Origin of the sequence: Sphingosinicella sp. (genome assembly GCF_013911755.1) — a bacterium.
In the GTDB taxonomy this organism is placed as follows: domain Bacteria; phylum Pseudomonadota; class Alphaproteobacteria; order Sphingomonadales; family Sphingomonadaceae; genus Sphingosinicella.
On sequence record NZ_JACESP010000027.1, the window covers coordinates 1 to 47,897 of the forward strand.

General features: G+C 66.2%; 53 protein-coding genes and 1 pseudogene. 20 read left to right on the forward strand and 34 right to left on the reverse strand.

Features of this window, described 5'->3' with window-relative positions:
• On the forward strand, window positions 1-460 hold a 460-nt coding region (locus H2052_RS15575; RefSeq protein WP_293783665.1), incomplete at its 5' end, for a DUF2244 domain-containing protein.
• Here H2052_RS15575 and dapB read toward each other — a convergent pair.
• Window positions 461-1,261, reverse strand: coding sequence for a 4-hydroxy-tetrahydrodipicolinate reductase (gene dapB / locus H2052_RS15580; protein WP_293783668.1), 801 nt, complete (start codon window positions 1,259-1,261; stop codon window positions 461-463).
• Between the two features lie 70 nt (window positions 1,262-1,331).
• On the opposite strand from dapB, the gene H2052_RS15585 reads away from it, so the two are divergent.
• On the forward strand, window positions 1,332-2,042 hold the full coding sequence (locus H2052_RS15585) for an NAD-dependent deacylase (protein WP_293783802.1): 711 nt from the start codon (window positions 1,332-1,334) through the stop codon (window positions 2,040-2,042).
• Here H2052_RS15585 and H2052_RS15590 read toward each other — a convergent pair.
• A complete protein-coding gene (locus tag H2052_RS15590) occupies window positions 2,031-2,429 on the reverse strand; it encodes a metallopeptidase family protein (protein ID WP_293783671.1) in 399 nt (132 codons plus the stop codon). The genes H2052_RS15585 and H2052_RS15590 overlap by 12 nt on opposite strands.
• Before the next feature lie 50 nt (window positions 2,430-2,479).
• Between H2052_RS15590 and H2052_RS15595 the strand changes: the two genes are divergently transcribed.
• On the forward strand, window positions 2,480-2,764 hold the full coding sequence (locus tag H2052_RS15595) for a 4a-hydroxytetrahydrobiopterin dehydratase (RefSeq protein ID WP_293783674.1): 285 nt from the start codon (window positions 2,480-2,482) through the stop codon (window positions 2,762-2,764).
• A 4-nt stretch (window positions 2,765-2,768) separates the two neighbouring features.
• Here H2052_RS15595 and H2052_RS15600 read toward each other — a convergent pair whose 3' ends face one another.
• The 23 genes from H2052_RS15600 to secB form a co-directional block, all read right to left on the reverse strand.
• Complete coding sequence (locus H2052_RS15600) at window positions 2,769-3,749, reverse strand: M23 family metallopeptidase (RefSeq protein ID WP_293783677.1); 981 nt, start codon at window positions 3,747-3,749, stop codon at window positions 2,769-2,771.
• A gap of 35 nt (window positions 3,750-3,784) precedes the next feature.
• Entirely contained in the window at window positions 3,785-4,363 is a 579-nt protein-coding gene (locus H2052_RS15605) for a hypothetical protein (RefSeq protein ID WP_293783679.1), read from the reverse strand.
• Window positions 4,360-4,896, reverse strand: a complete 537-nt coding sequence (locus tag H2052_RS15610; RefSeq protein WP_293783681.1) for a sigma-70 family RNA polymerase sigma factor — start codon at window positions 4,894-4,896, stop codon at window positions 4,360-4,362. Before H2052_RS15610 ends, H2052_RS15605 begins: the two co-directional genes overlap by 4 nt.
• Before the next feature lie 369 nt (window positions 4,897-5,265).
• On the reverse strand, window positions 5,266-5,736 hold the full coding sequence (locus H2052_RS15615) for a hypothetical protein (protein WP_293783684.1): 471 nt from the start codon (window positions 5,734-5,736) through the stop codon (window positions 5,266-5,268).
• Between the two features lie 484 nt (window positions 5,737-6,220).
• Window positions 6,221-7,438, reverse strand: a complete 1,218-nt coding sequence (gene metK, locus H2052_RS15620; RefSeq protein WP_293783687.1) for a methionine adenosyltransferase — start codon at window positions 7,436-7,438, stop codon at window positions 6,221-6,223.
• A gap of 80 nt (window positions 7,439-7,518) precedes the next feature.
• The gene (locus tag H2052_RS15625) at window positions 7,519-7,911 is read right to left on the reverse strand and encodes a helix-turn-helix transcriptional regulator (RefSeq protein WP_293783689.1); all 393 of its coding nucleotides are present in this window, start codon (window positions 7,909-7,911) and stop codon (window positions 7,519-7,521) included.
• Window positions 7,912-7,977: 66 nt separating this feature from the next.
• Window positions 7,978-9,468 (reverse strand): apolipoprotein N-acyltransferase, encoded by a 1,491-nt coding sequence (gene lnt / locus H2052_RS15630; protein WP_293783692.1) that lies wholly within the window; start codon window positions 9,466-9,468, stop codon window positions 7,978-7,980.
• Window positions 9,465-10,376, reverse strand: a complete 912-nt coding sequence (locus tag H2052_RS15635; protein ID WP_293783695.1) for a hemolysin family protein — start codon at window positions 10,374-10,376, stop codon at window positions 9,465-9,467. Before H2052_RS15635 ends, lnt begins: the two co-directional genes overlap by 4 nt.
• Before the next feature lie 13 nt (window positions 10,377-10,389).
• On the reverse strand, window positions 10,390-10,896 hold the full coding sequence (ybeY, locus tag H2052_RS15640; RefSeq protein ID WP_293783698.1) for an rRNA maturation RNase YbeY: 507 nt from the start codon (window positions 10,894-10,896) through the stop codon (window positions 10,390-10,392).
• A complete protein-coding gene (locus H2052_RS15645) occupies window positions 10,889-11,893 on the reverse strand; it encodes a PhoH family protein (RefSeq protein WP_293783701.1) in 1,005 nt (334 codons plus the stop codon). Before H2052_RS15645 ends, ybeY begins: the two co-directional genes overlap by 8 nt.
• 2 nt (window positions 11,894-11,895) lie before the next feature.
• On the reverse strand, window positions 11,896-13,203 hold the full coding sequence (gene miaB / locus H2052_RS15650; RefSeq protein WP_293783704.1) for a tRNA (N6-isopentenyl adenosine(37)-C2)-methylthiotransferase MiaB: 1,308 nt from the start codon (window positions 13,201-13,203) through the stop codon (window positions 11,896-11,898).
• Between the two features lie 14 nt (window positions 13,204-13,217).
• Entirely contained in the window at window positions 13,218-13,643 is a 426-nt protein-coding gene (locus H2052_RS15655) for a Fur family transcriptional regulator (RefSeq protein WP_293783707.1), read from the reverse strand.
• Between the two features lie 79 nt (window positions 13,644-13,722).
• On the reverse strand, window positions 13,723-14,142 hold the full coding sequence (locus tag H2052_RS15660; protein WP_293783710.1) for a MucR family transcriptional regulator: 420 nt from the start codon (window positions 14,140-14,142) through the stop codon (window positions 13,723-13,725).
• Window positions 14,143-14,245: 103 nt separating this feature from the next.
• Window positions 14,246-14,704 (reverse strand): GNAT family N-acetyltransferase, encoded by a 459-nt coding sequence (locus H2052_RS15665; protein WP_293783713.1) that lies wholly within the window; start codon window positions 14,702-14,704, stop codon window positions 14,246-14,248.
• On the reverse strand, window positions 14,701-15,315 hold the full coding sequence (gene tsaB, locus H2052_RS15670; RefSeq protein ID WP_293783716.1) for a tRNA (adenosine(37)-N6)-threonylcarbamoyltransferase complex dimerization subunit type 1 TsaB: 615 nt from the start codon (window positions 15,313-15,315) through the stop codon (window positions 14,701-14,703). Before tsaB ends, H2052_RS15665 begins: the two co-directional genes overlap by 4 nt.
• Complete coding sequence (locus tag H2052_RS15675; protein ID WP_293783719.1) at window positions 15,315-15,908, reverse strand: malonic semialdehyde reductase; 594 nt, start codon at window positions 15,906-15,908, stop codon at window positions 15,315-15,317. The genes tsaB and H2052_RS15675 overlap by 1 nt, the downstream gene beginning before the upstream one ends.
• Window positions 15,909-15,937: 29 nt before the next feature.
• A complete protein-coding gene (locus tag H2052_RS15680) occupies window positions 15,938-16,495 on the reverse strand; it encodes a NifU family protein (RefSeq protein WP_293783722.1) in 558 nt (185 codons plus the stop codon).
• Between the two features lie 82 nt (window positions 16,496-16,577).
• Window positions 16,578-17,036 (reverse strand): universal stress protein, encoded by a 459-nt coding sequence (locus H2052_RS15685; RefSeq protein WP_293783725.1) that lies wholly within the window; start codon window positions 17,034-17,036, stop codon window positions 16,578-16,580.
• Window positions 17,033-17,983 (reverse strand): hypothetical protein, encoded by a 951-nt coding sequence (locus H2052_RS15690; protein WP_293783728.1) that lies wholly within the window; start codon window positions 17,981-17,983, stop codon window positions 17,033-17,035. Before H2052_RS15690 ends, H2052_RS15685 begins: the two co-directional genes overlap by 4 nt.
• 92 nt (window positions 17,984-18,075) lie before the next feature.
• Window positions 18,076-18,729, reverse strand: coding sequence for a DUF4136 domain-containing protein (locus H2052_RS15695; protein ID WP_293783731.1), 654 nt, complete (start codon window positions 18,727-18,729; stop codon window positions 18,076-18,078).
• Between the two features lie 91 nt (window positions 18,730-18,820).
• On the reverse strand, window positions 18,821-19,831 hold the full coding sequence (gene trpS / locus H2052_RS15700; RefSeq protein WP_293783734.1) for a tryptophan--tRNA ligase: 1,011 nt from the start codon (window positions 19,829-19,831) through the stop codon (window positions 18,821-18,823).
• Between the two features lie 35 nt (window positions 19,832-19,866).
• Window positions 19,867-21,429: a murein biosynthesis integral membrane protein MurJ gene (gene murJ, locus H2052_RS15705; protein WP_293783737.1), complete on the reverse strand. Its 1,563-nt coding sequence runs from the start codon at window positions 21,427-21,429 to the stop codon at window positions 19,867-19,869.
• Between the two features lie 22 nt (window positions 21,430-21,451).
• The gene (gene secB, locus H2052_RS15710; protein WP_293783740.1) at window positions 21,452-21,973 is read right to left on the reverse strand and encodes a protein-export chaperone SecB; all 522 of its coding nucleotides are present in this window, start codon (window positions 21,971-21,973) and stop codon (window positions 21,452-21,454) included.
• A gap of 214 nt (window positions 21,974-22,187) precedes the next feature.
• On the opposite strand from secB, the gene H2052_RS15715 reads away from it, so the two are divergent.
• The 4 genes from H2052_RS15715 (at window position 22,188) to H2052_RS15730 (ending at window position 25,802) form a co-directional block, all read left to right on the forward strand.
• On the forward strand, window positions 22,188-22,844 hold the full coding sequence (locus H2052_RS15715; RefSeq protein ID WP_293783805.1) for a Tim44/TimA family putative adaptor protein: 657 nt from the start codon (window positions 22,188-22,190) through the stop codon (window positions 22,842-22,844).
• Between the two features lie 190 nt (window positions 22,845-23,034).
• Complete coding sequence (locus H2052_RS15720) at window positions 23,035-24,261, forward strand: MltA domain-containing protein (protein ID WP_293783743.1); 1,227 nt, start codon at window positions 23,035-23,037, stop codon at window positions 24,259-24,261.
• On the forward strand, window positions 24,245-24,775 hold the full coding sequence (locus tag H2052_RS15725) for a Smr/MutS family protein (protein WP_293783745.1): 531 nt from the start codon (window positions 24,245-24,247) through the stop codon (window positions 24,773-24,775). The genes H2052_RS15720 and H2052_RS15725 overlap by 17 nt, the downstream gene beginning before the upstream one ends.
• A 58-nt stretch (window positions 24,776-24,833) precedes the next feature.
• Window positions 24,834-25,802, forward strand: coding sequence for an I78 family peptidase inhibitor (locus tag H2052_RS15730; RefSeq protein ID WP_293783747.1), 969 nt, complete (start codon window positions 24,834-24,836; stop codon window positions 25,800-25,802).
• A gap of 4 nt (window positions 25,803-25,806) precedes the next feature.
• On the opposite strand, the gene hslU is transcribed toward H2052_RS15730, so the two are convergent.
• Both hslU and hslV read right to left on the reverse strand, forming a co-directional pair.
• Window positions 25,807-27,138, reverse strand: a complete 1,332-nt coding sequence (gene hslU / locus H2052_RS15735; RefSeq protein WP_293783749.1) for an ATP-dependent protease ATPase subunit HslU — start codon at window positions 27,136-27,138, stop codon at window positions 25,807-25,809.
• Window positions 27,135-27,686: an ATP-dependent protease subunit HslV gene (gene hslV / locus H2052_RS15740; protein WP_293783751.1), complete on the reverse strand. Its 552-nt coding sequence runs from the start codon at window positions 27,684-27,686 to the stop codon at window positions 27,135-27,137. Before hslV ends, hslU begins: the two co-directional genes overlap by 4 nt.
• A 94-nt stretch (window positions 27,687-27,780) precedes the next feature.
• Here hslV and H2052_RS15745 point away from each other — a divergent pair, with 94 nt between their 5' ends.
• The 8 genes from H2052_RS15745 (at window position 27,781) to H2052_RS15780 (ending at window position 34,365) form a co-directional block, all read left to right on the forward strand.
• Window positions 27,781-29,106, forward strand: a complete 1,326-nt coding sequence (locus H2052_RS15745; protein WP_293783753.1) for a sorbosone dehydrogenase family protein — start codon at window positions 27,781-27,783, stop codon at window positions 29,104-29,106.
• The gene (gene hisB, locus H2052_RS15750) at window positions 29,103-29,702 is read left to right on the forward strand and encodes an imidazoleglycerol-phosphate dehydratase HisB (protein WP_293783755.1); all 600 of its coding nucleotides are present in this window, start codon (window positions 29,103-29,105) and stop codon (window positions 29,700-29,702) included. Before H2052_RS15745 ends, hisB begins: the two co-directional genes overlap by 4 nt.
• 28 nt (window positions 29,703-29,730) lie before the next feature.
• Window positions 29,731-30,387 carry an imidazole glycerol phosphate synthase subunit HisH gene (gene hisH / locus H2052_RS15755; RefSeq protein ID WP_293783757.1) on the forward strand — a complete coding sequence of 219 codons (657 nt, stop codon included), beginning with the start codon at window positions 29,731-29,733 and terminating at the stop codon, window positions 30,385-30,387.
• Between the two features lie 27 nt (window positions 30,388-30,414).
• On the forward strand, window positions 30,415-31,143 hold the full coding sequence (hisA, locus tag H2052_RS15760; protein WP_293783759.1) for a 1-(5-phosphoribosyl)-5-[(5-phosphoribosylamino)methylideneamino]imidazole-4-carboxamide isomerase: 729 nt from the start codon (window positions 30,415-30,417) through the stop codon (window positions 31,141-31,143).
• Window positions 31,140-31,901 carry an imidazole glycerol phosphate synthase subunit HisF gene (gene hisF, locus H2052_RS15765; RefSeq protein WP_293783761.1) on the forward strand — a complete coding sequence of 254 codons (762 nt, stop codon included), beginning with the start codon at window positions 31,140-31,142 and terminating at the stop codon, window positions 31,899-31,901. Before hisA ends, hisF begins: the two co-directional genes overlap by 4 nt.
• Before the next feature lie 31 nt (window positions 31,902-31,932).
• Window positions 31,933-32,265: a phosphoribosyl-ATP diphosphatase gene (locus H2052_RS15770; RefSeq protein ID WP_293783763.1), complete on the forward strand. Its 333-nt coding sequence runs from the start codon at window positions 31,933-31,935 to the stop codon at window positions 32,263-32,265.
• 2 nt (window positions 32,266-32,267) lie between these two features.
• Window positions 32,268-32,648, forward strand: coding sequence for a histidine triad nucleotide-binding protein (locus H2052_RS15775; RefSeq protein ID WP_293783766.1), 381 nt, complete (start codon window positions 32,268-32,270; stop codon window positions 32,646-32,648).
• A 133-nt stretch (window positions 32,649-32,781) separates the two neighbouring features.
• Window positions 32,782-34,365: an amino acid permease gene (locus tag H2052_RS15780; RefSeq protein WP_293783769.1), complete on the forward strand. Its 1,584-nt coding sequence runs from the start codon at window positions 32,782-32,784 to the stop codon at window positions 34,363-34,365.
• Between the two features lie 44 nt (window positions 34,366-34,409).
• On the opposite strand, the gene H2052_RS15785 is transcribed toward H2052_RS15780, so the two are convergent.
• Window positions 34,410-35,399, reverse strand: a complete 990-nt coding sequence (locus H2052_RS15785) for an adenosine kinase (RefSeq protein ID WP_293783772.1) — start codon at window positions 35,397-35,399, stop codon at window positions 34,410-34,412.
• Between the two features lie 88 nt (window positions 35,400-35,487).
• On the opposite strand from H2052_RS15785, the pseudogene H2052_RS15790 reads away from it, so the two are divergent.
• Window positions 35,488-36,060: pseudogene (locus H2052_RS15790) on the forward strand (EI24 domain-containing protein); the annotation flags it as partial.
• Here the strand turns inward: H2052_RS15790 and queG are convergent.
• The gene (gene queG, locus H2052_RS15795; RefSeq protein WP_293783808.1) at window positions 36,040-37,182 is read right to left on the reverse strand and encodes a tRNA epoxyqueuosine(34) reductase QueG; all 1,143 of its coding nucleotides are present in this window, start codon (window positions 37,180-37,182) and stop codon (window positions 36,040-36,042) included. The pseudogene H2052_RS15790 and the gene queG overlap by 21 nt on opposite strands.
• Window positions 37,183-37,242: 60 nt before the next feature.
• Between queG and H2052_RS15800 the strand changes: the two genes are divergently transcribed.
• Both H2052_RS15800 and H2052_RS15805 read left to right on the forward strand, forming a co-directional pair.
• Window positions 37,243-38,184, forward strand: a complete 942-nt coding sequence (locus H2052_RS15800) for an ATP-binding cassette domain-containing protein (protein ID WP_293783775.1) — start codon at window positions 37,243-37,245, stop codon at window positions 38,182-38,184.
• A complete protein-coding gene (locus H2052_RS15805) occupies window positions 38,181-39,545 on the forward strand; it encodes an ABC transporter permease (RefSeq protein WP_293783778.1) in 1,365 nt (454 codons plus the stop codon). The genes H2052_RS15800 and H2052_RS15805 overlap by 4 nt, the downstream gene beginning before the upstream one ends.
• On the opposite strand, the gene H2052_RS15810 is transcribed toward H2052_RS15805, so the two are convergent.
• The 5 genes from H2052_RS15810 to H2052_RS15830 all read right to left on the reverse strand — a co-directional run bounded on the left by H2052_RS15810 (window position 39,542) and on the right by H2052_RS15830 (window position 46,095).
• Window positions 39,542-40,321 (reverse strand): SDR family NAD(P)-dependent oxidoreductase, encoded by a 780-nt coding sequence (locus tag H2052_RS15810; protein ID WP_293783781.1) that lies wholly within the window; start codon window positions 40,319-40,321, stop codon window positions 39,542-39,544. The two genes, H2052_RS15805 and H2052_RS15810, sit on opposite strands and share 4 nt — an antisense overlap.
• Window positions 40,322-40,406: 85 nt before the next feature.
• Window positions 40,407-41,318 (reverse strand): DMT family transporter, encoded by a 912-nt coding sequence (locus H2052_RS15815; RefSeq protein ID WP_293783784.1) that lies wholly within the window; start codon window positions 41,316-41,318, stop codon window positions 40,407-40,409.
• Window positions 41,299-43,089 (reverse strand): AMP-dependent synthetase/ligase, encoded by a 1,791-nt coding sequence (locus H2052_RS15820; RefSeq protein ID WP_293783787.1) that lies wholly within the window; start codon window positions 43,087-43,089, stop codon window positions 41,299-41,301. Before H2052_RS15820 ends, H2052_RS15815 begins: the two co-directional genes overlap by 20 nt.
• A gap of 23 nt (window positions 43,090-43,112) precedes the next feature.
• Window positions 43,113-44,846 carry a gamma-glutamyltransferase gene (ggt, locus tag H2052_RS15825; protein WP_293783790.1) on the reverse strand — a complete coding sequence of 578 codons (1,734 nt, stop codon included), beginning with the start codon at window positions 44,844-44,846 and terminating at the stop codon, window positions 43,113-43,115.
• Between the two features lie 196 nt (window positions 44,847-45,042).
• Window positions 45,043-46,095, reverse strand: coding sequence for a quinone-dependent dihydroorotate dehydrogenase (locus H2052_RS15830; RefSeq protein WP_293783793.1), 1,053 nt, complete (start codon window positions 46,093-46,095; stop codon window positions 45,043-45,045).
• Window positions 46,096-46,684: 589 nt separating this feature from the next.
• Between H2052_RS15830 and H2052_RS15835 the strand changes: the two genes are divergently transcribed.
• Window positions 46,685-47,533: a helix-turn-helix domain-containing protein gene (locus H2052_RS15835; RefSeq protein WP_293783796.1), complete on the forward strand. Its 849-nt coding sequence runs from the start codon at window positions 46,685-46,687 to the stop codon at window positions 47,531-47,533.
• 86 nt (window positions 47,534-47,619) lie between these two features.
• The coding region (locus H2052_RS15840) for an Rrf2 family transcriptional regulator (RefSeq protein WP_293783799.1) at window positions 47,620-47,897 on the forward strand (278 nt) is incomplete at its 3' end.

Genomic DNA, 47,897 nt, shown 5'->3' on the forward strand with positions numbered 1-47,897 from the left:
GTGGAGGCCCATGACGACGCTCGACCTGAAGCTGATGCCCCCGCCACCGCTCGGCGCACGCCCGGCACTGTGGATCGTGGGCGGCACCGCGCTTGTCATGCTGCTCGCTTCGGCGCGGTTTATCGCGCTTGGCGCTTGGCCGATCCTGCCGTTCGTGGTCGCTGACCTTGCGCTGCTCGTCTGGGCGTTTCGTGCCGCCGCGCGCGCCTCCCGCGCTTATGAGCGGCTGCGGCTCGATGCCTCGGGCCTCGTCTACAGCCGCGTCGCGGCTGACGGCAGCGCGCGCGAGTTCCGGCTGGAGCCGCTGTTCACCCGTGTCGAGTTGGAAACGTTGAGCCCGCCCGAAAACCGGCTCTGGCTCGGCGAGCGCGGACGCCGCCTGCTCGTCGGCCGCTTCCTCAGCCCGCGCGAGCGGCAAGAGGTCTATGCCATGCTGAAACGCGCGCTTCCGGGTCGGTAGCTAGCCGAGCCCGAGCACCGCGTTCATCGTGTAGCGCCCGGCGGGCTTCCCCGCGAGCCACAGCGCCGCGCGCACCGCGCCGCGTGCGAAGATCTCGCGCGATTCGGCGCGGTGGCCGAGTTCGATGCGCTCGCCGTCCGCCGCCAGGATCACCATGTGGTCGCCCGCCACCGATCCGCCGCGCAGCGCGGCGAAGCCGATCTCGCCGACCTTTCGCGCCGCGTCCGCGCCCGCCCGGCCCTTCACGGCGGCGGCGGAGAGCTTGACCCCGCGCCCGGCGGCGGCGGCCTCGCCCAGCATCAGCGCAGTGCCGGAGGGCGCGTCCACCTTGTGGCGGTGGTGCATTTCGGCGATCTCGATGTCCCAGTCGTCACCGAGGCGGCTCGCCGCCTCCTTCACCAGCGCGGCGAGCATGGTGACGCCAAGGCTGGTGTTTGCCGTCTGCAGCACGGCGATTGTCTTCGCCGCCTCGTCGATCAGCTTGTGGTGCTTGGGTGTCAGGCCCGTCGTGCCGATCACGATCGCGCAGGCGGCGTCGCACGCCGCGGTGAGGTTCTCCTCGAGCGCGTCCGGTATCGTGAAGTCGACGAGCACGTCAGCGCTGTGCGCGAGCGCCAGCGTGTTCGCGCAGATGACGAGGCTCGGCGCGATGCTGCGGCCCATCGCGGGGTGCCCCGGCTTCTCGGCGGCGCCCGCCAGCACGGCGTCTTTCGTGGCGAGCACCTGTTCGATGATGCTCTGCCCCATGCGTCCGCCCGCACCGAGGACGCCGATCCGTGCCGTGCCGCCGCGCTTCGCCATAACCCTTGAACCCCTTGAACGCTGATGCGAAGGCGTATCTCTGGCCAATCGGGGAGCGGTGCGCAAGATCATGCGGGCAGCGGGGTTTCAAAGCATCGTCGTGCTCACGGGCGCGGGCATTTCGGCGGAAAGCGGTGTTCCGACCTTCCGGGGGCCGGACGGCCTCTGGGAAGGCCACCGCGTGGAGGACGTCGCGACGCCGCAGGCGTTCCGGCGCGATCCGGCGCTGGTGCAGGCGTTCTATGACGCGCGCCGCGCCGCACTCGCCCGCGTCGTGCCGAATGCCGCGCACGATGCGCTCGCCCGGCTCGATGCCCGGTGGCCGGGCGATCTCCTGATCGTCACGCAGAACGTCGACGACCTCCACGAGCGCGCGGGCGCGAAACGCATGGTGCACATGCACGGCGAGCTCAAAAGCGCGCTCTGCCTTGCCTGCGGAGAGCGGCAGCCCGCGCCCGAAACCCTGTCGGACGGCCCGGCCTGTACCCACTGCGGCGCCCGCGCGCGACTGCGTCCCGATATCGTCTGGTTCGGCGAAATGCCCTACCACATGGACCGGATCGAGGCCGCGCTCGCCGCGTGCGACCTGTTCGTTTCGATCGGCACCTCGGGCGCGGTGTATCCGGCTGCAGGCTTCGTGCAGGGCGCCCGCCACGCCGGCGCGTATACGCTCGAAATCAATCTCGATCCGTCCGAAGGCACGCATTTCTTCGCTGAAGCCCGCCACGGCCGCGCGGGCGAACTCGTTCCCGCGTGGGTCAGGGAACTGCTAGAGCGCTGACTCCTCGATCCGGTGCATGGCCTCGTCGGACAGGCCGAAGTGATGCCCGACCTCGTGGACCAGCACGTGCGTCACGATATGCTCCAGGCTCTCCTCGCCCTCGGCCCACAGGTCGAGCATCGGGCGGCGATAGAGATAGACGGTGTCGGGCAGCGCCCCCGAGACATCCACGGAACGCCCCACCGCGTGGCCCTGATAGAGTCCGAGCAGATCGAACTCGCTTTCGAGCTGCATGTCGCGGCACACCTCCTCGTCGGGAAAGTCCTCGATGCGCAGCACCACGGCGCCGAGGTGCGCCTGAAACACCTCCGGGAGCCGCGCGATTGCGGCGCGCGCCAGCGTCTCGATGTCATCCAGCGACGGCGCGAAGGTTTGACGGACACTCATGACCCACGACATAGGAGGAAGCGCCCCGCCGCGCCAGCAGGAGGACAGCCATGGTGGAGAAACTTTCGGATGCCCAGCGCGCGGCGCTGCTCCCGGCCCTCCCCGCGTGGACGCTGGATACGGCGCGAGACGGCCTCGCCCGCAGCTTCCGCTTCAAGGATTTCTCCGAAGCGTTCGGCTTCATGAGCCGGGTGGCGCTCCTCGCCGAAAAGGCGGACCACCACCCGGAATGGTCGAACGTCTGGAACCGCGTCGATATCCTCCTCACCACGCACGACGCGGGAGGCCTCTCGATGCGCGACATCGAGATGGCAAAGGCGATCGACGCGCTCTAAGCCCCTACTTCGTCGCCGCGATAGCCTGTCCGCGCACCGGCTCGCCGTCACGCACGGGCCGCCCGTCCACCCGCATGTCGTGGAAGTTCGCCGGAAGTCCGTTTCCGGCGTCGGCGAAGGTCGCGCCCGTCTGCAGGTGGAAATGGATGTGCGGCTCCGATGTGCGGCCGCTGTTGCCGCACAGGCCGAGCGGCTGCCCGGCCTTCACCGTGTCTCCCGTCTTCACCTTCGTTGATCCGCGCTGCAGATGCGCGACAAGCGCGTGCTGCTCCGGCCCGACGCGGACGATCACGTGGTTCCCCGCCGCCGCCGTCGCGCTCATGTCGCCGATCGCCATGTCGGGCAGTCCGTCGACGACATCGCTGACGATCCCGTCCGCCACGGCAAGCACCGGCTCGCCCCAGCAGTAATAGGATGCGTGTTCGTTCGCCGGTCCGGAAAAGCTCTTGCTGTCCTTCACCACCACGAGATCGAACGCATAGGTCTGCGCGCGCGCAACCATGTGATAATTGCGGGCAAGGTTGCGCCCACCCCAATAGGTGAACCACGTTCCTTCGCGCGGCGTGCCAAACGGCGGGCGGACGGAGACACCCGCACCGGCGGGAAGCGCGGCCGGCGGCGGAGACGAAGGCTGCACGGTCGCCGCCACCACGGCGCCATTGTCGTCCCACACCACCGTGGTCATCGCGGCGGGCGCGCGCTCATGCGCGGCGAGGCGCTGGTAGAAGGTCAGGCCATTGATGGCCATTTCCACCTCATCGAACACCGTCGTCTGCTTGCCCATCTGCGCATTGATCGCGGCCGAGAACGCTGCCGGGCCGCCTCCCGCGTCGATCTTCGCTTTAAGGTCGGGCGCGGCCGCCGCGGCAAGCGCGCCGACGCTCTCGGGGGACGTCCAGTCGGAAACCGCGCGCCCGCGTTCGATAACGCTGTCGGGCGCCGCTGCGGCAGCCGCCACCACGGCTGCGATCGTGAAAATGTGCATCAACAAATCTCCTTCTGATTGCGGACTTTGCAGCTTCAGCCGCGTTCATGGTCTTCGAGTTCGTCCGCGATCCTCTGCGCGCCGCGCCGATTGATGCGGATGACCCACGCCATCGCGATCCCCGTCACCGCCGCCAGCGCGATCACGAGCACGCGGCCGCCCGGTGGAACCTTCAGGAATGCCCCCGCGTAGATCGTCACCATGCCGGGCACCATCGGCCCGATGTACCAGCGCGCGACGGAGGCGAGCGCATCGCGTTCGCGGCGCAGGCTGTCGCGATACGCCTCGATGCTCGGCCGCGCGCCGTCGATCGGCATTGCGCTGCCCGTGCGCCGGTGAAGTTGCCACGCCACGACCCCGCCGCCGATCCCCAGCAGGATCAGTCCCACCGTGCCGACCCCGAGTGCGCCCAGCCGCACGTCGAGGAGAACGAGACCCACGACGCCCACGATCATCAGCGCCGCGGTCAGATATTCGATCAGGTTGCGCCGCCCCACGCGGCGTTCGAGCGCGGCGTGCCGTCGGTGGATTTCGTCTGCGGGCAGCACGTGCGGCTGCACCGCCTGCGCCTTCCACAGCGCGCCCATTTCGCTCATGTCGTTCGTATCGGTCACGGCCGGTTTCCTCCCGCGAATTGCCGGGCGAGCAGTGCCTTGATGCGGTGAATGCGCGTGGTGACGGCGCCCGGCGTCAGCCCGGTGATCTCGGCGCAGGCGGCGGCGTCCAGACCCTCGAGATGCAGCAACATCACCTGCCGATCGATCGGCCGCAGCCGCCAGATCAGCGCGTAAAGTCGGTCGAGCGTCAGCGCGGCGTCGGCGCTGTCCTCCGGCCCGGCGCGGGTGTCGGCGACATCGACGGTGTCGAGATCGACGAACCCGGCGGGTTTCGCCCGCACCGCGCAGTGGACATGCCGCGCGCCGACATTGTGCGCGATGCGGTGCACCCATGTCGCAAGGCTGCACTGCTGCGCGAAACCGGCAAAACTCCGCCAGAGCTGAAGATGAATCTCCTGCTCCAGATCCTCGCGCAGCGCCGGATCCGCCTCATAGCCCGCCGAAAGCCGCGCGATCATCCCGCCGTGCGCCGCTACCGCGTCCGCATACAGCGCATCCTGCCGCACGCTCTGGCCTTCGGGGCCGCTCATTCCACGCTCCGCTTGCTGCTCCTGAAGGAAACAGTCGCAGGCGCGCGGTGTTTCTTACGAAGAAAATTCTCAGCCTTTCGCGCCGGTCCGGCGTCGTCTGCATCGGCTTGCCGGAACTGACTCTCGAAACGCCTACGTGACGCTGGCGTGGTGCACAGCGCTGTGTCCGCAAGATTTGCGCGGGTGCCACATCTCAGATGGTGCGGTGATATAACTGCTTGTCGCCGAGGCAGATGATTTGGCAGCGCCAGCCCGTTGGCTTAGGTTTTGACTGCCTAAGAGGCGGGAAGGCTGATCGCCCCCCAAGCTGAGTTTTTGATTGGTTGTGAAACCCCACAATACAAGAATTATTCTATAATACCAATTGCACTATTGGAAAAAAGAGCGAGACACATCTCTTTTGTCTACTCTTAATCCGCATATACTTTTCCGTTCTGTGAGAATGATTTCTAGATGATTTTTGTCTTTTGGAAAGTTATCGACCACATTTTTTATAAGACGGCACCAATGTAAATCGTCATCATTGGACTTTCCAATAAAGGGCGGGTTCATCAGTCCCGGAAAATTAACTGTCATAACAGATATAATAACATAATCACAAAATGAAATATTATCATTAGTGGGTAAGAGAATTTTTTTGTCTAAACTCCCAACGTAACCCAAAAGAACACGCTCTTTGTGGTAACTTTTAAACTGAGGAATAAAATATCTAACATAATCATCGTCGTCACCCGGCGGCAAAACAAAAAAAATCTCACTTTTCTTAAAGTGTATCAGAATTAAACCTATAGATTCCAATATTTCATATATTGTTATTTTATAATTATCCCTCCCGGCCATCGTTGCGATTTCCTCCAAATATATAAGCACCTTTTTCAATTTGCCCTATAGCTTGCAAAATTTGGCGGAGGTTTTCCATGCCCAAAATTTATCAATAGCTATATACCGTTTGCGACACCGCGTTGAGGGGCCGAGCTTGAAGTGTGATCGTCAGACTGAGTGGTGGCTGGAATTATTACAACTGGCCTCAAGACTTGGAATACTTACCACCGGAGGCCCCTCAAAAAAACGGGGGCGGCTTCCACCGCTGTCGCAATCTCGAGACCGATGAAGCCCTTGCCGTCCCCTACACAGGCACTCGAGAATTAAAGTGGTCGAAGCCGTGACGTAGTGCTTTGGCGCGGCGAGCGTCGTTGTTGCGCCAATGGCTTCCCGTGCCAGTTTTGACTCATTGGCCAACCGGGGGAATGAAGTCAGTCTCAAAGTGGCTGACGGCGCAGAGAGGTCATGGTCGGCCGCGCTGCGGGGCGGTATCCAGGTCGTGCTAGACTGCGGCCCTCAGCTTCTCCACCAGATCGGTCTTCTCCCATGGGAAGAAGTCGCCCTCGGCCTTCCGCCCGAAGTGCCCGTATGCGGCGGTGCGGCTGTAGATCGGCTTGTTGAGGCCCAAGTGCTCGCGGATGCCCTTGGGCGTCAGCCGCACGAGCTGCGGGATCACCGCTTCCAGTTTCGCCTCGTCCACCGTGCCCGTGCCGTGCAGATCCACATAGAGCGACAGCGGCTCTGCGACGCCGATCGCGTAGGACAGCTGGATCGTGCAGCGCTTGCCGAGGCCTGCCGCCACGATGTTCTTCGCAAGATAGCGCGCGATGTACGCCGCTGAGCGGTCGACCTTCGTCGGGTCTTTCCCGCTGAACGCGCCGCCGCCGTGCGGGCTTGCGCCGCCGTAGGTGTCCACGATGATCTTGCGTCCCGTCAGGCCCGCGTCGCCGTCCGGCCCGCCGATCTCGAAGCGGCCCGTGGGGTTCACGTGGATCGCCGTTTTCTCGGTCACGAAGCCGTCCGGCAGCACGTCCCGGAACACGCCCATCACATAGTCGTGCAGAATCTTGAACTTCTCCGGGTCGCCCTCGCCGCCGTGCCAGAAATAGCCCGGCGCGTGCTGCGTCGAAACGACGAGTGCGGTCGCTTCCACCGGCACGCCGCCCGCGTAGCGCAGCGTCACCTGGCTCTTGCTGTCCGGTTCCAGAAACGGCGCCGCGCCCGAATGGCGGTCCGCCGCCAGCCGCGCGAGGATCTTGTGGCTGTAGTCCAGCGTCGCGGGCATCAGGTCGGGCGTCTCGTCGGTCGCGTAGCCGAACATGATGCCCTGGTCGCCCGCGCCCTCGTCCTTGTTGCCCGCCTCGTCGACGCCCTGCGCGATGTGCGCGGATTGGCCGTGCAGATGGTTCTCGAAACGGAATTGCTCCCAGTGGAAGCCGTCCTGCGCGTATCCGATGCGCTTCACCGTCTCGCGGACGGTCGTCTCGATCTCGTCGAGCGCGCCCGGCACCCATGCGCCGTTTTCGTACACGCCCTTGCAGCGGATTTCGCCCGCCAGCACGACGAGCTGCGTCGTCGTCAACGTTTCGCAGGCGATGCGCGCTTCGGGGTCTTTCGACAGGAACAGATCGACGATCGCGTCTGAAATCTGGTCGGCGACCTTGTCGGGGTGGCCTTCCGAAACCGATTCGGACGTGAAGAGATAGTCGCTGCGCGCCATGCATCTTTCCTGAAACAGCTCTTGGACGGTCCCGCTCTAGCGCCGCTACGCGGCCCGCGCAAGCGGACATAAAGAATCGTTTATGTCTGCTGAGCGCGATTTCGCACATAGTCCAGCGCATCCGCGCGCGCCGCCTCGTCGGGCAGCGCCCTGAACGCGGCAATCAGCGCGCGGGTCTGGTCGTGTGATGTCGGCTCGACCTCATAGGCGCCCTGCGTCTCCGCGAGCAGCACCGGCGCTGGCGTTTCCAGCCCGTCGAAAAACCAGTCGATGCCCGTGCCGAGCCGCCCGGCGATCTCAAACAATTTGCTGGCGCTGATGCGGTTGCTGCCGTTTTCGTATTTCTGCACCTGCTGCGCGCTGATGCCGAGCCCCGCGCCGAGTTCGGCCTGCGTCACCCCGCGCGCCGTGCGGCTTTCGCGCAGGCGTTTGCCCACGTGAAGGTCGACGGGGTGGACGGTTTCGTTCGGCATGGCTCCGGGATCGGATGAAATACAACCATAGCGGGTGTATTTGCATCCGTTCCGGCGCGCAAGGCGTCAGCGTGTGCGGCCGAGCCTCCAGCCGAAAAGCACGAGCAGGGCCGCGAGCAGCAGCGGCAGCATGCGCCCCGCATGGCTGAACAGCGTCGGCGCGTTGGCCTGCGGCAACCGCGCATCGATCGTGCCCGCCTGCCCGCGCGGCATCGAAGCCGTCACGCGGCCGTTCGCGTCGATCACCGCGCTGATGCCCGTGGGCGTGGAGCGCGCCATCGGCAGGCCCTCCTCGATGCTGCGCAGGCGCGCCTGCGCCAGGTGCATTTCGGCGCCCGCGCCTGCGAACCAGGCGTCGTTGGACACGTTCAGCAGCCACGCCGGGCGGTATCCCGCCTCGGTCACGCGGCCGTCGAAGATCACTTCATAGCAGATCAGCGGGCCGACCGCCGGGAAGCCACTTGGCAGCGGCAGCGTGCGCGGCCCCGGTCCGGGCCAGAAGTCGAGCGCGCCGGGCGCAAGCCGGTCGAGCCCGATCGCGTTCAGCAGCGTGCGCGCGGGCAGGAACTCGCCGAACGGCACCAGCCGCTTCTTGTCGTAGCGCGCAAGGATGCCGCCTTCGCTGTCGAGCACGAACAGGCTGTTGCGCGCTGCGATCGCGGTGCCGTCGTCTTCGCGGATCGCCTTCAGCGCGCCGAGCAGCATCAGGTCGTTCGGCCCGAGGTGTGCGCCCAGCCGCCGCCGCATCGCAGGCATTTCGTCCAGCAGGTCGGGAATCGCCGCCTCGGGCCAGATCAGCAGGCGCGCCGCGCGCGTCGGCTTCGGCGATAACTGCAGATACTTCGCAGCGGCGCGCTCGACGCCGTCCTCGGACCATTTCTCATCTTGTCCGATGTCGGCCTGCACGATGTTGAGTCGTGCCGGGGTCAGCGGTGTCGGCGTCCGCAGCGGGAACAGCCCCGCAAGTGCCGCAGCGGCCGTCAGTCCAAGGATCGCGGCGCCCGCGCGCCATTGCCGTTCGAGGAGAAGATAGAGCCCGCCCGCTGCCAGCACGATCAGTGCCGAAAGCCCGAGCCCGCCGACAAATGCCGCGCCCTGCCCCAGCCCCGCCATCGGCAGCGCGACCGCGCCCAGCGGATTCCACGGAAAGCCGGAAAACAGAATGCCGCGCAGCGCCTCCGCGATCGTCCAGCAGCCCGCGAAGCTCAAGATCAGTGGGAGCCCGGTCAGCCGCCGTGTCGCCGCTGTCGTCATCGCCGGGAAAACCGCGAGATAGGCGGACAGCAGCACCACCCCGATCCATCCGGTCCACGCCGGCATGTCCTGCTGATACTGAAAGGCTTGCGCGATCCAGTGCGTCCCCAGCAGGAAGTGCCCGAACCCGAACACCCACCCCGCCTTCGCCGCTTGACGCACCGTCTGCGTCGCCGCGGTTTCCCGGATCAGCCAGGCGATTCCGATCAGCGTGAGCGGCCAGAGGTTCCACGGCGCAAAGCCGAGGCTGCTCGCGATTCCGGCAACGAACAGGAGGCCCGCCCGCCCCGCGGAATGTCTCACGCCCCGTTGACCGCGGCCGAAACCGCCGCCGGGGGATACGCGCGCACGCGCTCGATCTTGCGCTCGTCTCCGGCGGTCACCTCGAACGACCACCCGCCTGGATGCGCCACGATCTCGCCGATCGCGGGGATATGTCCGGCAAGCATGAATACCAGGCCGCCCACGGTATCGACGTCGCCGTCCGCCGCCTCCGACAGCGGCGCCCCCGTCGCCGTCTCCAGCGCCTCGATATCAACCCGCGCGTCCACTTCGAAGCCGCCGTTCGGCAGCGGCGTGATCGCTTCGGCCTCTTCCTCGTCGTGCTCGTCGGCGATGTCGCCGACGATCTCCTCGACCAGATCCTCGATCGTCACGAGCCCGTCGGTGCCGCCGTATTCATCCACGACGATCGCCATGTGCGTGCGCCCCTGCCGCATCCGCGCGAGCAGATCGAGCACGCGCATCGCGGGCGGCACGAACAGCACCGGGCGCAGCAGCGTTTCGGCATCGACCACGGCGCTGCGTCCCTCGCAGGCGATCACGGCGTAGACGTCCTTCACGTGAATCATGCCGATCACGTCGTCGAGTGATTCGCGAAACATCGGCAGCCGGCTGTGGCCCGCATCGACGAACGCAGCCACCAGGGTCTGGAAATTGTCCTCGACATCGCAGGCGATGATCTCGCCGCGCGGTACCATCACGTCGCCGACGCGGCGCTCCCCGAAATCGAGCAGATTCCGCAGCATCAGGCGTTCGGTTTCGGAAAGATCGTCGCCTTCGGGTGTGTCGCCGGCGTGATCTTCGAGGGCTTCCTCGATGCTTTCGCGCAGCGTCGCTTCGCCGCCACGGCCGAAGATCAGGCTCCGCAAGGCGCGGAGAAGGGGTCGGAACGGCTGGTCGCCGCTGCTACTCGGAGGTTCGTCGCTCATCGTTTCCCCGCCGTCATGCCTCGCCGGCGTAGGGGTTGGCAATCCCCAGCGATGCAAGCGCGCGGCGTTCCATTTCCTCCATCGCCTCGGCTTCGGCGTCCTGCTCGTGGTCGTAGCCTACGAGATGGAGCAGCCCATGGACGATGAGGTGCGTCGCATGATCGGCGATGCCGATACCGCGCTCGACGGCTTCGCGCGCCACGACGCCGTCGGCAAGCACGATGTCGCCGAGGAGCACTTCGCCGTCGTCGCTGTTGGCAAGGCTCTCCAGCAGGTCTGCCTGCACCATCGGAAACGACAGCACGTTGGTTGGCTTGTCCTTGCCGCGGTACTGCGCGTTCAGCGTCCGCACCTCGTCGTCATCCGTCAGTCGGATCGAGATTTCGCAGCAGAAGCTCGCATCGATAAGACCCGCATAGGGTGTTTCGGTGAGCGCTGCGCGACAGGCGGCTTCGGCAAGCGTCGTCCAGTCGGCGTCCGGCCACGCGCCGCCGGCAATGCCTGCGGCAACGTCAAGCATTGGGGCCTTCGTAAGCCTCCACGATCCGGCCGACGATCGGGTGGCGCACCACGTCGGCGGCGCCGAAGCGGACCACGGCGATGCCATCGATGCCTTCAAGGCGCTGCGTGGCGTCATTGATGCCCGAACGGCCAGGGTTCGGCAGGTCGATCTGTTTCGGATCGCCGCAGACGACCATGCGGCTGCCTTGCCCGAACCGGGTGAGGAACATCTTCATCTGCTCGGGCGTCGTGTTCTGCGCCTCGTCGAGGATCACGAAGGCGTTGGCGAGCGTGCGGCCGCGCATGAAAGCGATGGGCGCGATCTCGATCTCGCCGCTGGCGATGCGCCGCTCCACCTGCTCGGAAGGCAGCATGTCATAGAGCGCGTCGTAGAGCGGGCGGAGGTAGGGATCGACCTTCTCGCGCATGTCGCCGGGCAGGAAGCCAAGCCGTTCGCCCGCTTCCACCGCCGGGCGCGACAGGATCAGCCGGTCGACCGAACCCGCGATCAACTGGCTCACCGCTTGTGCCACCGCCACATAGGTCTTGCCGGTGCCCGCCGGACCAAGCGCAAAGATGATGTCCTGCCGCGCGAGCGCCTCCATATAGCGGAGCTGCGTCGGCGAACGCGGCACGATGGTCTTGCGGCGCGTGCGGATGATGATCGGCGAGCCGCCACCGTCCTCGGCGCGGACCAGACCCTCCAGAGACGGATCCTGCGACATTGCGAGCGCGCCTTCCACATCGCCGATATCGACGCCCTGCCCAAGCGCGAGACGGTTATAAAGCCCCGTCAGCACGTCGCGCGCCCGCGCCGCCGCGTGCGCATCGCCTTCGATCGAAAGCCGGTTGCCGCGCGCGGCGATATAGACGCCAAGGCGGTTCTCGATAGCGATCAGGTTCTGGTCGTACTGGCCGAACAGTGCGCCGAGCAGTTCGGCGCGGTCGAAATCCAGTTCGAGTCGGACACGATCGTTGGCGGCGGGCGGGGAGAGCGGAGCGGATTTTTTTGCCATCGTCAGGCAGCTTCGGCGAATGCGATGCGTCCTGCAAGACTGTTCGCGAAGGCGCCCTCGATCTCCACCGTCACAATGTCTCCGATGTGTGTGCCGTCTGCATCGACATAGACGGATTGCAGCCACGGCGACTTGCCGATCAGCTGCCCGTCGCGCTTGCCGGGGCGTTCCAGCAGGATGGGCATGGTGCGGCCGAGCGCGGCGCGGTTGAACGCGAGCTGCTGTTCCTGCACCAGCGCCTGCAGGCGGTGCAGCCGGTCCGATTTCACGTCCTCGTCGATCTGCCCGCCCATCTCCGCCGCGGGCGTGCCCGGGCGCGCCGAATATTTGAACGAATAGGCCTGCGCGTAGTTCGCCGCGCGGATGATCGCGAGCGTTTCCTCGAACTCGGCCTCGGTCTCGCCGGGGAAGCCGACGATGAAATCGCCCGAGATCGCCATGTCCGCCCGCGCGGCGCGCAGCTTCTCGATGATGGCGAGATAGGTCTCGGCCGTGTGCGAGCGGTTCATCGCCTTCAGCACGCGGTTGGAGCCGGACTGCACGGGGAGGTGCAGATAAGGCATCAGCTTCGGCGTGGCCGCGTGCGCGTCGATCAGCGCATCCGTCATGTCGGCGGGATGGCTCGTCGTGTAGCGGATACGCGCAATCTCATCGATGGCTGCGACCTCGGCGATCAGTGCCGCGAAATCAGTTCCGCCGTGGCGGTAGGCGTTGACGTTCTGGCCAAGCAGCACGATCTCGCGCGCGCCCTCTCCGGCGAGACGCCGTGCTTCCTCAAGAATGGCGGCAGCCGGCCGCGAAACCTCGGCGCCGCGCGTATAGGGCACGACGCAATAGGTGCAGAACTTGTCGCAGCCTTCCTGGATCGTCAGGAACGAGGACGGCGCGGCCTTGCGGCGCTTGCCGAGTGCCTCGAACTTCTCGAGCGTCGGCAGGTCGGTCTCGACGGGCCGCTCCTTCGCCCGCGCGATCAGATCCGGCAGCCGGTGATAGGCCTGCGGCCCAACGACGACATCGACCGAAGGCGCGCGGCGCACGATCTCGGCGCCTTCGGCCTGCGCCACGCAGCCGGCGACGGCCACGATCGGCTTCGGTCCGTCGCGGTGTTTCAGGCGACCGATCTCGGAATAAACCTTCTCGCTCGCGCGTTCGCGGATATGGCAGGTGTTGAGCACGACGATGTCGGCATCCTCGGCCGACGCGGCGGGCGTGTGGCCTTCCGCTTCCAGCAGTTCCGCCATGCGCTCGCTGTCGTAGACGTTCATCTGGCAGCCGAACGTCTTCACGAAATAGGAACGGGGATCAGGCACGTGGGCTTCGGATATCAGTTGGCCGGCTTCGTCTTGATCGGGCGCCCGTAGAGCTCCAGCCGATGATCGACGAGTTCGAAGCCGAGGCGTTCGGCAATGAGGCGCTGCAATTCTTCGAGCGCATTGTCATGAAACTCGATGACGGCGCCGGTCTCCACATCGATCAGGTGATCGTGATGCTCTTCGGGCGTCGGTTCATAGCGCGAGCGGCCGTCACGGAAGTCGTGTCGTTCAAGGATGCCCGCCTCCTCGAAGAGGCGCACGGTACGATAGACGGTCGCGATGGAAATGCCGGAATCGATCGCCGATGCCCGGCGGTACAGCTCCTCGACATCGGGGTGGTCGTCCGCATCGGACAGCACCCGCGCGATCACGCGCCGCTGCTCGGTGATGCGGAGGCCGCGCTCGGCGCAAATGGCTTCGATGTCGATCTTTGTCATTGCTGGAGTTTAGGCGCGGAAACAGGGACGGACAAGTCCGTCCCTGTTCCTTCAATGCCGTTGAACGCGGCCGCTCGCGCTACTTGCGCTTGCCGGCGCGCTTCGTGCCGAGGCCGATCTTTTTGGCGAGCGCCTGGCGCTGCAGCGCGTAGTTGGGGGCGACCATCGGATAGTCGGCGGGAAGGTTCCACTTCGCGCGATAGTCGTCCGGAGTCATGTTATAGTGGGTCATCAGATGGCGCTTCAGCATTTTCAGCTTCTTGCCGTCTTCAAGGCAGATGATGAAGTCCGGTTTGATCGACGCGCGGACAGAAACCGCAGGTTCCTGCTTCGGCTTCACGGGTTCCACCACCCCGCCAAGCTTCGCCAGTGTCGAATAGATATTTTCAATCAGGTTCGGCAGGTCCGAAACCGCCACCGTATTGTTTGCCACGTGCGACGATACGATGTCCGCCGTAAGTGCAAGAAGTTCCTGATGATTATCGCTATGTTCGCTCATAGTAGCTGTTGGACCCCGACCGTTTTGTTGTTGGTGCCCGGATTTATGTAGCGTTCGGATGAATTTCGCAAGAATTAACGCGAATTTTTACGGCAAGGAATATCTAGAGTGTCACTGCCATGGTCATTGCGTCATAGCGCAAATGATTCTCACCCACATAATAATCTTTTCTCTGTCCGACACAGATAAATCCGTGGCGTTCATAAAGCCCGCGCGCTGCGCTGTTGCCGGTGCGGACTTCCAGGAACATGCGTCGGACGTGCGCGCGTTTTGCAAGATCAATGGATCTTCTCAGCAATTCTGTCCCGATACCCTGCCCGCTGCGCAAGGGGTCAACCGCGATCAACAGAAGTTCGCAATCCTCGGCGGCAAGGCGCGTCAGCGCGAAACCGGCGGGCGCGCCGTCCGCAATTGCCATTTCGGCGCGCGTGCCGGACATCGCGAGCGTGCCAAGGAGCTGGCTGCCGTTCCATCCCTCGCCGTAGCGCGGATCGAACGCGCGCGACATCAGCGCCGCGAGCGCGGGCACGTCGTCAATCGTCACGGCCCGGTAGTGCCTCATGCGGGCAGCTTCGCGTCGGGCGCACGCACGTAAAGCGGCGTTGGCGGCAGGCTGCGGAGCGTGGCCGGAAGCAGCCGCACGTCGCGTGCGTCGGGCGGCGTCTCGGAGAGGATCATCGCTGCACTGCCGGCTGCTCGCAGCAACGGTGCGCCCGTCCCCGCAAGCGCCCCTTCATATGCCGTGGCCGCGGCGGCGATCGGCAGCGCGGCGGCGGGCGCCGCCGGTTGGAGATCCCGATCGAAGCTTTGCACGAACACTTCGCCGCGCCCCGCGTCCATCACGACGGTGAGCGGCGCGGCATCGTGTGCAGCGAGCATGCTTGCAGCGACCAGCGTCGTCGATGAATAGCCATGAACCGGCACGTTCCACACGAGCCCGAAACCCCGCGCCGCGGCAATGCCGACCCGAAGCCCGGTGAAGCTGCCCGGCCCCACGTCAACGGCGATGGCGCGGGGGCGCCCGCCCGCCTCGGCAAGCACGGCCTCGACAAGCGGGACGAGCCGCTCGGCATGGCCGCGGCCGATGATCTCGTGCCGCGCTGCAACGATGGTGGTCCCGTCGATCAGCGCGACCGAACAGGCGGCGGTGCCGGTTTCGATCGCAAGCAGCATCAGACGATGGACGCGGCCTCTTCGAACGACAGACGCGGACTGCGCGCGAACAGGTCCTTGTCGGTGCCATAGCCGACGGAGCAGATGAAATTCGTCTCGATATCGGTGCCCGCGAAAAAGGCGGCATCGACCTTGGCCTTGTCGAAGCCGGACATCGGACCGCAGTTGAGCCCGATCGCACGCGCCGCGATGATGAAATACGCGCCTTGCAAAGATGAATTGCGGAACGCGGTTTCGCGGATGAGCGCGTCGTCGCCCGTGAACCAGCTGCGCGCGTCCGTATGCGGGAACAGCTTGGGCAGCTGGTCGTAGAATTTCATGTCCATGCCGATGATGGCCGTGACGGGCGCCTGCAGGATTTTCGGGCCGTTGGCGCCAGAAGCACAGGCGGCGAGCTTTTCGCGTGCCTCCTGGCTTTTCGCGAACACGATTCGCGCGGGCGAGGCGTTCGCCGATGTGGGGCCCATGCGCATCAGGTCATAGATGGCGCGCAGCTGCACGTCGCTGACCGCGCGGTCGGACCAGTCGTTGTGGGTCCTCGCGCTGCGGAAGATAAGGTCGAGGTCGCGATCGCTCAGCAGATGATCGGTCATGGGGACTCCCTGTTTTCTTGCCGCACCCGTCAAACGGCGCGGACGTCCGTCACTTCGGGCACATAGTATTTCAGAAGGTTTTCGATGCCGTTCTTGAGCGTTGCCGTGGAAGACGGGCAGCCCGAGCAGGCGCCCTGCATCTGCAGGTAGACGACGCCTTCGCGGAAGCCCTTGAAGATGATGTCGCCGCCGTCGTTCGCGACCGCGGGGCGGATGCGCGTTTCCAGCAGGTCCTTGATCTGCGCTACGATGTCCGCGGTTTCGGGATCGTCCTCGATTTCGGTTTCAGCGGCGACGGTTTCGTTCAGGAGCGGCGCGCCGCTCGCGAAATGATCGACGATGATGCCGAGCACCTGCGGTTTCAGCTCGCGCCAATCGCTGCCGCCCTCGGCGCGGGTCACCGAGATGAAGTCGCTGCCCAGGAACACGCCGGTCACGTCGCCAAGCGTGAAGAGCGCGCTTGCAAGCGGCGATGCTTCTGCAGCCTCGGGCGAACCGAAATCGATGGTTCCTGACGGCATAACCGGTTGGCCCGGGAGGAACTTCACGGTCGCGGGGTTGGGTGTGGCCTGGGTTTCGATGAACATGGTGGGCGTCCTTGGGGTGGGAGTCCTTGGGAAAGTGTCCTGTCCTGATGCCCACCCCATGTGGCGTGCCTTGGCCGCCGGATCAAGCCAGACGGTCGATCGCGTCGGGATCGAGCCCGCCCGGAACGATCACCACCACGCACGGAAGGTTGCCTGCGCGTTCGCCCGAGAAGTGGCTGACGAGCGGCCCCGGCGCGCCTTTCGCGGCGGCGCCCAGGATCAGCGCGTGAACATTGTTCTCGGTCAGCATCTGGCTGACTTCGTCCACGGCCTTGCCCTCGCGGATCAGGAGCGCCGGACGTTGCCCCGAAATCGCCATCACCTCGTCGGCCTTGCGGCTCAGCAGTGCTTCGGCGGCTTCCTGCGCCTCGGCCGCGATCATGTCCTGAAGCCCGCCGGAAAGCAGGAACTCGGGTTTGGGAACGACATGTGCGAGCACAATGCTGCCGCCGGTCATTTTCGCGCGCAGGGCGGCATAGCGCATGGCGAGCGCCGATTCGTCGGTGTCGTCGACGACGACGAGGTAGTTCGGCATCGTCATCGCGCAAGACCCGCCGCAAGCGTGCGCAGCGATTCGCGCGCGCGCATCAGGAAATAGCCCTGCTCGACGAGATCCTGCCTGCCGGCGGCGAAGGTCGGGCGTTTTCCGGCAACGGCATCCAGCGCCTCCGTCGTTTCGGCCCACGTCGCGGCAAGCTGGCGCTGGCCGATCGTCGTGCCGAAATCCTCCCGAAGGCCGCGCATCAGCATGGCGGCGGCATAGGCGGCACCGCGCACCTCGTTGAACTGCGCATCGGCGCTGCCGACACGGCTGTCGTCGATCATGCGGTCGACCGCGCCCGCCTCTTCCCCGAGCGCGGTGCTGAGACCAAGCAGCGCAAGCCGGAGGGCACGCGCATCGCCTTCGCTCGGTGCTTCGCTTTCGGCAACCGCGCGGTTGTAGCGCGCAAGCGCGTCGACCGCGTCGCGGTAGCGGCTTTCCGCGGAACCGCCGACGAAGGGAAAGTCGCCGTGCAGCCAGCCGCGATCCGGCGGGGTCTTCAAAGCGTCGGCGGCCTCGCTGAGTTCAGGATCACCGCCGACACCCTGGTCGAAGCTGGTGACGAACGCGCTGATCGCCGATTGCTGCCCGCGCTGGAAGGCGGGCATGTCTTCAAGCAGGCCCGTGGGGCGCAGCAGGCTGTCGTTCGGCGTCCAGCCCTTGCCCAGCGCCTGATCGATCAGCATCGCGGCCGTCGCGACGGCAACGCTCCCGCCGGGCGGCAACACCGTCGTGCCCGGGCGCACCGTCAGATCGGCTTTCGTGTCCGAAAGCAGGCTGCCGATGACGCCCCAATACAGGATCGCGGCAAAAAACGCGCCGAGGATCAGAAGCATCCAGCGCGGCATCGCCGCGATTCGTCCGATGACGCTGGTGCCGCCCTTGTCGATGCTGGCGGCCGTGACGGGATTCACCGTCTGGCGGCGGAAGATGTCAAATATACCCACGCGCCATTCTTAGAGCATCGCGCGCAAAAGTGGGAACCGGTTTTGGTCATCATGCGGATATGGTCGGGCAACCCCCGCCATATCCGCGTATTTCAGTAGCCGCTTTTCTTCTGGTCGATCTTCACGCGCACAGTCTGCCCGGAATTGCCCGGGAAGCCCGAGAACATGGCCTCGACGAGATTGGGCACCAGCTTGGTGAGGTCGGACGAGCGCGTCGTTGCCTCTGCGCGGCCCTCGAACACCGGCGCGCCATTCTTGCGCACGATGTCCATGTCCAGGAACGAGCGGTAGACGGTGTAGCTGTAAACCTCGGTGCCGCCGCCGAAGCCCGGGCCCCAGAAGGGATCGTAGAACGAGCCCCAGTAATAGGGGTGATAGCGGTAGCGGCTGTAATAGGGCCAGCCCCAGCCGCCCCAGCCGTAGCCCGCACCGAAGCCGGTGTAGCGGGTGTCGAGCTTCTCGCGGCCGTCGTTCACGCCGTAGTCGAGCTTGACGACGAGCGTCGCCGCTTCAGGCGAGGCCGCGCGCTGATAGCCCTGCTGCGTGAGCTTGTTCTCGACGTAGGACGCATATTGCGCGAACTCGAGCCCGCCCGAACGTGCCGGATCGCGCGCCTCGATCGTGAAGCTTTCGCCCGACGGCGCCGGAAGGCGCTGGAAACGGGAAACATCGGCAGTGAAGGGTGTCGTGCAGGCGGCAACCAGCGCCAGCAGCCCCAGCGACAACAGGATCTTCGGCAGTTTCATGCTCATCACCTACGGGCTTTCTCGTTCGCACCCACGCTATCTCTATATAGTGCATGTGCGCGGCTGAACGATCCCTGAATTATCAAAGCCCTCAGCCGAGGAAGCCGACGGTCCGTTTCACCTCCGCGAGCACGGGTGCCGCGATCGCATCCGCGCGCGCCGCGCCCTTCGCGAGCACGGCGTCGAGATGGCCCGGATCGGCGCAAAGCTCGCGGAAACGCGCGGCGATCGGCGCCAGCACGCTCACCGTGAGATCGGCGAGTGCGGGCTTGAACGCGCCGAAGCCCTTGCCTTCGAATTCCGTGAGAACGGCCTGCGCACTCGTACCGGCGAGCGCCGCGTAGATCGAAACGAGGTTCCGCGCTTCGGGCCGCGACTCAAGGCCAGCCATATCGCCGGGCAGCGGCTCGGGGTCCGTTTTCGCCTTCTTGATCTTCTGCGCGATCGCGTCGGCGTCGTCCGCCAGGTTGATGCGGCTCATGTCCGAAGGGTCGGACTTCGACATTTTCGCGGTGCCGTCGCGCAGCGACATCACGCGCGTCGCCGGGCCCTGGATCACGGGCTCGGGGAGCGGGAACAGCTGAACGCCGTAGTCGGTGTTGAACTTCTGCGCGATGTCGCGGGACAGTTCGAGGTGCTGCTTCTGGTCCTCGCCCACCGGCACATGCGTCGCCTTGTAGCCGAGGATGTCGGCCGCCTGCAGCACGGGGTAGCCGAACAGGCCGACGGAGGCGCCTTCCTTGTCCTTGCCCGATTTTTCCTTGAACTGCGTCATGCGCTGCATCCAGCCCATGCGCGCGGTGCACATCAGGATCCAGCAGAGCTCGGCGTGCATGTGCACCTGGCTCTGGTTGAAGAGTACGGCGCGGTCGGGATCGATGCCGCTCGCGAGCAGCGCGGCGGCCATCTCGTGGATGCCCCGGCGCAGCGCTTCGGGTTCTTGCCACAGCGTGATCGCGTGCAGGTCCACGATGCAATAGACGCATTCGTGCTCGTGCTGCATGTCCACCCAGTTGCGGATGGCGCCCAGGTAATTGCCCAGGTGCAGGTTGCCTGTCGGCTGGATGCCGGAAAAGACGCGGGGTGCGAAAGTCTGTGTCATAGCGCGCCGCCGTTAGGCCCCGCTTGGGCCACAGGTCAAGCGCCGTTGCCGCGCCTCAGCTTTGCGAGGTGTTCGTGGTGGAAGCCGCCGATCGCCCAAAGCGTCCCGAAATAGAGACCCGCTCCGCTCGCCACGACGGCGGCGAGTGCCCCCGCGCGCGCCAGCGCTCCGCCCGTGAAGGCGTCGCCGAGCGCGTTCGTCACCCACCAAAGCCCGCCGGCCATCACGAGCGCCGCCAGAAGCTGCTTGCCGACGCGCAGCATCACCGCGCCGGTCAGCGTGAAATGCCCGCGCCGGTGCAGGATCGTGTAGAGCATCGCGCAGTTGAACCAGCTGGAAACGGCGGTTGCGGCGGCGAGTCCCACGATGCCGAAGCGGTCGATGACGACGAGGATCACCGCGACGTTGAAGCTGAGCGCCGCCGCCGCGGTTTTCACGGGTGTTTTCGTGTCGCCGCGTGCGAAGAAGCCGGGCGTCAGCACCTTGATGAGCACATAGGCGGGTAGCCCCGCCACAAGCGCGACGAGCACGCCCGAGGTGACGGAAACGTGCTCCGCCGTGAACCGCCCGCCGAGGAATATGGCCTCCACGATCGGGCGCGCCGCGACGATGAGCGCGACGGCAGCAGGAAGCGTCAGCAGCATTGAAAGCTCGACCGCCGTGCCCTGCAGCTTCTGCGCGCCGTCTGCGTCCTCGCGCGCGATGAGGCGGCTGAGCGCGGGCAGGATGGCGGTGCCGAGCGCGATGCCGACGACGCCGAGCGGCAGCTGGTTCAGCCGGTCGGCATAGTTCAGGAAGCTCATCGCGCCTTCGTCGAGCCGTGTCGCGAAAAACGTGTCGATAAGCTGCGAGAGCTGGTAGATGCCCGCGCCGAACGTCGCGGGCACGATGATGCGGCCGAGTTCCTTCACCTTGGGATCGAATCGCGGCCAGCGCAGCCGCAGTGTCAGCCCCGCGCGGCGCACCGCCCAGAGAAGCCAAACGAACTGCACCACGCCCGCCACCGTCACCGAAACCGCCAGCGCCCGCGCCGTTTCCGCGCTGTCGCCGGTGGTGCTGCCAAAGAGCAGCACGCCGCCGATCAGGCAGATGTTGAGCAGAATGGGTGCCGCGGCCGCCGCGGCGAACTTCGACATCGAATTGAGCACACCCGAGAGCAGCGACACGAGGCTGATCAGCAGCAGGTAGGGAAAGGCGATTCGCGTCAGCTCGACCGTCAGCTCGAACTTGCCGGGCACGTCCTTGTAGGCGCTCGCCATCAGCCAGACGACGCCGGGCATGAAGATCTCGAACAGCGCCGTGAACAGCAGCAGGATCGGCAGGAACACCGAAAGCACATTTGCCGAGAATCGCTCGGCGGCGCTGATGCCGCCAGGTCCGTGCAGCTCCTTGCTGAACATCGGCACATAGGCTGCGCTGAACGCGCCCTCCGCGAACAGGCGGCGGAAGATGTTGGGCAGCTTGAACGCCACGAAGAAGGCATCCGCGCCCGCACCCGCACCGAGCAGGCGCGAAAGCAGCATGTCGCGTGCGAACCCGAACACGCGGCTGACGAGGGTCAGCCCACCGATGACGCCGACGCTCTTGACGAGCGACATGGGCGCGGCCCCCGGCCTGGCCTCAGGCGTGCCCGATCTCGCCGGACTGTCCGGCGTCCGCCTGCTGCTGGCGGGCGAAATAAAGCTGCGCGAAGTCGATCGGGTCGAGCATCAGCGGCGGGAAGCCGCCATCGCGCGTCGCGTCCGCGAAAATGCGGCGCGCGAACGGGAACAGCTGGCGCGGCGCCTCGACGACGAGGAACAGCTCGAGGTGCTCTTCCGGCACGTTCTGCAGGCCGAAGAGGCCGCCGTAGAGCAGCTCGGTGATGAACGCGGTCTTGCCGGTTTCGAACGTGGCGTTCGCGGAAAGCTTCAGTTCGACCTCATAGACGTTCTCGCCCTGCTGGCGTACGCCGACGTTCACGTTGATCTCGATCTTCGGCTGGCCCGCGCCCTGCTGCAGCGACCCCGGGGCGCCGGGATTTTCGAACGACAGGTCTTTCACATACTGCGCCAGGATGCTCACCTGCGGCAGGGCTTCCGCCGCGGCTTCGCCGCCGTTGCCGTTGATGTAGCCTTCGTCGCCCGTTTCGTTCTCGGCCATGATGCAGGTCTCAATTCTGTTGGACAGGAATACGGCGCGCTCGCTAGCAGGCACATGGAACCGGCGCAAGGCAGCGCTGTTCCTTGTATGCGGCCTGGAATAGCCTATCTTAACCGAAAACAGGTTAAGCTGCGTGGACTGTGCGGCGCGGCGCTGTTAAGCAAACGCGTTTGGAAGGGCGCTTGAAGGTAGAATCATGGGCGACAGCAGCGGACTGATCGAGATCGTCGTTCTGGCGATGCTCGCGGGGTTCATCGCCCTTCGGCTCGTCAGCGTGCTTGGCCGCCGCACCGGGCATGAAGAGCCCGCGGGCGAAGTCGTGCGCCGCAGTCCGGCGGAACAGCAGACGCCGCCGCGCGCCGGCAGCTACGATCTGCCGCCCGCCGCGCCGCTCGATCTTCCTGCCGACATGTCGCCGGCGATCAAGGAATCGTTGAACGCGATCGCCGCCGCCGACCCGACGTTCGATCCGGCGCGTTTCGCCGAAGGGGCGAAGGCGGCGTACCGGATGGTGCTCGAAGCCTTCTGGAAGGGCGATACCGACGCGCTCCGCGATCTCGTCTCCGATGATATCGCCGATCAGTTCGCCGCAGCGATCAAGGCACGTGAAGACGAAGGTCTCATCCTCGAAAACCGGCTCGTGTCGCTTGAAAAGGTCGAAATCGTCGCAGCGCAGCTTCGCGGTGCGATGGCCGAGGTGACGCTGCGCTTCGATGCCGATCTCGTCGCCGTCACGCGGGACAAGGCCGGAAACGTCGTCAGCGGCTCGCTCTCGGATGCCGTGCAGTCACACGACGTCTGGACGTTCAGCCGCCACACCGGCGCTGCAGACCCGAACTGGCTGCTCATTGACACCGACGAAGACGCCTGATTCCGGCGTCCTTTCGGCGAATGCGGATTCCAGACGCGGCCGAAATCCGCTAGCCCTGCGCCTCGTCAAGAGCATCGGGCGGGAAAGTGGGAACCGGTTTTCCGCCAGAAACGGTGCGACAACAAAGAGATAGAGCAAGCACTGTGATTCCGAAATCACGCTGTTTGCCCTAGGTTTGCTGGAGTTCCGCGTGCGTCATCGCTTTTTCCCTGTCCTGCTGCTGCTCGCGATCGCCGCGTGCGCCTCGCCGCGTTCCGTCACCACGCCTGCCGGGCCCGCGTCGCCGGGTACTGAACCCGCGCCGACCGCGCCTTCCGTCCCCGCCGGGCCGGCGACAGCCGCCGCGCTCGGCGCCGCGCCGGCCACCTTCGCGGACATTCCGGGCTGGGAAACCAACGATTTCGCGGCCACGCTCGCCGCCTTCCGCAAATCCTGCCGTGCCGTCACGCGCCGCACCGACGTCAGCGGCCTCACCATCGCGGCGGACTGGGAGACGGCGTGCAACCTCGTGCCGGTGGCCACCGACCCGCGCGCGTTCTTCGAACTGAATTTCACGCCCGTGCGCGTCGGCACCGGCGCGGCGTTCGTCACGGGCTATTACGAGCCGGAAATCGCAGGGTCGCGCACGCGCGGTCCCGGCTATCTGGTGCCGATTTATGGGCTTCCGGACGATCTGGTGCGCGTCGATCAGCCCGACCCGGCGAATCCCGGCCAGATGAAGAAAGCCACCGGCCGCATCGACGAAACCGGCGCCTACCAGCTCTACTGGACGCGCGAGGATATCGACAACGGCGCGCTCCTCGATCGCAACCTCGAGATCGCGTGGGCGGCGGACGAGGTCGAGTTCTTCTTCCTCCAGATCCAGGGTTCAGGCCGCCTGCGCCTGCCCGACGGCAGCGTCATGCGCATCGGCTATGCGGGGCAGAACGGCCGCGAATATGTCGGCATCGGGCGGCGGCTGAGGGAGATGAACGTGCTCGCGCCCGGCGAGGCTTCGATGCAGGGCATCATGCGCTGGCTACGCGCAAACCCCGAGGATGGCCGCAAGATCATGCACGAAAACAAGAGCTACATCTTTTTCAAGGAACTCACCGGCGAAGGCCCGCTCGGTGCGATGGGCGCGCCCGTCACGCCCGAGCGCAGCCTCGCCGCCGATCCGATGTTCGTGCCGCTGGGCGCGCCCGTGTGGCTTTCCACGCGCTACACCGATGTCGATCGCGGCGTGAAGCCGTTCGCGGCGCTGATGGTCGCGCAGGATACCGGCGGCGCCATCAAGGGTGCGAACCGCTTCGATCTGTTCTGGGGCGCGGGCGACCGTGCGCGCACCATCGCGGGCGGGCTTTCCAGCGAGGGCGCCGCCTTCATCCTGCTGCCGAAAGCGGCGGCGGCGCGGCTTCTCCGTGGCCCGGCGGCCTGAACCGCCGTCGGAGGCCGAAGCCGCACTCTGGGCGAAGGTCACGGCCTCCGTCCGCCCGCTGAAAGCGCGCGCCGCGCCGCCGCCCGAAACACCGCGTCCGCGCGTGAACGTCCGTCCGCAACCGGTCGAGGCGCCCGCCATTTCCCGTGAGCGCGCCGCTGCCGCGCCGGAGGACGCCTCGCTCGACGGCGGCTGGGATCGCCGCATTCGCAAAGGCAGCATCGAGGCCGAGCGCACCGTCGATCTCCACGGCCACACGCAGGACGAGGCGTACAATGCGCTCTCGGGCGCGCTCGAACGCGCGTGGCGCGACGATGTGCGTACGCTCCTCGTCATCACCGGCAAGATTCGTCCTGCGGGAGAGGACGGGCGCCCGCGCGGTGTCATTGCCGCCAATTTTTCCCGCTGGGCCGCGACCCCGGCGCTCAGGCCCTTCATCGCCGCCATCCGCCCCGCGCACCCGCGTCATGGCGGTGGCGGTGCGTGGTATGTCATCCTGCGGCGCAAGCGGTAGCTGTACCGTCACCTCCCCCGGTGGCATGATCGGAAACAGGACTCAGGGGAGAATACCGATGAAATCGAAGACGTTCCTGCTGCTTGCCGCCGCGCTGCTCATGCCCGCATTGCCCGTGGAGGCCGCGCCTGCCGCCATCGCTGCCGCCGTTGCCGCGAAGGATCGCCCGGCCGACGAGGTGAAGCTCGACGAGAGCCGAAAGCCCGCCGAAGTCCTGAAGTTCCTTGGTCTCGAACGCGGCGACCGCGCGTTCGATTTTATGGCCGGGAGCGGGTACTACAGCGAGATCATGGCGCGCGCCGTCGGCCCGAAGGGCGCCGTCATTGCGTGGAACCCGCCCGGCATCGCCGCGAACGATCAGGCGAAGGCGGCATGGGCGGGCATCCGTACCCGCTTGAAAAACGCTTCGGCATTCGCGGTGCCGCTGCCGAACCTTGCGCTCGCGCCCGCAAGCTTCGATTTCGCGTTGCTGCATCTCGTCTATCACGACACCTATTGGGAAAGCGCGGAATACGGCTTCGTGCGCGTCGAGCCTGCGGACGTTCTCGCGAAGCTCTACGGCGCGATGAAGCCGGGCGGCATCGTCGGGGTGATCGACCATGTCGGGCCTGCAGGCGGCGATACGCGCGCCGAGGTCGACAAGACGCACCGTATCGATCCCGCAGTGATCCGCGCCGATTTCGAGCGTGCCGGTTTCGCCTTCGAAGGTGAATCGGATGTGCTCCGCGTCTCGGGAGACGATCTCGCCAAGTCGGTGTTCGATCCCGTCGTGCGCGGCAAGACCGACCGTGTCGTCTACAAGTTCGTGAAGCCGGACGGCGCCATGGCCTGCGATGTGGAGAAGGCGCAAAGCTTCATCGGCCAGCCCGCCGACGATGCAACCGTCGCGAAGATGAAACAGTCCACCGGCGCCCGCACCGCGCGTGTCGTGCCGCCGAACGGCGCGGTGACGATGGACTTCCGGCCCGACCGGCTGACCATCGCCACCGACGAAGGTGGAAAGATCACCCGCGTTTCGTGCGGGTGATCGACTACAATATATACTTCGACAGATCGTTGTCCCGCGCGATGTCGGAAAGCTGCGCGTCCACGTAAGCCGCGTCGATCTTCACAGCAGTGCCGCCGCGCTCCGAAGCGTCGAAGCTGATCTCCTCGAGCAGCTTTTCGAGCACGGTCTGCAACCGCCGCGCGCCGATGTTCTCGATGCGGTCGTTCACCTGCGCCGCGATCCGCGCGATGGCGTCGATCGCGTCGTCGGCGAATTCGAGGTTCACGCCCTCGGTGCCGATCAACGCTGAATACTGCTTCACCAGCGATGCCTCGGTGTCCGTCAGGATGCGGCGGAAATCCGCTTCCGTCAGGCCTTTCAGCTCCACCCGGATCGGCAGGCGTCCCTGAAGCTCGGGTAGCAGGTCCGATGGCTTCGCGACATGGAACGCGCCCGAGGCGATGAAGAGAATGTGATCCGTCTTCACCGGGCCGTACTTCGTCGCGACCGTCGTGCCTTCGATCAGGGGCAGCAGGTCGCGCTGAACGCCCTCGCGCGAGACGGAGCCGCCGCGCACGTCGGACACCGCGATCTTGTCGATCTCGTCGAGGAAGACGATGCCGTTCTGCTCGGCGGACACGATCGCCTCGCGGTTCACCTCTTCCTGGTCGAGCCGCTTGTCGGATTCCTCGTTGACGAGCGCCTCCCACGCCTGACGCACCTTCAGCTTGCGCTTCTTCGTGCGCTGGCCGCCCAGCTTGCCGAACATGCCGCCGAGGTCGATCATCCCGACCTGTCCGGTCATACCGGGAATCTCGAAGGGCATCTGCGGCGCCTCGTCGACCTCGATTTCGATCTCCTTGTCGGAAAGCTCGCCCGCCAGCAGCTTCTCGCGGAAGCGGTCGCGCGTCGCGCCGCTTGCGTCCTTGCCGACAAGCGCATCGAGCACGCGCGCCTCGGCCGCCTGCTCGGCCTGTTCGCGCACGCCCTTGCGCTTCTGTTCGCGGACGAGGCGGATGGCCTCCTCCACGAGATCGCGGATGATCTGTTCGACGTCGCGGCCGACGTAGCCGACCTCGGTGAACTTGGTGGCTTCCACCTTCAGGAACGGCGCTTCGGCGAGCTTCGCCAGGCGGCGACTGATCTCGGTCTTGCCGCAGCCCGTCGGCCCGATCATCAGGATGTTCTTGGGGCTCACCTCGTCGCGCATGTCTTCGGGCAGCTGCTGGCGCCGCCAGCGGTTGCGCAGCGCGACGGCGACCGCGCGCTTGGCGTCGTTCTGGCCGACGATATAACGGTCGAGCGCGGCGACGACGGCCTTGGGGGTCAGTGCAGAGATGGCCTCGGCGGGTTTGATGGGAGCTTCGACGTTCATTGGGCCGCCTCCAGCGTCTCGATGGTGAGATTGTTGTTGGTGAAGACGCAGATGTCGGCAGCGATCGCCATGGCCTTTTTCGCCACGTCGTCCGCCGAAAGCCCGTCGATTTCGACGAGCGCGCGCGCGGCGGAAAGCGCGTAATTGCCGCCCGAACCGATCGCGGTCACGTGGTGCTCGGGTTCCAGCACGTCGCCCGTGCCGGTCAGCACCAGCGTCACCTCGCGGTCGGCGACGATCATCATCGCCTCCAGCCGGCGGAGGTAGCGGTCGGTGCGCCAGTCCTTGGCAAGCTCCACCGCCGCGCGCTTCAGCTGGCCCGGGAAGCGTTCCAGCTTCGCCTCCAGCCGCTCGAAGAGCGTGAAGGCGTCGGCGGTCGCGCCGGCGAATCCACCGATCACGCTGCCGTCGCCAAGGCGGCGCACCTTCTTGGCGTCGCCTTTCATCACGGTGTTGCCCAGGCTGACCTGTCCGTCGCCGGCGATCACCACCTTGCCGTTCTTGCGCACGGCAAGGATGGTCGTGCCGTGCATCACCTGTTCTGCCATGTCGGAAAAGTGTCTTTCGTATGGATGTGAGACTGTTCGGCAGTTGATATAGGAAGTGAAAAGCCCGCTTCAATTCCGGGTTCCGGAGACCGCTGTGTACAAGACCGTCATCCTTGCCGCCCTTCTTGGTCTCGCTGCGTGCGGCGACACCGCGAAACTGACCGTGGAGGACGGCACGGGGCCTGATCCGAAGCTGCCCGTGCCCGTGCAGACGATGATGCCCACGGTCAACATCGCGGACGTCAAGCCGTGGGCGGAGGGCGAAGCGCCTGTTCCCGCCGAAGGCTATTCCGTGGCGCTTTTCGCCAAAGGCCTCGATCACCCGCGCTGGCTCTACCGCTTGCCGAACGGCGACATTCTCGTTGCCGAATCCAACAAGCCGCCGCGCCCGGCGAAGGGTATCATGGGCCGCATCGAGGCCTACATCATGGGCAAGGCGGGCGCCGGCGTCGATTCCGCCGACCGCATCACATTGCTCCGCGACGAAAACGGCGACGGCGTGGTGGACACGCGCAGCGCGTTCCTCACCGAAGGCCTCGGCTCGCCGTTTGGCATGGCGCTCGTCGGGGACCGCTTCTACGTCGGCAACTATGCCGACGTCCGGGTCTGGCCCTATGCGGAGGGCGCCACGTCGCTTGCGGGCGCCGGCACAAAGGTCGTCGATCTACCGAACAAGGGCGAGCGCACCGGCCACTGGACGCGAAACCTGCTCGCGAGCCCGGACGGCAGCAAACTCTATGTCGCCGTCGGCTCCGCCTCGAATGTCGCGGAAGAAGGCATGGCGGTCGAGGAAGGCCGCGCCGCCATCCACGAGATCGACCTCGCCACCGGGAAATCGCGGATTTTCGCAAGTGGCCTCCGCAATCCCGTCGGCATGGACTGGAACCCGGTCACGAAAGACCTCTGGACCGCCGTCAATGAACGCGACGCGCTCGGCAGCGACCTCGTGCCCGATTACATGACGAGCGTGAAGGACGGCGGCTTCTACGGCTGGCCCTACAGCTACTACGGGCAGAACGAAGATACGCGCCCCGATCCGAAACGTCCCGACCTGGTCGCAAAGGCATTGAAGCCCGACTACGCGCTCGGCGCCCACACCGCCAGCCTCGGCCTTGCCTTCCTGCCCGATGGCAGCGGCGCGTTCGTTGGCCAGCACGGCTCGTGGAACCGCAAGCCCCGCTCGGGCTACAAGGTGATCTTCGTGCCGTTCGCGAACGGAAAACCCGCAGGAATGCCGCGCGATATCCTCACCGGCTTCCTCGTCGACGATCATGCGAAAGGCCGCCCCGTCGGCGTCGCATTCGACCGCACGGGCGCGCTGCTGGTGGCCGATGACGTCGGCAACCGCATCTGGCGCGTCACCGGTCCCGCCCTCAAGAACCTTGAGCCCGCCGCCGAACCCGCTATAGCGCCCGAATGAGCCAGCGCACTGCAAGCATCGTCCGCAAGACGAACGAAACCGACATCGCGGTCGAGGTGAACCTCGACGGCACGGGCCAGTACGAGATCGAAACCGGCGTCGGTTTCCTCGACCACATGCTGGAGCAGCTCTCGCGCCATTCGCTCATCGACGTGAAGCTCAGCTGCAAGGGCGACCTCCACATCGATCAGCACCACACCGTGGAAGACTGCGGCATTGCGCTCGGCGATGCCATTCGGCAGGCGCTCGGCGACAAGCGCGGCATTCGCCGCTACGGCGACGCACTTTCGCCGATGGACGAGGCGCTCACCCGTGTCGCGCTCGACATCTCCGGGCGGCCGTTCACGGTGTGGAAGGTCTCGATCCCGCAGCCGAAGCTTGGGGAAATGGACACGGAACTGTTCCCGCACTGGTTCCACAGTTTCGCGGGCAGCATCGGCATGACGCTGCATGTCGAGCAGCTTTCGGGCGAAAATTCACATCATATTATCGAATCCTGCTTTAAGGGTCTGGCAAGAGCCTTGCGTACGGCGACGGAGATCGATGCGCGCAAGGCGGACAGCGTGCCGAGCACCAAGGGCGTTCTCGGCGGTTGACCGGGAAGCTCTAGGGATCAGGCACGGTATGGCGGAACGGATTGCAGTCATCGATTACGGCGCGGGCAACCTGCGCTCGGTGGCGAAGGCACTGGAAGCGGCGTCGGACGAGATCGGCGTTGCGGTGCAGATCGTCGTCACCGACAGCCCCTCCACGGCGTCGCAGGCGGACCGCATCGTGCTTCCGGGCGTCGGCGCCTTCGGCCAGTGCGCGACCTCATTGCGCGCGATCGAGGGCATGGAGGATGTGCTGAGCGAGGTCGTGCTCGTGAAGCAGCGCCCGTTCCTCGGTATTTGCGTCGGTATGCAGCTTCTTGCCAAGCGCGGCGAGGAAAAGGGCGTCCACCAGGGTCTTGGCTGGATTCCGGGCAAGGTCGTGAAGCTCGATCCGCACGATCCCAACCTCAAGATTCCGCACATGGGCTGGTCGCCCGTCTCGATGAAGCTCGCGGGCATCAACCACGATGCGCTTCGCCATATCGAAGATGGCGGCGAAGCCTATTTCGTGCACAGCTTCCACTTCGAGTGCACCGATCATTCGCATCTGCTGGCCACCTGCGACTACGGCGGGCCGGTCACGGCGATCATCGGCCGCGACAATATTCTCGGCGCGCAGTTCCACCCGGAAAAGAGCCAGCATTACGGTCTCGCGTTTCTCGCAGCGTTTCTGGGCTGGACGCCGTAGATTTGGAGGGGCTAATGCAGCCCCGCAATGTCCTTCACGATCTTCCCAGCCATCGACCTCAAGTCGGGTCAGGTGGTGCGCCTCGCCGAAGGCGATATGGCGCGCGCCACGATTTATTCCGATGATCCCGCCGCGCAGGCGGCTGTCTTTGCGCGCGGTGGCGCCGCGTGGCTGCACGTCGTCGATCTCGACGGTGCCTTCGCGGGCCGCAGCGTCAACGGAGAGGTTGTCGCGCGAATCGTCGCTGCCTTCCCCGGAAAGGTCCAGCTCGGCGGCGGCATCCGCGACATGGCGGCTGTCGAAAGCTGGTTCGCGCGCGGTGTCACGCGCGCCGTGATCGGCACGGCCGCTCTCAAGGACCCGGAATTCGTGAAAGCGGCGGCGAAGATGCACCCCGGCCGGATCGTTGTCGCGGTCGATGCCAAGGGCGGCATGGTCGCCACCGAAGGCTGGGCGGAGGCGTCGGACATGCCGGTTGCCGATCTTGCCCGCCGCTTCGAGGACGCGGGCGTCGCCGCCGTGCTGTTCACCGATGTCGGCCGTGATGGTCTCCTGAAGGGCGTCAACCTTGAAGCGACGCACGCGCTCGCGAAAGCGCAGACGCTGCCCGTCATCGCGAGCGGCGGTGTCGCGGGCGAGGCCGACATCGTTGCACTGAAGGCGATCGCGGCGGATGGCATCACCGGCGTCATTTGCGGTCGCGCGATCTATGATGGCCGTCTCGATCTCGGCCGAGCGCTCGCCATCGCCGCATGAGCGCCGTGCGAATCATCCCCTGCCTCGATGTGGCGAACGGCCGCGTCGTGAAGGGCGTGAACTTCGTCGATCTGCGCGATGCGGGCGATCCGGTGGAGGCCGCGAAGGCCTATGACGCGGCAGGTGCCGACGAAATCTGCTTCCTCGATATCACCGCGACGCACGAGGACCGCGGAACGCTGCTCGACATCGTCCAGCGCACGGCGGACCAGTGTTTTGTGCCCCTCACGGTTGGCGGCGGCGTGCGCTCGGTGGAGGACGCCCGCGCCTTGCTGCTGGCGGGCGCCGACAAGGTCGCGATCAACAGCGCGGCCGTGCGCGACCCCGACGTTGTCACCGCGCTTGCCGAGCATTTCGGATCGCAGTGCGTCGTCGTCGCCATCGATGCACGCCAGTCCGGCCCCGGCCGCTGGGAGATCTTCACGCACGGCGGGCGCAAGGCCACCGGGATCGATGCGCTGACGTTCGCGCTCACCGTCGTTGACAAGGGGGCGGGCGAAATCCTGCTCACCTCGATGGACCGCGACGGCACCAAATCGGGCTTCGACCTCGCGCTCACCCGGACCATCGCTGATTCAGTGCCGGTCCCTGTCATCGCGAGCGGCGGCGTCGGCAATGTCGCACATCTCGTGGAAGGGGTCCGCGAAGGCCACGCGTCGGCGGTGCTCGCGGCGTCGATCTTCCACTTCGGCGAGGTGACCATCGGCGAAGCGCGCGCCGCGATGCGCACTGCCGGAATCAGGGTGCGAAACCGTTGACGGCTCGCGCCGCCAGCGTCAGGGTCGGGGCATGACTGCAACGCTCGACCGCCTCGCCGCCATCGTCGCCTCGCGCCGCGCCGCCGATCCCGCGGAAAGCTATGTCGCGAAACTCTTCACGAAGGGCCGCGCGAAGATCGCGCAGAAGGTGGGCGAAGAGGCTGTTGAAGCCGTCATTGCCGCGATGAAGGACGATCGCGAGGGCCTCATCGGCGAAAGCGCCGACCTGCTCTTTCATCTTTCCGTTCTCTGGGCGGACGCGGGTATCACGCCCGACGACATCGATGCCGAGCTTGCCCGCCGCGAGGGCGTCTCGGGCATTGCCGAGAAAGCCTCAAGAAAAGCCGAAGCACCGGGAGACTGACATTGGGCGTCGAAACGCTGGAGCCTTACGACGACGACAACATCTTCGCGCGTATTCTGCGCGGCGAGATTCCGGCGCGGAAAGTCTATGAAGATGACCACGCCTTCGCCTTCCACGACATCAACCCGCAGGCGCCCACGCATGTGCTCGTGATCCCCAAGGGGCGCTATGTCAGCTGGGCGGACTTCGCGGCGAAGGCGCCGGATGCCGAAATCGCCGGCTTTGTGCGCGCGGTGGGCACGGTCGCGCATGAACTGGGCATAGAGGACTCTGGATACCGCCTGCTTGCCAATGCCGGGCCGAATTCGCATCAGGAGGTGCCGCATCTCCATGTGCATATCTTCGGCGGAAAAAAACTGGGACCGATGCTCGTGACGTCCTGACACGCCTCCTGCTTTTCGCGCTGAATCGCGCGCTTTTCAGTTTGTCGTGGGCGCGAAAGCCGCTAGACCACGCAACATTGTTTCAGCCTCGACGGGGAAGCGGGGCGCGTATTTTTCTGGGGGGAGTACCCGAATGATCTTTGGCCGTGTGAAACCGCTCGACGCCATTCTGGCGACAGCGAAAAAGAAGTCGCTGCACCGATCTCTTGGCGCGGTTCAGCTGACGCTTCTCGGCGTCGGCGCCATCATCGGCACCGGCATCTTCGTGCTGACGTCGGAGGCCGCGCAGAAGGCGGGCCCCGGCATGATGATCAGCTTCGTGATCGCCGGCGCCGTCTGCGTGGTCGCGGCGCTCTGCTATTCGGAAATCGCCTCGATGCTCCCTGTATCGGGCTCCGCCTACACCTATACCTATGCCGTCATGGGCGAGCTTCTCGCCTGGATGGTCGGTTGGGCGCTGGTGCTTGAATATGCGGTCGCGGCGAGCGCCGTTTCGGTCGGCTGGTCGGGCTATTTCGTCGGACAGATCAAGGGCTGGTTCGGCATAGACCTGCCGATTGCGCTCATATCCGGGCCGTATGTGCCCGGCGGCATCATCAATCTTCCCGCTGTCGTCATCGCGCTCTTGATCACCGGTCTTCTCGTACTCGGCACCACCGAAAGCGCGCGCGTCAACGCTGTCCTGGTTGCCATCAAGGTCACCGCGCTCACGGCGTTCGTCGTGCTCGCGCTGCCGGTGATGCAGATGGAAAACTTCACGCCGTTCGCCCCGCAAGGCTGGTTCGGTTCGGGCGGCGCCGGCATTGTCGGCGCGGCGGCTTCCATCTTCTTCGCCTACGTCGGCTTCGACGCCGTCTCGACGGCGGCCGAGGAGACCAAGAACCCGCAGCGCAACGTGCCGATCGGCCTCATCGGCTCGCTCGCCATCTGCACGATTTTCTACATGCTTGTCGCGGCTGGCGCGATCGGTTCGCCGCTCGGTTCGCAACCCGTCACCTCGGCGATGGGCGAATGGCTAGCGCCGGGTTCGGCCGAGCTTGGCGCGCGCTGCACGACGCTGATGGCGGCCGGTCAGGAACCGCTCGCCTGTTCGAAGGAAGCGCTCGCGCACGTTCTGCGGGAGGTCGGCTATCTCAACGTCGGCAACCTGATCGGCCTCGCCGCCTTCCTCGCGTTGCCGTCGGTCATTCTCGTCATGCTGTTTGGCCAGACGCGCATTTTCTTCGTGATGTCGCGCGATGGTCTGCTGCCGGAGAAGCTCTCGACGATCCACCCGAAGTGGAAGACGCCGCACGTCATCACCATGATCACCGGCCTTGCCGTCACCTTCACCGCCGCCTTCCTGCCGGTGGGCAAGCTCGCCGACATCGCCAACGCGGGCACGCTGTTCGCGTTCATGATGGTGGCGATCGCGGTGATGCTGCTCCGGAAGCGCGATCCCAACCGCGTGCGGCCGTTCCGCACGCCGGCGCTGTGGCTGGTCGGCCCGCTCACGGTAATCGGCTGCGTTTCGCTCTACTTTGCGCTGCCGTTCGACGCCAAGATCGTCCTGCCGCTCTGGGGCGGCATCGGCCTTCTGCTCTACTTCGCCTATGGCTACCGCAAGAGCCACGTCGGCCGCGGCCTCATCGAGGTGCACGAGGCGGACACCGATGTGCCGCCGCAGCCGGTGCCCCCGATGCCGGGCGCGCCCGCCCCCGGCAGCAAGCAGGCCTGATACGGATCGGCCCGGTTCTCACCAGAACCGGGCCGAACTGTTTTTCAGCCCAGCCGTTTTGCGACAAGTGCGGCGAGATCGGCTTCGGGGCGCGCGCCGATGTGGCTGATGACCTCCGCAGCCGCCACCGCGCCCATCACCGCGCAGTCGCCAAGCGCGCGGCCTTCGGAGAAGCCGGCAAGGAAGCCGCCCGCGAACAGGTCGCCCGCGCCCGTCGTATCGACGACGCGCGTGGCGGGCTCGGCCGGAATCGTGATCGCTTCGTCCTTCGTCAGCACGAGCGCGCCCTTTTCGGAGCGCGTGATGACGCTCACCTCGCAGGCGCCGCGCTGCGCCGCGACCGCCGCATCGAAATCATCCGTCTCGTACAGGCTCTTCAACTCGTTCTCGTTCGCGAACAGAATATCGACACCGCCATGCGCAAGGCGCAGGAAGTCCGCGCGGTGGCGCTCAACGCAGAACACGTCCGAAAGCGTGAACGAGACGCGGCGTCCGTTTGCGTGCGCAACCTCGCAGGCCCTCGCCATCGCCGCGCGCGGCTCGGCGGCGTCCCACAGATAGCCTTCGAGGTAGGTGAGCGGGCTCGCGGCGATCAGGTCGTAATCCACGTCTGCCGCGCTCAGCATGGCGCTCGTGCCGAGGAACGTGTTCATCGTGCGCTGCGCGTCGGGGGTCACCAGGATCAGGCAGCGTCCCGTCGGCGTGCCGTCCACCGCGTAAGGCGTCGTGAAGTCCACGCCCGAGGCGCGGATGTCATGCGCGAACACCTCGCCGAGCTGGTCGCTGGAAACGCGACCGATGAAGTTCACCCGCCGGCCCAGTGCCGCCATGCCGACGGCGGCGTTGGAGCCCGAACCGCCGGAAATCTCGCGTCCCGGCCCCATGCGACCATAAAGGCGCTGCGCCTCCGCCGTGTCGATCAGGTGCATCGAGCCTTTCTGAAGGCCATTGTCCGCGAGGAAGGCGTCGTCGGCGGATGCAATCACGTCGACAAGGGCATTGCCGATCACGACGATGTCGTAAGCGCTGGTCATCGGGGCTGTTCACCTGCGAAGGAGGGGAGAAAACCGACCCCTAGCCGCGCGTCTCGCCGTCCGCAACCTTCGGTGCTAGCATTGCGCCATGCTCGCCGAACTGCCGCGTGTCCTTGCTCAGCTCTCAGACCGGCGCTTCATCGCCGTGTTCCTGAAATCGGTCGCGCTCACGCTCTTCATCCTCGGGGGCGTCTGGTACGGTTTCGATAGTTGGCTCAGCGGCATCAGCGCCCCCCCGATGCCGCTGTGGATGCAGCGTTACTGGGCGGACGCGGCGGATTGGGCGGCGCTGCCCGTCGTCATCATTGCCGGCTGGTTCCTGTTCCCCGGCATCGCCACGGGCGTCATGGGCCTGTTCCTCGACGACGTCGTCGATGCCGTGGAAGACCGCCACTACCCGCACGCGATGGCGCATCGCCGTGTGCCGATGGCCAAGGCCGGGCTGCTCGCACTGGCGTCCGCCCTGCGCGTCGTCCTGTGGAACCTCGCACTCGCGCCTGTCTACGTGTTGTTGCTGTTCACCGCAGTCGGCCCGCTCATCCTCTTCACTGCCGTCAACGGCTGGCTGATGGGCCGCGATCTCCTGGAAATGGTTGCCATCCGCCACATGCCCCGCGCCGAGGCGTCGGCGCTGATCGCGTCAAACCGCGCGCTGCGTCTCCGCCTCGGGTTCACCGCCGCGCCGCTGTTCCTCGTGCCCATTCTCAACCTGTTCGCGCCGATCATCGCCGCTGGGCTCGCCGCGCACGCGTTCCAGATCCTCGGCAAGCGCTGAAAGCCCCCAGTTCGCGGCCTCGCGCACGAGGTCGGAGGCGTCCTCGCGCAGCCGTTCCAGCACAGGCACGGCATCCGCCGTCCCGCTGTTGCCGAGCGCGATGGCGACGTTGCGCACGAAACGGTCGCGCCCCACGCGCTTGATCGGCGACCCTGCGAACACCTGCCGGAATCCCGCGTCGTCGAGCGCGGCCAGCTCGGCGAGGCGCGGCGCGGTCAGCTCGGTGCGCGGCTGGAACGCCGCTTCGGCGGAGGCCTTCGCGAAGCGGTTCCACGGGCACACCGCAAGGCAGTCGTCGCAGCCGTAGATGCGGTTGCCGATCGCGCGCCGGAATTCATGCGGGATCGGGCCTTTCAGCTCGATCGTGAGGTAGGAGATGCAGCGCCGCGCATCGAGGCTATAGGGGCCCGTGAACGCCGCCGTCGGGCAGGCGCGCTGGCAGGCCTCGCACGATCCGCAGCGGTCGGCGTGCGGCGCATCGGGTGTCAGGTCCAGCGTCGTATAGATCGCGCCGAGGAACAGCCAGCTGCCATGTTCGCGGCTCACGAGATTGGTGTGCTTGCCCTGCCAGCCGATCCCGGCCGCGGCGGCGAGCGGCTTTTCCATCACCGGCGCGGTGTCCACGAACACCTTCACCTCGCCCTCGCCCGCCGCCTCCAGCAGCCAGCGTGCGAGCGTCTTCAGCCGCGCCTTGACCGTGTCGTGATAGTCCTGCCCCTGCGCGTAAACGGAAATGACGCCGATGTCGGGATGATCCGCGTGGCGCAGTGGATCGAGCGCGGGCGCATAGCTCATGCCGAGCATGATGATGGACCGCACGTCATCCCAAAGCGCGCGCGGGCTTTCGCGGCGATCGGCCTTGTCGGCCATCCAAAGCATGTCGCCGTGGCAGCCCTCTGCGATCCACGCCTTCAGCCGCGTGCCCGCTGCCGGGGCGGCGTCGGCAGGCGCGATGCCGATCGCGGAAAAGCCCAGTTCCGCCGCTTTCGCGTTCAAGTCCTTCAAGATTTTGTTCGTATCCACCCGCTATTCATAGCATCGTACACGGCCTGCGTGTGAAGGATCGGTTTGTTGGATTACGCCATTGAAGCTGAAGCCCTGTCGAAACGCTTCGGCGACAAGCAGGCGGTCGCGGGTGTCGATCTGCGGGTGCCGACGGGCGCGATCTACGGCTTCCTCGGCCAGAATGGCGCGGGCAAGACGACGACGCTGCGCATGTTGCTCGGCATTCTGGAGCCCGACGGCGGCACGCGCCGCCTGCTCGGGTCGGCGCGCCCCCTCTCGGTCGCTGCGCGCGTCGGCTATCTCCCCGAAGAGCGTGGGCTCTATCCGGCGATGACGGCGCGGGAAGCCATCGCCTACGTCGGCGCGCTACGCGGCCTGAAGCTCGGCGAAGCCCGCCTTCGCGCTGACGAATTGCTCGCCGCGCACGGTCTCGGCGATGAGGCGAACGCGCGCATCCGCACCTTCTCGAAAGGCATGGCGCAGAAGGTGCAGCTCCTCGCCACCTTCGTGAACCGCCCCGATCTCATCGTACTCGATGAGCCCTTCTCGGGCCTCGATCCCGTGAACCAGCAGGATCTTGAAAACATGATCCGCGCCGAGCGCGCCCGCGGCGCCACCATCCTCTTTTCCACGCACGTGATGGCGCATGCCGAGCGCATGTGCGACGGCCTTGTCATCATCGCGCACGGCCGCACGCGCTTTTCGGGCAGCGTCGATGCGGCGCGGGCGCGGCTCCCTTCGCGTGTCGTGCTCGTCACCGAACGGCCGCTCACCGATCCTCAATCGCTGCTCCCGCCGGGCAATGTGGCAGAGCCCATGCCGGGCACCGGAAACCGCTATCGCTTCCCGCTGCCGCCGGGCGGGATCGAGCCGCTGCTCGCACGCCTTATCGAAACAGGCAGCGGCATCCGCGACATGCACATCGAGCGCCCGACGCTGCACGACGCCTTCGTCGCGATTGTCGGCGATGTGGAGATACCGGCCGAAACGCAGGAGGCGGCATGATCCGCGCCACGTTCGTCATCGCCCGCCGCGATATCATGGCGACAATCCTGTCGCGCGGCTTTCTCATCTGGCTCGCAATGCCGGTGATCGGCCTCGCCTTTGCCGTGTTCGCTTCGGTGGTGGGCGGCCCGCGCGAGACGGCATCGGTTTCTCAGGCGGTCGCGGTCATCGACCCCGCGGACGAATTCGCGCCATGGATACAGGCTGTCGTGGCGCGCGAGCAGACGCGGAACGCGTACGAACGTCTCCGCACCGCGCACACGGATACCGGTGCGTTCGCAAGACCCGCCGCGCTGCTCACTGATGCCGAGCTTGATGCGCTGGCGAAGCGCGAGGACGTGGCGGCAATCGCCGGGCTCGGCGCGCAGTCGTTCACCGCGGTCACCGCCGAGGCCGATCCGAACGCGCAGGCGCGGCGGCTCCTGTCCGGTGACAGCCGCTTCGGCGCCGTGCTGGTCGTCGCGCCAGAGGCGGTCATGCTGTTCACCGGCGACAAGGCGCCCGCTGCCGAACGCATCCGAACCCTCGTAGGCCTTGCATGGACCAAGCGCGCGCTCGCGGCCGAGGGTCTTTCCGCGCGCGTCGAGGCGGTTCGCGCGGCGCAGCCGGACGTTTCCGTCACCGTCCTCGATGAAGGCGTGCAGCCTGCGGGGCGGAAGGGCGCGTCGGTCCTCGCCACGGGCGCGGCGACTGTGCTCTTCGCGCTCATTTCACTGCTCGCGGGCGCGCTCCTTTCGAACATGGTCGAGGAAAAGTCGAACAAGATCATCGAGGTGCTCGTCGCCGCGGTTCCGGTTCCGGCGATCTACGCGGGCAAGCTCATCGCCATGCTCGCGGTGTCGCTGATCGGCGTCACCGTCTGGGGTCTGCTCTTCGGGGGCGGCTTCATGGTGGCGGCGGCGCAGCTTCCCGCCGGGCTCCTTCCGACCCCGCCGCGCGGCTGGCCGGAGCTGCTCGCGCTCGGTCTCGCCTATTTCACCTGTGCCTATCTCATCTACGGCGCGATCTATCTCGGCATCGGCAGCCTCTGCTCCACGATCCGCGAGGTGCAGACGCTTTCGATGCCCGTCACCATCCTGCAGATGGTGATCCTGATCTCGACGCTCGGCGCGCTCGCGAACCCCGGCGGCCTTTGGCATCACTTCGTGTCGTGGTTCCCGCTTTCGGCGCCGTACATGATGCTCGGGCGCGCCGCCGCCGATACGGGGCTCGCCGTGCATCTCGCATCGATCGCCTGGCAGCTCGCCTTCGCGGCGCTGGTCATCGCGTTCGCCGCGCGCCTGTTCCGCTACGGCGTGCTGCGCTCAGGCCCGCCGCCCAGCTTGCGCCAGCTGGCGGGCCTGAAACCGCGAACGGCTTAACGGGGCGCCATGCGGATGCCGCCGTCGAGGCGCACATCCTCGCCGTTGAAGTAGCCGATGGTGATCATCGCGATCGCGAGCTTTGCATATTCTTCCGGTTCGCCGAGGCGCTTGGGGAAGGGCACGGAGGCAGCGAGCGAGGCTTTCACATTGTCCGGCGCGGCCTGCAGCAGCGGCGTGTTGAAGATGCCCGGCAGAATGGTGTTGACGCGAATGCCTTCGCTCATCAGGTCGCGCGCGATGGGCAGCGTCATGCCGACGACCCCGCCCTTGGAAGCGGAATAGGCGGCCTGGCCGATCTGCCCGTCCTCGGCAGCGACTGAGGCAGTGTTCACGATGGCGCCGCGCTCGCCGTCTTCCATCGGCTCCAGCGTCATCATGCCGGCGGCCGATTTGGCGATGCAGCGGAATGTGCCGATCAGGTTGATCTGGATGACCTTTTCGAAGGCGCCGAGCGGATAGTGCTTGATCTCGCCGGTCGCCTTGTCGCGGCTCGCGGTCTTCACGGCGCTGCCGACACCGGCGCAGTTGACGAGGATGCGTTCCTGCCCGTGCGCGGCGCGCGCCTTCGCAAAGCCTGCGTCGACCGAATCGTCGCTCGTCACGTCGACATTGCAGAAGATGCCGCCGATCTCGGCGGCCAGCGCCTCGCCCTTCTCGACGCTCATGTCGAAAATGGCGACCTTCACGCCTTCCTTCGCCAGCGCGCGCGCCGTTGCGGCGCCGAGGCCGGAGGCCGCGCCCGTCACGACCGCTGCGGTTCCTGCAAGCTTCATTCCTGATCTCCCGTGTCCGAAATTGTCCGTCGCGCGCCTTCCTAATCGAAGCGGCGGCAGGAGCAACCTCTTCACATGCGAAGGTTCAGTCGAGCGCAGGCGTGCTGGCCGGTCCCTTCCGGGCGAGCACGGCTTCGCGGTAGGCGAGGTAGATTGCACTGCCGAGGATCAGCGCGCCGCCGATCAGCGTGATGCCGTCGATACTCTCGCCGAACAGCAGGTATCCGATGGCGATGGTGATGCCGAAGCGCACGAAATCATAGGGCATCACCGCAGTCGCCTCCGCGATGGAAAAGGCCCGCACGGTCGCGATCTGGGCTATGAGCGTGGCGGCTCCGATACCGAGGATATAAAGCCACGCCGCGCCGGAGGGCGTTGTCCAGAAGACGATCGCGACGAGCAAGGTCGGCAGCACGGGCAGTGCAAAGCTCCAGAACACGACCGCCATCGGGCGGGCGATTCCTACAAGCCGTTTTATCGCGATGATCGAGAAGGCGACCGCGACAGCGGCGACCACGGCGGAAACGATGCCCGGCGTCAACGGCTGTGCGCCGGGGCGCAGCACGACGAGCACACCCGCAAAGCCCGTCAGCAGCGCGCCGACTCGCCGCGCGCGCAGCTTTTCTCCCAGAAACAGCGCCGCACCCGCGGTCGCGAAGATCGGCGCGGCGAAGTTGATGGCCTGCACCGTCGCCATCGGCGCGTTCGCAACGGCATAGAAGACCGTGAACATGCCGATCACGCCGCTCGTGGATCGCATGGCATGGCTTTTCCACTGGGCGGGCGATGCGATCGCCGGGTCGCGCAGCACGAACGGCAGGATCAGCAATAATCCGGCGGTGTTTCGCCAGAAGACGAGCGCGAACGGGTGGATCGTCTCGCTTGCCAGACGGATGAAAACCCACGCCGCGGAAAAACCGACCGATGCCACGAGAATCCATGCCGCCCCTGCGAGCGGACGGCTTGCCGAGACAGTGCTACTTGAAGAGGGCGTCAAGGCGCTCCCCGTACACCTGCTTCAGCACATGCCGCCGGATCTTCATCGAGGGCGTCATTTGCTCGTTCTCTACGGTGAACGCCTCGTCGGCCACGATCACGCGCCGCACCTTCTCGATCACCGACAGCTGGGCGTTCACGCGGTCCACCGCCGCGGCGATGGCGCGGTGGAATTCGGGGATGCCCTTCAGCAGCCCAGGATCGCCGGTGTGGCCGTTCGCCGCCGCCCAGTCCGCAGCCCATTCGGGGTCCGGCACGACGAGGCCGACGAGGTGGGGCCGCTTGTCGCCGTAGACCATCGCCTGCAGGATTTCGGGCTGCAGCGTCAGCATCCCCTCCACGCGCTGCGGTGCGACATTGTCGCCCTTGTCGTTGACGATAATGTCCTTCTTGCGGTCGGTAATGACGATGTGACCGTCCGCGTCGATGTGGCCGATGTCGCCGGTGTGCAGCCAGCCGTCCTTCAGCACGCGTTCGGTTTCCGCCGGGTTCTGCCAGTATCCGTGCATCACGAGTTCGCCGCGCACCAGGATTTCGCCGTCCCCCGCGATGCGGACCTCCACGCCCTTCAGCGGCGGGCCGACGCTGTGCATCTTCAGCTTGCGGCTCGGCCGGTTGCACGAGATGACCGGCGCCGCCTCGGTCTGGCCGTAGCCCTGCAGCAGCGTGACGCCGAGCGATGCGAAGAAGATGCCGACCTCGGGATTGAGCGGCGCGCCGCCTGCCACCATCGCTTTCAGCCGCCCGCCGAGGCGACCCTGCACCTTCTTGCGGATGGTGCGGTCGAGCAGCAGGTCGAGCGGCTTGTCGCTGAGCGGCAGCCGTCCCCTCTCGTAGCGCTTGCGCCCTAACCTCAACGCCTGCTCCAGCATCCACGCCGCCGCGCCGCCCTGTTTCTCGATCGCTTTCGACATGCGCTGGCGCAGCACCTCGAACAGGCGCGGCACCACCACCATGATCGTGGGGCGCGTTTCCTCGATGTTGGACGCGAGCTTTTCGAGGCCTTCGGAATAATAGATCTCGCCGCCGAGCGCGATGGGGAGGAACTGTCCGCCGGTGTGCTCATAGGCGTGGCTCAGTGGCAGGAATGACAGGAAGGTCTCCGTGCCCTTGGGGAAGTCGTTCCACAGCACGTCCTCGCACCCCGCGAGGTTGCAGAGGATGGCGCCGTGATGCTGGCAGACGCCGCGCGGCGCGCCGCCGGTGCCGCTCGTGTAGATGATGCACGCCATGTCGCCGCGCTGCATTGTCGCGCCGGCGCGCACGGCCGCGACGTCACCCTTGTACGCCGCCATCAGCTCCGCCCAGTCGATCAGTTCGGCGCCGCTCGCCTGCCCGATGCGCAGCTTCTCCATGCCGATCACCTGGCGGCAGTTGGTGGATCGGTAGACGGCGGGCAGCAGCACCTTGGCCAGCTTCGCGTTGGAAACGATCGCCGCCTTCGCCCCGCTGTTTTCCAGGATGTGAAGGTGGTCACGCTCCGTATTGGTCGTATAGGTCGGCACCGTGATCGCGCCCGCCGCCATGATCGCGAGGTCGGCGATGCACCACTCGGGCCGGTTCTCGCTCACCAGCACCACGCGGTCGCCCTTGCCGATGCCGCGCGCGTTCAGCGCCGTCGCCAGCGTCGCCACCTGCTGCGCTGCTTCACCCCATGTGGTGGTCCGCCACACGCCATCCACCTTGGCGTGCAGCATCGGGCGCTTGCCCCGCCGACTCGCCTGATCGAAAAACATCTCGACGAGGTTCGGCCACGTCTCTGCGGTCTGCATCGTTCGTCTCCTCCCCGGATCGGCTAAAGCCCGGCGACTGCGCCCTCGCTGCGTGGGTCGGCGCCGCCGATCCATCCCCTTGCTTTGCGTTCTATGCCGTTGGCCTTCAGCGGCAGTTTCGCCGCGGTCGGCGTATGCCCCTTCGCGGTAAGCGCCGGGGTCATGTCTTCAAGCCGCGACCCGGCCTCGATCGCGACACGGTCTCCCGGCGCGTAGATCTGCGGCAATGCGATCGCATCCCCAACATCCATCCCCCAGTCGAGCACGCCGACGAGCGCTTTCGCGACCTGCGCGATGATCGTCGATCCACCCGCCGCGCCAATCGCGAGCACCGGCTTGCCCGATGCGTCGTAGACGATGGTCGGCGACATGGAACTGCGTGGCCGCTTGCCTGGCTCCACGCGGTTCGGCGCGGGTTTGCCGTCCACCTCGGGCAGCATCGAGAAGTCGGTGAGCTCGTTGTTGAGGAAGAAGCCGTTCACGGTAAGCCCGCTCCCCCACGTGCCCTCGATGGTGGAGGTGTAGCTCGCGACATCGCCCTGCCGATCGGCGGCGGCGAAATGCGAGGTGGAGGGCACTTCCCCGTCGGGCACGCGCGCCACGGCGCCCGCGCCCGGCGGCGTTCCCGCCTCGACCTTCGCAGCGGCCTTCGCCGGGTCGATGAGCGCGCTACGCCCCGAAAGGTAGGCGGGGTCGACAAGGCCTGCCGTGGGCACGGAGACGAAGTCGGGATCGCCGAGGTACGCCTCGCGGTCTGCGTAGGCGAGCCTCATGCTCTCCGCGATCAGGTGCCAGCTTTCCGGGCTGGCGGGGCCGAGCGCCTTGAGGTCGAAGCGCTCCAGCTGCTTCAGGATGGCAAGCACGGTGGTGCCGCCCGAGGACGGCGGCGCCATGCCGCAGACGCGCCATGTCCGGTATTCGCCGCACACGGGATCGCGCCACACGGCCTTGTAGCCCGCAATGTCGCCCACCGTCATCGCCTGCGGGTTCTTCGGCGCGCTCGCCACGGTGTTGACCAGCCGTGCCGCCTCGGCGCCGCGATAGAAGGCGTCGGGGCCCTCTTCGGCGAGCTTTTCGAGGAAGCGGGCGAGCATGGGGTTGCGGATTGTCTCGCCGGCAAGGCGCGGCGTGTCGTCGGCGTGGAAAAAGGTCGCCTTCGCCCATTCGGTCATGCCCGCGTGCTGCGGGCGCGCCGCCAGCATCTCGTGCAGCCGCGGGCTCATCTCGAAGCCGTCGCGCGCCAGCCGGATCGCCGGCTCGAACAGCTTCGCCCACGGCAGACGGCCGAAGCGCGCGTGCGCCATCGCCATAAGACGGATGTTGCCGGGCACGCCGACGCTCTTGCCGCCGGGCACGGCCTCGCGGAACGACATGGGTGTGCCGTCGGCATTCAGGAACATCGTGGGCGTCGCCGCCTTGGGGGCCGTTTCGCGCCCGTCGATCGTGTAGAGCTTGCCGCTTTCGGCGTCGTGGTATAGCAGGAACCCGCCGCCGCCGATACCGGATGACTGCGGTTCCACCACCGTCAGCGCCAGCATCGTCGCGAGTGCGGCGTCCGCGGCGCTGCCGCCGGCCGCCAGCATGTCCTTGCCCGCATCGGCCGCGAGCGGGTGCGCCGCGGAAACGAGGCTGCTGTAGACCGGCGTGTCCTCGAACACCGGCGGCGGCAAGGCCGCGGATGGCGCGGGCGTCTGCGTGGCACAGGCGGCGAGGCCGAGGAAAAGCGCGCCTGTCGCGCCGCGGGCGATCATATGCATCAACACCCTGACGTCATAGGACGTCGGGGCGCGTGCGGGCAAGGCTTCAGCCGCGCCTTGAGGGTGTGTGAGGATTCAGTGCGAGGCGAAAACGGTGGATTTCGAGAACCGGCGCGCAGCGTCCTTAAGGACGTGAGCAGCGGAAGCGTAGAAAGCCGCCGTTTGCAGCCCGGCATGGGCTGAATCCCCGCACCCCCTAGGCGTCGGCGCCTACGGCTTGGGAGACGCGTTCGAAGCCGTCCGCCCGAAGGTGCGCGGCGAGCCCCGTCTTGATCGCGCCGACCAGGCTTGGCCCCTGATAGACGAGTGCGGTGTAGAGCTGCACGAGGCTCGCGCCCGCGCGGATCTTCGCATAGGCATCGTCGGCGCTCGCGATGCCGCCGACACCGATCAGCGGCACAGCGCCGACGGTCGCCTGCCGGAACGCGCGCAGCACATCGGTTGATCGCGCCATCAGCGGTCGCCCCGAAAGGCCCCCGGTTTCAGGGGCGTGCGCGCTTTTCAGCGTTTCCGGCCGCTCGATCGTGGTGTTGGAAACGACAAGGCCGTCCACGCCTGCCGCCACCACCGAAACGGCGATATCGCCGATGTCGGCGTCGGTGACGTCGGGGGCCACTTTGAGGAAGATCGGCGTCTTGCGATGGCCGCGCGCGTCCATCACGCGGGCGAGCAGTTCGGCGAGCTCGTCCTTCGATTGCAGCGTGCGCAGCCCAGGCGTGTTCGGTGAGCTGATGTTGACCGTGATGTAATCGACGAACGGTGCCGCGTGCTCAACCGAAAGCGCATAATCGGCAATCCGGTCGCGCGAGTCCTTGTTTGCACCGACGTTGAGTCCGGTCACACCGCGCGGCCCCCGGTGCCAGGCGCGCTCCTTGAACTTGTCGAGCGCCTGTTCGAGGCCGTTGTTGTTGAAGCCGAGCCTGTTGATCACGGCCTGGTCTTCGGTCAGGCGGAACATGCGCGGTTTCGGGTTGCCCGGCTGCGGCAGCGGCGTCACCGTTCCCGCCTCCACGAAGCCGAAGCCGAGCCGCAGAAGCGGGTTCAGCACCTCGGCATTCTTGTCGAAGCCCGCCGCGATGCCCACCGGGTTTGAAAAGCGCAGCCCCGCCACTGTCGTTCGCAGGCTGGGCGGGTCATCGGCGATGCGCGACGGCGGCATCGCGGTCAGCAACCGCAACGTCAGGCGGTGCGCGCGTTCGGCATCGAGCTTGAAAAGGACGGGGCGGACCAGCCCGTAAGGGATCTGCATATGTCGCAAGCCTTAGCGCAGCGACGGGGGCATGGTCAAAAGGAAGCGCACGGGCAGAGCGGCGAACATGCGACTCGGCGAACACGGGCGGCAGCGGCGTCTGCCGAACCGCGGCCTCGCGGCGGTGAATGCGCATAAACCTCTGGATCAAAACACAAAGCCCACCTGATGTCGGATTCGTACAATCCACGGTCAGGGTCGCCCGCTAGGGTCCGCCTCGCGACTCAGGGGACGTCTTTTCTTCCGGTAACCAGCAGGCCGGAATGAACACGACCCTCACTTTCCGGCCCGGGCGTTTCAATGCGTCCGGGCCTTTTTTTCGCCCTCACGACGTTTTTGCGAACGACTCACAGCATTTTGACGGGGCTTTGACGATGCCGCCCTAAACGCAGCCCTGCGACCCAAGGGTTCGTCTCCTATGCCACCAAGGCATTCACGACCCCGACTGACAGGGGGGGTCCGCTCCAACCCGGACCCCCCCCTTTTTTTTGTCGGTTGCGAACTGCGACTCGCAGGGCGCCGCAAGCTTTGGTATCTGTGCCGAAACTTTCGGCTCAGGCAGGGTGCACGAAAGGCCGGTCGCAATCTCATGTTTTCCATGCGTTACCACTCGCCAGCGCCGCCGCTTCGGCGGCTGCTTTCGAGCTATTACGTCGTCGAGATCGGCCCCGGGCGCATCACCGATGTGATGCGTGCAGAGCTGCCCAATGTGCGTTTCGTGATTCGCGGCCATTCCGATCTCACCTGGCCCGACGGCAGCGTGCGGCGCGGCTATGATGCCAGCCTGTTCGGCCCGCGCTGCCTGCCGCTCGGTATGGTGCTCGAAGGCCCGGCGCTGGTGTTCGGCGCCGGGATCATGTCCGATGGCTGGCTGCGTTTTTTCGGCGTCGATTCCGACGAGGTGGCCGACACGATGCTGCCGCTGGAAGATGTCGCTGGAAGCGCGGCGCGTTCGGCGCTGTGCCGGATGCAGAATGGCGTCACCGATCATGATCTCGTCGCGGCGGCCGACGCGTTTTTCCTTTCGATGGCACGGCGCCAGGCCGTGCGGCAGGATGTCGGCTTCGGAATGTTGGTGGAGGACTGGCTGGTTCGTGGCAGCCCCGGCGGCGTCGATGCGCTGATCGGGGCGGCCGACCGCTCGGCGCGGCAGGTGGAACGCCTGTGCCGCCGCACCTATGGCGCGCCGCCGAAGCTGCTGATGCGGAAATATCGCGCACTGCGTGCGGCGGTGCAGATCAGTGTCGATCCCGATGCCCGCTGGTTCGATATCGCGGGAGAGGACTTCTATGATCAGTCGCATTTCATCCGCGAATTCCGCACCTTCGTGGGGATGACGCCCACGCAGTTCGCCGCGAACGGAGCTGCGGTGATGAGTCACAGCATCCGCCTGCGCCGCCAGCTTCCAACGCTTCCCAGGCTCTCGCTCGTCAGCTAGAGGCGTGCCCGCCGCTTGACTCCGGCGTCCGGTTCCCCACATAAGCCGGACCGATTTTGTCTGATTTAGCGCCGGGAACCCATGTGATCCGCCTCACGAACCTTGCTGACTATGCTGTCGTCGTGATGACGGCTGCGGCGCGCGCGCCCTCGCGCCGCTTTTCGGCGGCCGAACTTGCCGCCGAAACCGGCGTCCCGGCGCCCACGGCCGCCAAGCTCACTGGCATCCTCGCCCGCGCCGGCCTCCTCGAATCGGCGCGCGGCGTCATGGGCGGCGTCCAGCTCGGCCGCGACGCGGCATCGATCAGCATCGCCGACATCGTCGAGGCGGTGGACGGCCCCATCGCCATCGCGCAGTGCCTGCA

Coding starts and splice junctions, on each gene's coding strand:
- dapB (WP_293783668.1), bottom strand. CDS start 1,261: ATGGCGAAGCGCGGCGGCACGGCACGGATCGGCGTCCTCGGTGCGGGC.
- H2052_RS15585 (WP_293783802.1), top strand. CDS start 1,332: ATGCGGGCAGCGGGGTTTCAAAGCATCGTCGTGCTCACGGGCGCGGGC.
- H2052_RS15590 (WP_293783671.1), bottom strand. CDS start 2,429: ATGAGTGTCCGTCAAACCTTCGCGCCGTCGCTGGATGACATCGAGACG.
- H2052_RS15595 (WP_293783674.1), top strand. CDS start 2,480: ATGGTGGAGAAACTTTCGGATGCCCAGCGCGCGGCGCTGCTCCCGGCC.
- H2052_RS15600 (WP_293783677.1), bottom strand. CDS start 3,749: ATGCACATTTTCACGATCGCAGCCGTGGTGGCGGCTGCCGCAGCGGCG.
- H2052_RS15610 (WP_293783681.1), bottom strand. CDS start 4,896: ATGAGCGGCCCCGAAGGCCAGAGCGTGCGGCAGGATGCGCTGTATGCG.
- H2052_RS15615 (WP_293783684.1), bottom strand. CDS start 5,736: ATGGCCGGGAGGGATAATTATAAAATAACAATATATGAAATATTGGAA.
- metK (WP_293783687.1), bottom strand. CDS start 7,438: ATGGCGCGCAGCGACTATCTCTTCACGTCCGAATCGGTTTCGGAAGGC.
- H2052_RS15625 (WP_293783689.1), bottom strand. CDS start 7,911: ATGCCGAACGAAACCGTCCACCCCGTCGACCTTCACGTGGGCAAACGC.
- H2052_RS15635 (WP_293783695.1), bottom strand. CDS start 10,376: ATGAGCGACGAACCTCCGAGTAGCAGCGGCGACCAGCCGTTCCGACCC.
- ybeY (WP_293783698.1), bottom strand. CDS start 10,896: ATGCTTGACGTTGCCGCAGGCATTGCCGGCGGCGCGTGGCCGGACGCC.
- H2052_RS15645 (WP_293783701.1), bottom strand. CDS start 11,893: ATGGCAAAAAAATCCGCTCCGCTCTCCCCGCCCGCCGCCAACGATCGT.
- H2052_RS15655 (WP_293783707.1), bottom strand. CDS start 13,643: ATGACAAAGATCGACATCGAAGCCATTTGCGCCGAGCGCGGCCTCCGC.
- H2052_RS15660 (WP_293783710.1), bottom strand. CDS start 14,142: ATGAGCGAACATAGCGATAATCATCAGGAACTTCTTGCACTTACGGCG.
- H2052_RS15665 (WP_293783713.1), bottom strand. CDS start 14,704: ATGAGGCACTACCGGGCCGTGACGATTGACGACGTGCCCGCGCTCGCG.
- tsaB (WP_293783716.1), bottom strand. CDS start 15,315: ATGCTGCTTGCGATCGAAACCGGCACCGCCGCCTGTTCGGTCGCGCTG.
- H2052_RS15675 (WP_293783719.1), bottom strand. CDS start 15,908: ATGACCGATCATCTGCTGAGCGATCGCGACCTCGACCTTATCTTCCGC.
- H2052_RS15680 (WP_293783722.1), bottom strand. CDS start 16,495: ATGTTCATCGAAACCCAGGCCACACCCAACCCCGCGACCGTGAAGTTC.
- H2052_RS15685 (WP_293783725.1), bottom strand. CDS start 17,036: ATGACGATGCCGAACTACCTCGTCGTCGTCGACGACACCGACGAATCG.
- H2052_RS15695 (WP_293783731.1), bottom strand. CDS start 18,729: ATGAAACTGCCGAAGATCCTGTTGTCGCTGGGGCTGCTGGCGCTGGTT.
- trpS (WP_293783734.1), bottom strand. CDS start 19,831: ATGACACAGACTTTCGCACCCCGCGTCTTTTCCGGCATCCAGCCGACA.
- murJ (WP_293783737.1), bottom strand. CDS start 21,429: ATGTCGCTCGTCAAGAGCGTCGGCGTCATCGGTGGGCTGACCCTCGTC.
- secB (WP_293783740.1), bottom strand. CDS start 21,973: ATGGCCGAGAACGAAACGGGCGACGAAGGCTACATCAACGGCAACGGC.
- H2052_RS15730 (WP_293783747.1), top strand. CDS start 24,834: ATGAAATCGAAGACGTTCCTGCTGCTTGCCGCCGCGCTGCTCATGCCC.
- hslU (WP_293783749.1), bottom strand. CDS start 27,138: ATGAACGTCGAAGCTCCCATCAAACCCGCCGAGGCCATCTCTGCACTG.
- hslV (WP_293783751.1), bottom strand. CDS start 27,686: ATGGCAGAACAGGTGATGCACGGCACGACCATCCTTGCCGTGCGCAAG.
- hisB (WP_293783755.1), top strand. CDS start 29,103: ATGAGCCAGCGCACTGCAAGCATCGTCCGCAAGACGAACGAAACCGAC.
- hisH (WP_293783757.1), top strand. CDS start 29,731: ATGGCGGAACGGATTGCAGTCATCGATTACGGCGCGGGCAACCTGCGC.
- hisA (WP_293783759.1), top strand. CDS start 30,415: ATGTCCTTCACGATCTTCCCAGCCATCGACCTCAAGTCGGGTCAGGTG.
- hisF (WP_293783761.1), top strand. CDS start 31,140: ATGAGCGCCGTGCGAATCATCCCCTGCCTCGATGTGGCGAACGGCCGC.
- H2052_RS15770 (WP_293783763.1), top strand. CDS start 31,933: ATGACTGCAACGCTCGACCGCCTCGCCGCCATCGTCGCCTCGCGCCGC.
- H2052_RS15780 (WP_293783769.1), top strand. CDS start 32,782: ATGATCTTTGGCCGTGTGAAACCGCTCGACGCCATTCTGGCGACAGCG.
- H2052_RS15785 (WP_293783772.1), bottom strand. CDS start 35,399: ATGACCAGCGCTTACGACATCGTCGTGATCGGCAATGCCCTTGTCGAC.
- H2052_RS15805 (WP_293783778.1), top strand. CDS start 38,181: ATGATCCGCGCCACGTTCGTCATCGCCCGCCGCGATATCATGGCGACA.
- H2052_RS15810 (WP_293783781.1), bottom strand. CDS start 40,321: ATGAAGCTTGCAGGAACCGCAGCGGTCGTGACGGGCGCGGCCTCCGGC.
- H2052_RS15820 (WP_293783787.1), bottom strand. CDS start 43,089: ATGCAGACCGCAGAGACGTGGCCGAACCTCGTCGAGATGTTTTTCGAT.
- ggt (WP_293783790.1), bottom strand. CDS start 44,846: ATGCATATGATCGCCCGCGGCGCGACAGGCGCGCTTTTCCTCGGCCTC.
- H2052_RS15830 (WP_293783793.1), bottom strand. CDS start 46,095: ATGCAGATCCCTTACGGGCTGGTCCGCCCCGTCCTTTTCAAGCTCGAT.
- H2052_RS15835 (WP_293783796.1), top strand. CDS start 46,685: ATGTTTTCCATGCGTTACCACTCGCCAGCGCCGCCGCTTCGGCGGCTG.